The sequence below is a fragment of the Sphingomonas sp. NPDC079357 genome (genome assembly GCF_044901155.1).
Classification (GTDB): domain Bacteria; phylum Pseudomonadota; class Alphaproteobacteria; order Sphingomonadales; family Sphingomonadaceae; genus Sphingomonas.
Window position 1 is genome coordinate 1 of record NZ_JBJDOM010000012.1, and the last position, 46,554, is coordinate 46,554.

General features: G+C 62.7%; 51 protein-coding genes and 2 pseudogenes. 23 read left to right on the forward strand and 30 right to left on the reverse strand.

Annotated elements, in window-relative coordinates; genetic code table 11:
* The 5 genes and pseudogenes from ACI2JO_RS19190 to ACI2JO_RS19210 form a co-directional block, all read left to right on the forward strand.
* Nucleotides 1-369, forward strand: a pseudogene (locus ACI2JO_RS19190) (heavy metal translocating P-type ATPase); the annotation flags it as partial.
* The gene (locus ACI2JO_RS19195) at nucleotides 366-1,115 is read left to right on the forward strand and encodes an HAD-IIB family hydrolase (RefSeq protein WP_047867289.1); all 750 of its coding nucleotides are present in this window, start codon (nucleotides 366-368) and stop codon (nucleotides 1,113-1,115) included. The pseudogene ACI2JO_RS19190 and the gene ACI2JO_RS19195, both read left to right, overlap by 4 nt.
* 114 nt (nucleotides 1,116-1,229) lie before the next feature.
* A complete protein-coding gene (locus tag ACI2JO_RS19200; protein WP_041043235.1) occupies nucleotides 1,230-1,685 on the forward strand; it encodes an MgtC/SapB family protein in 456 nt (151 codons plus the stop codon).
* Nucleotides 1,686-1,783: 98 nt separating this feature from the next.
* Complete coding sequence (locus ACI2JO_RS19205) at nucleotides 1,784-2,161, forward strand: hypothetical protein (protein ID WP_047867288.1); 378 nt, start codon at nucleotides 1,784-1,786, stop codon at nucleotides 2,159-2,161.
* Nucleotides 2,162-2,173: 12 nt separating this feature from the next.
* A complete protein-coding gene (locus tag ACI2JO_RS19210) occupies nucleotides 2,174-2,782 on the forward strand; it encodes a DedA family protein (protein WP_047867287.1) in 609 nt (202 codons plus the stop codon).
* Nucleotides 2,783-3,041: 259 nt separating this feature from the next.
* Here the strand turns inward: ACI2JO_RS19210 and ACI2JO_RS19215 are convergent, their stop codons facing one another.
* From ACI2JO_RS19215 to ACI2JO_RS19235, 5 genes and pseudogenes are all read right to left on the reverse strand, one after another.
* Complete coding sequence (locus ACI2JO_RS19215; RefSeq protein ID WP_047867286.1) at nucleotides 3,042-3,518, reverse strand: hypothetical protein; 477 nt, start codon at nucleotides 3,516-3,518, stop codon at nucleotides 3,042-3,044.
* An 88-nt stretch (nucleotides 3,519-3,606) separates the two neighbouring features.
* The gene (locus ACI2JO_RS19220) at nucleotides 3,607-4,440 is read right to left on the reverse strand and encodes a DUF3800 domain-containing protein (protein WP_047867285.1); all 834 of its coding nucleotides are present in this window, start codon (nucleotides 4,438-4,440) and stop codon (nucleotides 3,607-3,609) included.
* 528 nt (nucleotides 4,441-4,968) lie between these two features.
* Nucleotides 4,969-5,283, reverse strand: a complete 315-nt coding sequence (locus ACI2JO_RS19225) for a zf-TFIIB domain-containing protein (protein ID WP_082132095.1) — start codon at nucleotides 5,281-5,283, stop codon at nucleotides 4,969-4,971.
* 114 nt (nucleotides 5,284-5,397) lie between these two features.
* Complete coding sequence (locus tag ACI2JO_RS19230) at nucleotides 5,398-5,721, reverse strand: hypothetical protein (protein ID WP_126053655.1); 324 nt, start codon at nucleotides 5,719-5,721, stop codon at nucleotides 5,398-5,400.
* 662 nt (nucleotides 5,722-6,383) lie between these two features.
* Nucleotides 6,384-6,626 (reverse strand): annotated as a pseudogene (locus ACI2JO_RS19235) (DUF411 domain-containing protein); the annotation flags it as partial.
* Nucleotides 6,627-6,983: 357 nt separating this feature from the next.
* Between ACI2JO_RS19235 and ACI2JO_RS19240 the strand changes: the two are divergent.
* Complete coding sequence (locus ACI2JO_RS19240; protein WP_021320008.1) at nucleotides 6,984-7,244, forward strand: hypothetical protein; 261 nt, start codon at nucleotides 6,984-6,986, stop codon at nucleotides 7,242-7,244.
* 349 nt (nucleotides 7,245-7,593) lie between these two features.
* Nucleotides 7,594-7,923, forward strand: a complete 330-nt coding sequence (locus tag ACI2JO_RS19245) for a hypothetical protein (protein ID WP_202594747.1) — start codon at nucleotides 7,594-7,596, stop codon at nucleotides 7,921-7,923.
* 79 nt (nucleotides 7,924-8,002) lie between these two features.
* Here the strand turns inward: ACI2JO_RS19245 and ACI2JO_RS19250 are convergent, their stop codons facing one another.
* From ACI2JO_RS19250 to ACI2JO_RS19265, 4 genes are all read right to left on the reverse strand, one after another.
* Nucleotides 8,003-8,938, reverse strand: a complete 936-nt coding sequence (locus ACI2JO_RS19250) for an NAD(P)/FAD-dependent oxidoreductase (protein ID WP_016510913.1) — start codon at nucleotides 8,936-8,938, stop codon at nucleotides 8,003-8,005.
* Between the two features lie 197 nt (nucleotides 8,939-9,135).
* Entirely contained in the window at nucleotides 9,136-9,357 is a 222-nt protein-coding gene (locus ACI2JO_RS19255) for a hypothetical protein (protein ID WP_010408734.1), read from the reverse strand.
* Between the two features lie 411 nt (nucleotides 9,358-9,768).
* The gene (locus ACI2JO_RS19260) at nucleotides 9,769-11,052 is read right to left on the reverse strand and encodes a glycoside hydrolase family 130 protein (RefSeq protein WP_010408731.1); all 1,284 of its coding nucleotides are present in this window, start codon (nucleotides 11,050-11,052) and stop codon (nucleotides 9,769-9,771) included.
* Between the two features lie 78 nt (nucleotides 11,053-11,130).
* Nucleotides 11,131-11,769 carry an acyltransferase family protein gene (locus tag ACI2JO_RS19265; protein ID WP_338112991.1) on the reverse strand — a complete coding sequence of 213 codons (639 nt, stop codon included), beginning with the start codon at nucleotides 11,767-11,769 and terminating at the stop codon, nucleotides 11,131-11,133.
* A gap of 32 nt (nucleotides 11,770-11,801) precedes the next feature.
* Here ACI2JO_RS19265 and ACI2JO_RS19270 point away from each other — a divergent pair, with 32 nt between their 5' ends.
* Complete coding sequence (locus ACI2JO_RS19270) at nucleotides 11,802-13,145, forward strand: IS1182 family transposase (RefSeq protein WP_047867256.1); 1,344 nt, start codon at nucleotides 11,802-11,804, stop codon at nucleotides 13,143-13,145.
* Here ACI2JO_RS19270 and ACI2JO_RS19275 read toward each other — a convergent pair.
* Nucleotides 13,112-13,744: an acyltransferase gene (locus tag ACI2JO_RS19275; RefSeq protein ID WP_267884838.1), complete on the reverse strand. Its 633-nt coding sequence runs from the start codon at nucleotides 13,742-13,744 to the stop codon at nucleotides 13,112-13,114. The genes ACI2JO_RS19270 and ACI2JO_RS19275 overlap by 34 nt on opposite strands.
* A gap of 285 nt (nucleotides 13,745-14,029) precedes the next feature.
* On the opposite strand from ACI2JO_RS19275, the gene ACI2JO_RS19280 reads away from it, so the two are divergent.
* Nucleotides 14,030-14,428, forward strand: a complete 399-nt coding sequence (locus ACI2JO_RS19280; RefSeq protein ID WP_047867255.1) for a flagellar hook-basal body complex protein FliE — start codon at nucleotides 14,030-14,032, stop codon at nucleotides 14,426-14,428.
* 33 nt (nucleotides 14,429-14,461) lie between these two features.
* Here the strand turns inward: ACI2JO_RS19280 and ACI2JO_RS19285 are convergent, their stop codons facing one another.
* Both ACI2JO_RS19285 and ACI2JO_RS19290 read right to left on the reverse strand, forming a co-directional pair.
* The gene (locus tag ACI2JO_RS19285) at nucleotides 14,462-15,106 is read right to left on the reverse strand and encodes a DsbA family protein (RefSeq protein ID WP_047867254.1); all 645 of its coding nucleotides are present in this window, start codon (nucleotides 15,104-15,106) and stop codon (nucleotides 14,462-14,464) included.
* A 1,740-nt stretch (nucleotides 15,107-16,846) separates the two neighbouring features.
* Nucleotides 16,847-18,202, reverse strand: coding sequence for a hypothetical protein (locus ACI2JO_RS19290; RefSeq protein ID WP_035386735.1), 1,356 nt, complete (start codon nucleotides 18,200-18,202; stop codon nucleotides 16,847-16,849).
* Between the two features lie 1,275 nt (nucleotides 18,203-19,477).
* Between ACI2JO_RS19290 and ACI2JO_RS19295 the strand changes: the two genes are divergently transcribed.
* From ACI2JO_RS19295 to ACI2JO_RS19305, 3 genes are all read left to right on the forward strand, one after another.
* The gene (locus tag ACI2JO_RS19295; RefSeq protein ID WP_126053690.1) at nucleotides 19,478-19,768 is read left to right on the forward strand and encodes a hypothetical protein; all 291 of its coding nucleotides are present in this window, start codon (nucleotides 19,478-19,480) and stop codon (nucleotides 19,766-19,768) included.
* Nucleotides 19,769-20,060: 292 nt separating this feature from the next.
* The gene (locus tag ACI2JO_RS19300; protein WP_081614894.1) at nucleotides 20,061-20,372 is read left to right on the forward strand and encodes a DUF6665 family protein; all 312 of its coding nucleotides are present in this window, start codon (nucleotides 20,061-20,063) and stop codon (nucleotides 20,370-20,372) included.
* Between the two features lie 169 nt (nucleotides 20,373-20,541).
* On the forward strand, nucleotides 20,542-21,123 hold the full coding sequence (locus ACI2JO_RS19305; protein ID WP_047867230.1) for a recombinase family protein: 582 nt from the start codon (nucleotides 20,542-20,544) through the stop codon (nucleotides 21,121-21,123).
* 23 nt (nucleotides 21,124-21,146) lie between these two features.
* Here the strand turns inward: ACI2JO_RS19305 and ACI2JO_RS19310 are convergent, their stop codons facing one another.
* Nucleotides 21,147-21,356 carry a hypothetical protein gene (locus ACI2JO_RS19310; protein WP_047867231.1) on the reverse strand — a complete coding sequence of 70 codons (210 nt, stop codon included), beginning with the start codon at nucleotides 21,354-21,356 and terminating at the stop codon, nucleotides 21,147-21,149.
* A 30-nt stretch (nucleotides 21,357-21,386) separates the two neighbouring features.
* Between ACI2JO_RS19310 and ACI2JO_RS19315 the strand changes: the two genes are divergently transcribed.
* The gene (locus tag ACI2JO_RS19315) at nucleotides 21,387-21,803 is read left to right on the forward strand and encodes a hypothetical protein (protein WP_053058616.1); all 417 of its coding nucleotides are present in this window, start codon (nucleotides 21,387-21,389) and stop codon (nucleotides 21,801-21,803) included.
* A gap of 65 nt (nucleotides 21,804-21,868) precedes the next feature.
* Nucleotides 21,869-24,007 carry a Z1 domain-containing protein gene (locus ACI2JO_RS19320; protein WP_047867232.1) on the forward strand — a complete coding sequence of 713 codons (2,139 nt, stop codon included), beginning with the start codon at nucleotides 21,869-21,871 and terminating at the stop codon, nucleotides 24,005-24,007.
* 44 nt (nucleotides 24,008-24,051) lie between these two features.
* On the opposite strand, the gene ACI2JO_RS19325 is transcribed toward ACI2JO_RS19320, so the two are convergent.
* Complete coding sequence (locus tag ACI2JO_RS19325; RefSeq protein ID WP_047867233.1) at nucleotides 24,052-24,804, reverse strand: GIY-YIG nuclease family protein; 753 nt, start codon at nucleotides 24,802-24,804, stop codon at nucleotides 24,052-24,054.
* A 127-nt stretch (nucleotides 24,805-24,931) separates the two neighbouring features.
* Between ACI2JO_RS19325 and ACI2JO_RS19330 the strand changes: the two genes are divergently transcribed.
* The 3 genes from ACI2JO_RS19330 to ACI2JO_RS19340 are packed head-to-tail and all read left to right on the forward strand — an operon-like array spanning nucleotide 24,932 to nucleotide 27,139.
* The gene (locus ACI2JO_RS19330; RefSeq protein WP_047867238.1) at nucleotides 24,932-25,147 is read left to right on the forward strand and encodes a hypothetical protein; all 216 of its coding nucleotides are present in this window, start codon (nucleotides 24,932-24,934) and stop codon (nucleotides 25,145-25,147) included.
* On the forward strand, nucleotides 25,140-26,285 hold the full coding sequence (locus ACI2JO_RS19335; RefSeq protein ID WP_047867234.1) for a DNA cytosine methyltransferase: 1,146 nt from the start codon (nucleotides 25,140-25,142) through the stop codon (nucleotides 26,283-26,285). The genes ACI2JO_RS19330 and ACI2JO_RS19335 overlap by 8 nt, the downstream gene beginning before the upstream one ends.
* Nucleotides 26,282-27,139, forward strand: coding sequence for a hypothetical protein (locus ACI2JO_RS19340; protein WP_047867235.1), 858 nt, complete (start codon nucleotides 26,282-26,284; stop codon nucleotides 27,137-27,139). The genes ACI2JO_RS19335 and ACI2JO_RS19340 overlap by 4 nt, the downstream gene beginning before the upstream one ends.
* Here the strand turns inward: ACI2JO_RS19340 and ACI2JO_RS19345 are convergent.
* A complete protein-coding gene (locus ACI2JO_RS19345; protein ID WP_076711808.1) occupies nucleotides 27,136-27,543 on the reverse strand; it encodes a very short patch repair endonuclease in 408 nt (135 codons plus the stop codon). The genes ACI2JO_RS19340 and ACI2JO_RS19345 overlap by 4 nt on opposite strands.
* Before the next feature lie 165 nt (nucleotides 27,544-27,708).
* Entirely contained in the window at nucleotides 27,709-28,269 is a 561-nt protein-coding gene (locus ACI2JO_RS19350) for a toll/interleukin-1 receptor domain-containing protein (RefSeq protein WP_076711807.1), read from the reverse strand.
* Between the two features lie 186 nt (nucleotides 28,270-28,455).
* Between ACI2JO_RS19350 and ACI2JO_RS19355 the strand changes: the two genes are divergently transcribed.
* Nucleotides 28,456-29,655, forward strand: coding sequence for an IS256 family transposase (locus tag ACI2JO_RS19355; RefSeq protein WP_093068508.1), 1,200 nt, complete (start codon nucleotides 28,456-28,458; stop codon nucleotides 29,653-29,655).
* Here ACI2JO_RS19355 and ACI2JO_RS19360 read toward each other — a convergent pair.
* Entirely contained in the window at nucleotides 29,652-30,074 is a 423-nt protein-coding gene (locus ACI2JO_RS19360) for a TIR domain-containing protein (protein ID WP_053058627.1), read from the reverse strand. The genes ACI2JO_RS19355 and ACI2JO_RS19360 overlap by 4 nt on opposite strands.
* A 35-nt stretch (nucleotides 30,075-30,109) precedes the next feature.
* Nucleotides 30,110-31,552 carry an SIR2 family protein gene (locus ACI2JO_RS19365; protein WP_047867307.1) on the reverse strand — a complete coding sequence of 481 codons (1,443 nt, stop codon included), beginning with the start codon at nucleotides 31,550-31,552 and terminating at the stop codon, nucleotides 30,110-30,112.
* Between the two features lie 250 nt (nucleotides 31,553-31,802).
* Here ACI2JO_RS19365 and ACI2JO_RS19370 point away from each other — a divergent pair, with 250 nt between their 5' ends.
* Entirely contained in the window at nucleotides 31,803-31,976 is a 174-nt protein-coding gene (locus ACI2JO_RS19370) for a hypothetical protein (RefSeq protein WP_157085196.1), read from the forward strand.
* 50 nt (nucleotides 31,977-32,026) lie between these two features.
* On the opposite strand, the gene mobF is transcribed toward ACI2JO_RS19370, so the two are convergent.
* Nucleotides 32,027-35,389 (reverse strand): MobF family relaxase, encoded by a 3,363-nt coding sequence (gene mobF / locus ACI2JO_RS19375; protein WP_404722174.1) that lies wholly within the window; start codon nucleotides 35,387-35,389, stop codon nucleotides 32,027-32,029.
* Nucleotides 35,386-36,225 carry a hypothetical protein gene (locus ACI2JO_RS19380; RefSeq protein ID WP_066709386.1) on the reverse strand — a complete coding sequence of 280 codons (840 nt, stop codon included), beginning with the start codon at nucleotides 36,223-36,225 and terminating at the stop codon, nucleotides 35,386-35,388. The genes mobF and ACI2JO_RS19380 overlap by 4 nt, the downstream gene beginning before the upstream one ends.
* Before the next feature lie 74 nt (nucleotides 36,226-36,299).
* On the opposite strand from ACI2JO_RS19380, the gene ACI2JO_RS19385 reads away from it, so the two are divergent.
* Nucleotides 36,300-36,725, forward strand: a complete 426-nt coding sequence (locus ACI2JO_RS19385; RefSeq protein ID WP_047867250.1) for a DNA-binding transcriptional regulator — start codon at nucleotides 36,300-36,302, stop codon at nucleotides 36,723-36,725.
* 2 nt (nucleotides 36,726-36,727) lie between these two features.
* Nucleotides 36,728-36,994 (forward strand): hypothetical protein, encoded by a 267-nt coding sequence (locus ACI2JO_RS19390; RefSeq protein ID WP_047867249.1) that lies wholly within the window; start codon nucleotides 36,728-36,730, stop codon nucleotides 36,992-36,994.
* 465 nt (nucleotides 36,995-37,459) lie between these two features.
* On the opposite strand, the gene ACI2JO_RS19395 is transcribed toward ACI2JO_RS19390, so the two are convergent.
* Together ACI2JO_RS19395 and ACI2JO_RS19400 are read right to left on the reverse strand one after the other, a co-directional pair.
* Entirely contained in the window at nucleotides 37,460-38,035 is a 576-nt protein-coding gene (locus ACI2JO_RS19395) for a hypothetical protein (protein ID WP_076711804.1), read from the reverse strand.
* 10 nt (nucleotides 38,036-38,045) lie between these two features.
* A complete protein-coding gene (locus tag ACI2JO_RS19400) occupies nucleotides 38,046-38,327 on the reverse strand; it encodes a hypothetical protein (protein ID WP_047867247.1) in 282 nt (93 codons plus the stop codon).
* Between the two features lie 75 nt (nucleotides 38,328-38,402).
* On the opposite strand from ACI2JO_RS19400, the gene ACI2JO_RS19405 reads away from it, so the two are divergent.
* Nucleotides 38,403-38,651: a helix-turn-helix domain-containing protein gene (locus tag ACI2JO_RS19405; protein WP_198930551.1), complete on the forward strand. Its 249-nt coding sequence runs from the start codon at nucleotides 38,403-38,405 to the stop codon at nucleotides 38,649-38,651.
* Nucleotides 38,652-39,301: 650 nt separating this feature from the next.
* Here ACI2JO_RS19405 and ACI2JO_RS19410 read toward each other — a convergent pair.
* From ACI2JO_RS19410 to ACI2JO_RS19420, 3 genes are read right to left on the reverse strand one after another with little or no spacing between them, the layout of a single operon-like run.
* Complete coding sequence (locus tag ACI2JO_RS19410) at nucleotides 39,302-40,255, reverse strand: replication initiator protein A (RefSeq protein WP_047867245.1); 954 nt, start codon at nucleotides 40,253-40,255, stop codon at nucleotides 39,302-39,304.
* Between the two features lie 46 nt (nucleotides 40,256-40,301).
* On the reverse strand, nucleotides 40,302-40,595 hold the full coding sequence (locus ACI2JO_RS19415) for a ribbon-helix-helix domain-containing protein (RefSeq protein ID WP_373853882.1): 294 nt from the start codon (nucleotides 40,593-40,595) through the stop codon (nucleotides 40,302-40,304).
* A 2-nt stretch (nucleotides 40,596-40,597) separates the two neighbouring features.
* Nucleotides 40,598-41,245, reverse strand: a complete 648-nt coding sequence (locus ACI2JO_RS19420) for a ParA family protein (protein ID WP_047867243.1) — start codon at nucleotides 41,243-41,245, stop codon at nucleotides 40,598-40,600.
* Between the two features lie 172 nt (nucleotides 41,246-41,417).
* Here ACI2JO_RS19420 and ACI2JO_RS19425 point away from each other — a divergent pair, with 172 nt between their 5' ends.
* Nucleotides 41,418-41,627, forward strand: coding sequence for a protealysin inhibitor emfourin (locus ACI2JO_RS19425; protein ID WP_047867242.1), 210 nt, complete (start codon nucleotides 41,418-41,420; stop codon nucleotides 41,625-41,627).
* A 153-nt stretch (nucleotides 41,628-41,780) separates the two neighbouring features.
* On the opposite strand, the gene ACI2JO_RS19430 is transcribed toward ACI2JO_RS19425, so the two are convergent.
* Genes ACI2JO_RS19430 through ACI2JO_RS19450 form a run of 5 tightly spaced genes read right to left on the reverse strand, consistent with a single transcriptional unit; the run spans nucleotide 41,781 to nucleotide 46,096 of the window.
* The gene (locus ACI2JO_RS19430) at nucleotides 41,781-42,398 is read right to left on the reverse strand and encodes a DNA-binding response regulator (RefSeq protein ID WP_047867241.1); all 618 of its coding nucleotides are present in this window, start codon (nucleotides 42,396-42,398) and stop codon (nucleotides 41,781-41,783) included.
* On the reverse strand, nucleotides 42,395-43,489 hold the full coding sequence (locus ACI2JO_RS19435) for a sensor histidine kinase (RefSeq protein ID WP_198010912.1): 1,095 nt from the start codon (nucleotides 43,487-43,489) through the stop codon (nucleotides 42,395-42,397). The genes ACI2JO_RS19430 and ACI2JO_RS19435 overlap by 4 nt, the downstream gene beginning before the upstream one ends.
* Complete coding sequence (locus tag ACI2JO_RS19440) at nucleotides 43,486-44,238, reverse strand: ABC transporter permease (protein WP_035386401.1); 753 nt, start codon at nucleotides 44,236-44,238, stop codon at nucleotides 43,486-43,488. The genes ACI2JO_RS19435 and ACI2JO_RS19440 overlap by 4 nt, the downstream gene beginning before the upstream one ends.
* Complete coding sequence (locus tag ACI2JO_RS19445) at nucleotides 44,235-45,095, reverse strand: ABC transporter ATP-binding protein (RefSeq protein ID WP_404722175.1); 861 nt, start codon at nucleotides 45,093-45,095, stop codon at nucleotides 44,235-44,237. The genes ACI2JO_RS19440 and ACI2JO_RS19445 overlap by 4 nt, the downstream gene beginning before the upstream one ends.
* 41 nt (nucleotides 45,096-45,136) lie before the next feature.
* On the reverse strand, nucleotides 45,137-46,096 hold the full coding sequence (locus ACI2JO_RS19450; RefSeq protein WP_082132090.1) for an acyl-CoA thioester hydrolase/BAAT C-terminal domain-containing protein: 960 nt from the start codon (nucleotides 46,094-46,096) through the stop codon (nucleotides 45,137-45,139).
* Nucleotides 46,097-46,554 lie beyond the last annotated feature (458 nt).

Consider the following 46,554-nt stretch of genomic DNA (forward strand, 5'->3'; position numbering starts at 1 on the left):
GCCGGTCAAGACAAGGTCGCGATGGTGGGCGACGGCGTGAACGATGCGCCGGCGATGGCAAGCGCCACGGTCGGCATCGCGATGGGCGCGGCGGGCTCGGATGTTGCGCTAGAAACGGCCGACGTGGCGCTAATGGCCGACGATCTGGCGCACTTACCGTTCGCGGTCGGCCTCAGTCGGCATACCCGTGGAATCATCCGGCAGAACGTCTTCGTCAGCCTGGGTGTCGTCGCCTTCCTCGTGCCTGCCACCATCCTCGGCCTCGGTATTGGGCCAGCGGTGGCGGTTCATGAGGGATCGACGCTGCTCGTCGTCATCAATGCGCTCAGGCTGCTCGCCTACCGCGATCCGGCGGGGAAGGCGGCATGAAGTGGCTGATCGCCTTCGACCTCGACGGCACGCTTGCCGAGAGCAAGCGGCCGTTATCGGAGGACATGGCGGCGACCCTCGCTCGATTGCTTGCCGTCACCGATGTGGCAGTGATCTCGGGCGGGGACTGGCCGCAGTTCGAAAAGCAGGTCGCTTCACGGCTTCCTGCGGCCGCGGCCCTCGACCGTCTCTGGTTGATGCCGACCACGGGCACAAAACTCTATCGGTTCATCAATGGCGCTTGGCGCGCGGTCTATGCCGAGCTGTTCGACGACGCGGAGAAGGCGAAGATCCGCACGGCCTTCGATCAGGCGCTAACCGATGCCGGTCTCGCCGACGAACGTATCTGGGGCGAACGGATCGAGGACCGGGGCAGCCAGATCACCTTTTCGGGGCTGGGGCAGGCAGCGCCGCTAAAGGAAAAGGAAGCGTGGGATCCCGACCGAAAGAAGAGGACCGCGTTGCAGGCCACGTTGCGCGCGACGCTGCCGGACCTCTCGATCAATCTAGGTGGCACGACATCGATCGACGTGACCAGGGCAGGGGTGGACAAGGGCTATGGCCTGAAGCGCCTGAGTGCTGAAAGCGGCGTCCCGCTCGACGGGATGCTGTTCATCGGCGATGCGATCTTCCCCGGTGGGAATGACTATCCCGCCGCTGAAATTGGCCTCGATACGGTGAGAGTGCGCGACGTTGCGGAAACCACCGCCGTCGTGACCGCCATCATCGCATGTCTGCACCGGTAGGGATCGCCGATGTTCGCGATCTCCGCCTTGGGCCTGAACGTCTGTGGGACTCTCGTCCCGACCTTACCCCTTTACCTCCGGTCTGGAGCAATCGCGTAGAACAGGCAGGCCGACATGTTTCAAAGCTCGTGGTGGGAGATAACCACCCATATCATCAGTCTCGCCGTCGCCTATGCGCTCGCCCTTCCTGTTGGCTGGGATCGCGAGAAGGACGCCCGCAGCGCAGGCATCCGCACATTCCCGTTGGTGGCCATCGCCAGTTGCGGCTTCGTGCTGGTGGGCATCGCGATCCTCGGCCGCACGTCTCCAGCGCAAGCCAGGTTGCTCGAAGGTCTGATTACGGGCGTCGGCTTCATCGGGGGCGGCGCGATTCTGAAGAAGGGCGACAAGGCGTCAGGTACGGCGACGGCGGCCAGTCTGTGGGCGACTGGGGCACTCGGCGCGGCCGTGGGCTACGGCCTATACGACATCGCCTTCATCCTGAGCGCCACCACCTTCCTCACCCTGCGCTGTTCTCGTCCGCTCAAGCGCGCCACCAATGGCGACGTCGGCACCTCGGCGAGCCCATGACGAGCCCTTGGGCGAGCCGATGGACGCGGCCTGTGCGATGCCTTACCCGGCGCTGGGCACCGGCGAGGACCATCGCGGCGCGGGACCGCCAACATCGCTTGCTGCGCTGGGCGACACTGCTGGAGCGCAATCCCCACCAGATCATCGGCCTGCTGTCCCCCTCGTGGGCGGGCGGTGACGCGCGCAGCACGATGGTCGATCGGCCGAGCGCGATCGATGTCGCATGGAGCGACGTGGTGCTGCGGGTGATGGGGTTGGCGGGACGATCGCGCGGTGAAGCAAAATCGTTCTTCGGGTTGTCGGATGCCGAACTGGATCGGATTGCCGCAGGTTCGTGGCGGTGTCCGGTTCGCCCCGCTTGGCAGGTCGCCGTGCGGATCAGGAACGTCGAGTGTCCGCGCCTGGAAAACCGGATCGTAGGGTCCGTTGTCGCCCTCCTGCTCGTGATTTTCGCCATCTCCTATTGGATCTTCTGACGAGGCCAGTTTGTGTTCGACATCATAACATCGATCCTCGCGTCACTCGGCGGCTTTGGCGTTTTCCTGTTGATGCTGGCCGAGAACGTCTTTCCGCCGATCCCGTCGGAAGTGATCCTGCCACTTGCAGGCTACACCGCTGCCCAAGGGCGCGGCTCGCTGTGGGTAGTGGCGATCGCTGGTACCCTCGGATCGGCTACAGGGGCAGTGCTGTGGTACTATGCCGGTCGCTGGATCGGCATCGATCGATTGAAGCGCTTTGCGTCCCGCCATGGCCGATGGCTGACGTTGACGCCCGATGAGGTCGATCATGTCGACCGCTGGTTCGACCGCTACGGTCGTTGGGCGGTTCTGTTCGGGCGCATGGTCCCGGGGGTCCGGACCCTGATTTCCGTACCCGCTGGGGTCAGCGGGATGCCCCTTGGCCCATTCTTGGTCTCGACGCTCGCAGGCTCGGCCATATGGACCGTTATCCTCGTGCTGGCGGGCTATGAGCTGGGCGAGCGCTATAGTCAGGTGGCGAACGTCATCGAACCGGTGAGCAACGCCGTGCTCGCGCTGGCCGTCATCTGGTATCTTTGGCGGGTCGTGATGTTCGGGCGATCAAGAGGTGGCCATTAATGGCTGGCCTGCTGCCCATATTCCCTGCCGGACTTTGGCTCATGGCAGCTTCGATGCTCATCCGCATCACACGTTTCGCACGCGCCTTTAGCTTGATCTCTCCGGCCAGCGCCCTCGTTCTCATCAGGTGGGTCGGTAGACTTTACCGCAGCGGGTTTCAGGCATGGCGTCGCAACGGGGGAAAGTGGCGTTGGGCTGGAATATGGAGAGGATCAACATAATGGGGAATAGTAAGCAGTGGGTGGCCATCGCCGCTGCCCTAACGATCATTCTGGCCGGTTGCGGGGTGATTAAGCCGCGAGATGCGGGTTATTTCCGCTTCCACGCGGACGAGGCGAGACTGGTCGTCACACGCTGCGAGCGGGGTCAGGAAACCGGCAGCGACTGCGAGGCGGCGGCGCAGGCCGTGGCCGATCTCGACGCGGCGGCGCGGCGACAGCCCCCTACCCAGTCCAGACGCTGATGCTCCCGATCGGCTTGCGGCGCGCGGCGAGAAGCCGCGCGCGTCCCGTATCGCGTCGATCGGCTCACCAGTCATAATGTCGATGGCGTGGCGCAGCGGGATCATGCGGGCCGCCATCGCGTCGCGGTAGCCCCAGGCATCGGCATAGACGGTCGGCTCGGCCGCCAGATAGGCCATGACGATCAGCATATCGTCGGAAATAACGGCATCGCAGTTGCAGAGGTGGAGGGCAGCGGCGTGAACGGGTTCACCCCGCGCGCTGGGCGCGTCCATAGGTGTGCCACGTGGCACACCCGTCTTCATCGTTGGAACGATGCATCCGACCCGGCTGAGCGATATGCCGGAGGAATGACCTGCCGGATCACGCTGTCGTGTCGTCGTTGTCCGAAACAGGCTGTGCGAGACCCGTATCGACGACGGCGGGCAGGGCTTCCACCGTTTCGACTTCGGCGGCAGCCGTTTGCAGGCGGATCGAGCTTCGCACCGATGCCGCGTCGAGCCGATCCTGAAAGTAGGTCTGCGACCATGCCATGTCAGCCCATTCGTCGGGACGTGCTTGATAGGCGCCGACGCGACCAACCAGACCGCACAGCCAGTCGGCGCACTGGCACGTCTGGTAGCGTTCGCTTTCGACTTGGAAGGGAGGCTCGATGATGCGGCGGCGGGGGGAGGGGCCGCCATACATGGCTTGGCTCGCGCGGGTCAGGATAGCCTCGCGATCCTGATGCTCGTCCATGACGATGACCATATCGGCGTTGTTCTGATCGGCATATTGGTTGAGGCGCTTCATCGCCTCGCCCAGAACCGTGAGGTAGAGCGCCTGCGCCTTGAACTCCGCGACGGGGCGGTTCTTCTCGAGTCCAACGTAGAAGACATGTCCGCCGCACGCGCGGATCTTGTTGAGGATGCGATTGGCCGCCGTGCGAACCTGTCGATATTTCTCGACGTTCATGGTGGTGAAGAGGGCCGAGCCCTTCTTCTCCCATGTCGCGGGATGCTGGCCGCTTTGCCCGATCTCCCAAGCCAGCATGTTGCATTTGAGCTGGTAGAACCAGGTCGAGAACTGGCGAACGGACGATGCGGGGAGTATCATGCCGCCGAGCCCGAAGACGGGACTGTCATTGTATGCGGGATCGTCGCGCGCGACATACGGACCGATGTGGCCGAACTCGTCAAGATAGGCGAAATACAACATACAGGTCCCCAGAAACGCGAAAGCCCACGCTAAGCGTGGGCCTCGGAATTGGGGCAGCCCGTGAGCCGCGTCCGCCGATGGATATGAGGGATAGGCCCGGTTTTGTCAAGCACGGTTGCTGAGTAGACCTGCCATTCTAACGCCGGCTGACTTTGCTCGCATGGTCAGGATCGCGGTAGTCACCGTGCCAGTCATGCTCCGCGGCGACGGGATCGACCGAAGTTGAGAGCTTCGGCACCCTGAAGGCGGGAGGCAAAGGTTTGTACACAGGATATGGGAAGGAGACGGCTGGGTAGCCGCCATAGTTTCCGCCCTCATAGGCGTGGCCCCGTCCCAGTTCACCCCACCATGGCTCCCGCTCCAGCTAACGCCGGCACCATGTGTGTTACGTTGCGCAAGCGCAGGCGAGGTCGCCAGACCTGCGATGATCAACGCACCTAACCCAAGGTAAATCTTCCTGATCACGGTGGACTCTCGCTCATTGCCCTATGCCCGGCATCGACCGAGCGAAGTTCTGTTCCGGTTCGCTCAATGCCGGAACAAGCCTCCAAGGAATCCACCACGGCGATAGCCGCCGTGGTGGCTCTCACGATGCCCGCCATGATGCTCATCGCCATACCCGCCGCCCCAAGGTCCCGGCTGGACATAGCCTGGGCTCGGCACGGGAGGGACCGAACTCGGCTGAGGCGGAACGACAGCCGCTTCGTAGGCGGCATTGCGCTCGATGATCTTGTCGAGCTCACCGCGATCGAGCCAGATGCCCCGGCACTGCGGGCAATAGTCGATCTCGATCCCCTGCCGGTCGGCTAGTACGAGGTCCACACGGCACACTGGGCAAAGCATGCCCTGCGTTCGCGAGGTGGTCGGGTTCGAGGCAGATGATAAATCGGCCATTACAAAACTCCTTATGCCAAAGTACCCCGCCTGCTAGCGGGATGCCCTTGCGCCCTAGCGAACTCAGTAGCCGTAGTAGCGATTCCCGCCACGATGTTCGCGGCGCTCGCGACGCTCATGCCGCTGTTTTTCCCGCCATTCGTGACGTGCGGCTCGAGCGTTGTAGGCACGATCGTCATAACGGTGGTCGTTGTAGCTACGGTCGTTGTAGCCATAGCCCGGCCCGCGATCGTGATATCCGCCGGATCGCTCATAGCCCGAGCCATCGTAACCTCGGGCATGCGCCTCGCCCCGATAGGTCTGCCCACCATATCCACCATAGGACTGAGCCATGGCCGGTGAGCCGAACGTGAGTGCAGCTACTGCGGCGATCAGGAAGCGTTTCATGATCATTTCCTCAAAGCGGAGTGGCCGGTCGCCACGCCTTAAGGGTGTCGTAGACCAAGCGGGATGAATGCGGTGGGAACCGAGCCGGCAGGCGTCATTCATCTGCTACGTAAGTGGTCAATGATGCCCCCCGCCATGGCCCCCACCGTGTCTCCCTCCATGATGCACTCCGCCGAAGTGGCCGCCGCCAAAGCCAAACCCTAGCCCGAACGATCCATAGCGCCGGCCGTAATAGCCTCCTGGATAATAAGCGCGACGGTAGTCGGCCGCCGACACCGCGACTACGCAGGTCGGCACTGCGCCTGTGAGATCAGAGAAAGGCGCGTTCGACGGAACAGGAAGCGGGCCGAGGGCGACCGGACCGGCTTCAAGGCCAATGGGCTGGGCAAGGACAGCGCCCGGTGTGGTGCAGGGCACCCGGTAATAAGCATAACGGGGTGCATATCGCCCGGTCGCACATCCTGCCAGCAACGTGGCTGAACCCACGGCGAGGCCGATCAGCCTCAATGTCGGAAACGACATCGCTCTCTCCTGCCGGTGAACGCCGCTACCGGCTTGTTTTCATGGCTTCTTATTAGGCCATGCAGCCCGCCGCGCCAAGCCGTCCGGATTATCCCGTCGGCCTTTGTCCTCCGTTATTCGTGCCAAGAGTCTTCATGTCTTCAGTGCCGGGCGAACAGCCTTTGCTCTGCCGGCCCAAACGCAACGACCGCATAGGGCTGGGCCGGTCTGCCCGGCATTTCCATCCCCGGCGAGCCTAGCGGCATTCCTGCAACGGCAAGACCTCGAACCCACTTGGGACGCTGCGTTAGAGCACGCTTCATATCCACGATCGGAACATGACCCTCGAAGGCCATCCCATCGACCAGCGCGGTATGGCAGGAACTCAAATCGGTCGACACGCCTACATGTAGGCGCTTGCAATCGTAGCGGCGTCTGCTCGCAAACGGAGCGATTTTCTGCTCACCCTTTCTGCCACTGGCGCATGGCCTCGTGCTCGAATTATCTGCCAGTGTGCTCGCCATCATCCGGCGCTGCTTGCAAACGGGGCGTCGTGCTCACACTCCCTGCCAGTGGGTTCTCCAAACCCGTCGCCGGCAGACGCTTTTGCGAAGCGGGTTTCCAGAACAGTTTTGACACGCGGCGGGCCGCAGAAATGCGTTGCGGTCATGGCCCGCCGGCAGGATCGTCAGAAAGGAAGGTTTTCGCGAACAGGGCCAGCGCATAATAGGCGATGACACCACGCAAGCGGAAAGGGTGCGATGACCAAAACCGAAATGCTGGAGACGATGAAACGCCTCGACGCCCATGCGAATGCCCTGCTGCTGATCGGTGCTTCCGATATCGATCTGCTCGGCGGCATGTTCGACGTGATGCCGGACTTCAAGGCGCTGCTCGATGCCGGATACGGCGAAGAGATCGAGAGAAACGCCGGTCGCTTCCCCGGCCTGCACCGCTACGCCGTCATGCTCTCAAATATCGCCGAAGGGATCGCGGACGGCTCCATCCGGGTGCCACGCTGACGCCACTCCCGCTGGCAGATAATGTGAGCAGGCGACCATGACTGCGAGCAGCGCCGGATGATGGCGAGCACATTGGCAATTAGCGTGAGCAGACTGCTCCGCCCATTGTCAGATAATCCGAGCAGAAAATCGCTCCGTTTGCGAGCAGACGCCGCTACGATTGCAAGCGCCTACAGCTAGGTGAGGGGTAGCGGCAGGCGTCACCTCTCACACGTGCCGCTCAGCAAAATATGGTGACAGGATCGTCACCGATGTCGGCGTGAACAGTTGCTGACAGATGCATTCAGAACTGCTTCAACCCGAACAACTTACCAAGGTCTCACGTGATTGAACGATGAGGAGAACAGAAATGTTCGGCAAAATGTTTGCGGCTGTCGCACTGGTCGCCTCTACAGCTGGTGCTCTTGCACCAAGCGCGGCGCTTGCCCGGGATCGCAACCATAGCGGTTGGCAGAATCGAGATGGTCATTCTCAGCGCGGGTATGGCAACCGTGGGTATAATCGTCGTGGTGGGCATGGTTATAACACTGTCAACAGGCAATATAACGGCAATCGCAACGGTTATTATAATAACAGTGGTTACTACCCTCGACAGCATGGCTACGAGCGGCAGCATGGGTATGATCGCAGCTATAATCAGCGCTACCAAGGCGGCCACGACAACTACCGCGGTCACTGATCTAGGTTCGCATCCCGAGACTTAACCGGATCGGGATGCGAGCACTTATGTTATATTTTCGGTCGATGCTCCAACCGGCTTACTTGTCCTCGCTGGCGCGGAGCGAGTTGTGAATCGCCGTCGCTGCCTGCGCGGCCTGACCCATTGCAACGCTGATCTGATCGAGACTTTCGACGACATCGCCAGCCGCGTACAAACCGCTAACCGAGGTCTGTTGATGGGCGTCGGTGACAACGCAGCCGCCTTCGCCAAGCTTCACGCCGATCCCGGCGACGAGTTGCGTATGCGGCGAGGAGCCAAGTGCCGGATACAGGGTATCAAACGAGAGGCGACGCCCATCTGCCAGTCGAACCGCGATCTGATCGCCTTCGATCGATATCTGGTTCACCGCTTCCTTGATGACGTCGACACCGAGCCTAATAAGCCGCGCCTCATCCGGCCAGGAGAGTTCGGGCGAGCGCTGCGCCAGCAGCGTCACCCGCGCGCCATAGGGGCGGAGGAACTCGGCCTCGGCAGCACCATGATCGTCACAGCCCAGCACAGCGATATTGGCGCCCTTCGCTTCGTAAGCGTCGCACACCGGGCAATAGCGGATCAGGCCGCGCGCCAATGCAGCATCGTGCGACGCCTGAGGCATTGAAGGCCGGTGATTTCGGACGCCGGTCGCCAAGATCACGGTACGGCCTTGCCAGCTTGTCGTTTCCGTCGCGACGGAGAACCCGTCCTCGACGATCGCCAGGCGAACCACCTTGCCCTGCTCGATCGTCGCGCCGTAAGCCTGTGCTTGCCGTTTCATCCGCGATAGCAGATCAGCACCACCAATCCCGTCTGGAAAGCCCGGCAAATTGTGTGACCGCGGAATCGAACTCGCACGCCCCGCTCCCGCGTCGATGACGACACAGTTGCGTAGAAAGCGCCCGAGATAGGTCGCGGCCGTCAGTCCGGCGGGGCCACCGCCGATGATGATGCAATCCACGTTTTCCTGCGACGTCGACGTGTCAGCTGCTGTACGCATAAAGCCATTCTCCCAAGCCGGCTCTAGCGCGCGCTCTATTCACATTTACGTGCGCACGGCGTTCGTCCCTCACACGCCGGGTGTCGCGTAGGATGATTCCTGTCCCGAATACGCCCGGCAGTCGTCATCCAAGCAAAGTCGGATGGTGTCGCTGCGGCTACGCTTCCCGTACGAACAAGCTCGAACAGATCGGCGCGTCAGTGGCCGCCATGACCGCCGCCCCCACCATGACCGAAGCCGCCGCGATGGCCAAAGCTGCCACCGTGTCCATAACCACCGCCGTGAAGTCCGAAGCCGATCCCAATCGAACCATAGAAGGGCGACCCATAGCCGGGATAGCCATAATAGGGATCGTAATAGCCCCCGCCCCCCCGATAGCGCGCATTATATGCCAAATTTTGGGCGGGCACCGCGATCATGCAAGCTTGCACATTTTGCGCGGCTGGGCCGCCGGGTCCCCCGGGACCGGGCGTGGCTGGAGGCGCGTCCGGCGCTGACAAGGGCTGCGCTACGAAAGCTCCCGGCGTATTACACGGCACTGCGAAATAGGCGATGTTACGGCTGGGCGGCCCATAGGTCGCGCACCCGCCGAGCGCCGCTGCGAGTCCGGAAAGTGCCGAAAGCTTCAGAATCTGCGGTGACATGCGAAAGCCTCCATCGCTTGGGCCTGGATCACGATAGTCGCCAAGGCTGCAAGGCGCATGCACCGCCTCAAACGCTGCTGCGGATCCAGGCGCTGGCCGGAACCACCGACTGACCAGGCGCACCAGAACCGCTCATATTATTAAATACGCAATCGGCGGTGAAATCCCTCAAGGCACGCCGCCCAATCACTCCATCACTGCGAGCAGATCGTCGACCGTCGTGGTCGCGAACGCGGTGAAGCTGTCCGCCACTGCGTAGGGGAGCAGTAGATCGCGGCCGACGACGAGCGCGCCGCAGCTGTAGACGACATTAGGAACATAGCCGTCGCGCTGTTTAGGGCTGGGAGCCAGAACCGGGCGAGGCGTCCGCGCCAAAAGCTTCGAGGGGTCGTTTTTGTCGAGCAGGCAGGCGCCGATGCAGTAGTTGCGCACCGTGCCAACCCCGTGCGTCAAGACGAGCCAGCCCTCGTCCACCTCGATCGGTGAGCCGCAATTGCCCATCTGGACAAACTCCCACGGATACCGCGGCTCGATCAGCTTGGCGCCACCGCCCCAGTGGAGGATGTCGTCCGATCTCAGTAGCCAGATGTTCTTGTTGTCCTGGCGACCGAGCATCGCGAACAGGCCATCGATCCGACGGGGAAAAAGCGCCATCCCCTTGCCCAATGAGGCATCGCCGGTAAGCGCGCGCATCTCGAACGTTCTGAAGTCGGTCGTGGTCAGCAGCTCCGATCGCGCCTCCGCGCCGCTGAACGCAGTGTATGTACCATGGTAGGCGAATGTGCCGTCGCCTTCGTCAAAGCGGACCAGCCTGAGATCCTCGATCCCCTGGCGTTGGCTAGGCAGCACGGGAAACAGCACAGTTTCCGACAAGGTCTCGCTGCCGTCATACCGAAGCCGGGCGAGGTCGTCTGTATCGGCACGCTCGATAATGGGCTGCATCGACACCGAGCTGGGATCGTCCACAACCAGCGTGCCGCCCGGCTTCCACCGCCCCGTACGGAAGGTAACTGAAGACAGATGGCCCTCGCCGATCCCGCGCAGCGAGAGGATAAACCGAACCTCGCCATCGCCAACGTCGCTTTGGTCGGGATGCAGCACGGCGCTGGGATTGAACAACGCCGCGCTCTCATAGGCGTATTCCTGACTGAAATAGGCTCCGATCAGTCGGCGTCGCGCATCGTCGCAGCGATCGGCGCCGTCGAAGTGATCGGCGACCTCGTCAAAACGCCGCCGCAGCATCGTGTCGACGTCGCGGTGGTTCTCATCCAGGGACGCGGTGACGCCCTCCAGCTGACGGGTCAGCTCCGCCTCGCCGAGCGACAGGATCAGATTGACCGTTTCCTGAGTGCGGGTCGTGCCAGCGTCGAAACCTCGCGGATAGCCGGGCTCAAACGGCCTGACCAGGGTACGCGACGGGTCGGGCCGTAGCGTCACATGAGGAAAACGGAGCTTAGCGCGCTGGATCATGTCTGGCTTTCTCGAATTGCGGTATGTGAATGGGCGGGCTTGGCCATCAAAGCGGATCCTCGTGGAATCATTAAGCCTCTACCCAGGTTGGAGATGCCGCAGTACCGCAGCGTTCAACCGGCGCCTCAGCGGGATATCGATGCGCGTGGCCATGAACCAGGACGCGGTGCAGAGTGCAGCCAGCAGGAGAATCCCGGACCAGGGAGCGGGTAATTGCGGCAGACCTGGTAGAAGTTTGGGCAGGCCCATTACCCCAATCGTGAAGACGGGGATTTGCAAGACATAGATGGGATAAGAAATTTCCCCGAGGAAAGCGCACATTCCTCGGCTTGGTACAGGGTTGCGTCCAATCGAAGCGGCTACAATCAGTGGAAAGACGAGCAGCACGCAGGCCGCATCGAATAACCCCCGCAAAACAGGTGATATGGGTGAACCAAGGGCACCGACCGTGATTGCGATGATGATGATTTGGGGTAATTTCACGGAAAATAGCGGTGCTAGTTTTCCTGTCTCCCGCGCGCGATGAATCAAAACTCCGACAAAGAATGAAAAGGTGACCCTGATTGCGGCAAGATGAGCATCAGGCCAATATGCTCCTCCATTGAGATTGCCGCGAACGAGCGCCAATGCCAAAAGCATCAAACCCGATATACCAACGATCACTCCCAGTCGAGACTGTTGAAAAACGCGTGCTTGCGACGGCGATGGAGGCGTGATTCACTCTTGGCAGACGGCAAGGGATCACGGACATGATGGGACGGCAGGTGGCACAGGGCGCGCTGTTCTACGGCTTCCGGCTTGATGAGCATGTGCCGGTTGACCACCTGCTCCGACGCATCGACGGCGTGTTGGACTTCGGCTTCGTGCGCGAGGCACTGGCGTCGAGCTACAGCGCGAGTGGGCGACCCTCGATCGACCCGGAGCTGATGCTCAGGATGCTGCTGGTTGGCTATCTGTTCGGCATCCGCTCGGAACGGCGTTTGTGCGAGGAGGTGCACCTCAACCTCGCCTATCGTTGGTTCTGCCGGCTTGATCTGGCCGACCGGGTGCCCGACCACTCCACCTTCTCCAAGAACCGGCACGGCCGCTTCCGCACCTGCGACCTGCATCGCCTGCTGTTCGAGCAGGTGGTCGCACGATGCGCCGTGGCCGGGCTAGTGGCGGGGCGCGACGTGGCGGTGGACGGCAGCACGATCATGGCCGACGCCAGCCGCGAGAAGAAGCTGAAGGGGGCCGACGCCGCAGACGAGCTTCGTGGCAGGGAAAGCATATCGCGACCCGTCGCCGAATACCTGGCGGCGCTCGATGCCGCGTTGCCGCCGGGCCCCGACGAACCGGCGCCCGTCGATCCGACCAGCATATCGCCGACCGACCCGCAGGCGGCGCTCACCTGCAAGCACGGACCGGCGCGATACGCATACGCCATCAACCCCCTGCTTGACCTCGACACCGACTGCATCCTCGACGTGGAGGCCACGCCCGCCCGCTTCGCAGCCGAGGTGGCGGCGACCCGGACGCTGGTGTCACGCGCCGGCACCAGGCTGGGCATCGAACCCGCCAGTCTCTCGGCCGACAAGGCGTACGGTAGCGGTCCGCTGCTCCGCTGGCTGATCGACCGGAACATCACGCCATACATCCCGGTCATCGACCGGACCCGCCAGCGGGACGCCTTCTTCACCCGGGATGCCTTCCGCTACGACCGGGAAGCGGATGCCTACCGCTGTCCGGCGGACAAGCTGCTCGGCTATTGCGGCACCAACCGGACCAAGCAGGTGCGCGTCTACCGAAGCCGGCCGGCCGATTGCGCCGCCTGCGAGCTGAAGCCGCAATGCACCATCGGTCCGAAGCGGGGTGTCACCCGGCTCGTCAGCGAGGAAGCCCGCGATACCGTGCGCGCCCTTGCCGGCACCGACGCCTATGTGCACGCACGGCGTCGAAGACAGCGGATCGAGCGCGTGTTCGGCCATCTGAAACGCAACCTGGGGCTACGAACGCTCAAGCTGCGGGGCCTGTCAGGAGCCGCCGAGGAGTTCACCATGGCTGCCGCGGCATACAACCTTCAGTTGCTCGCCCGGCAGGCCGCGGCGGCCTGATACGCGGCGTATCCCCGGTGGCCGGCGTCACCAGCCATCCGCCACGCCGATTTCGCGCAAGCCTTTTTCAACGGTCTCAGTCGTTTGTGAGTTAGAACCCCAAAACCAAAGCCGTAAGCAGCGTTCGCGAACAGCTCGAATGAAAGAGTCCAAGCTACGAAGTTGGCAGGAAACAGCGGTTGGTAGGGGATGCCCACAGGCGGCGATGGCAACATCACGAAGTTGAAGACGCTGGACAGTATTATCTCTGCTGCGAGATGATCGTTTCGATAATAGTATGCTAATTCAACGGTGCCCAGCGCCAGGGCCAGGATATAGAATGGGTAAAGGCGTATCAGCCGAGTGACGATGAACGCTCTGCCACCCATTCCGTCTTGAAGCCTTACATCGTAAGCGCGGGCGAGCACGAAGCCGCTCATGACAAAAAACAGGTCAACGGCAAGGTATGCTCCGCTCGCTACGAAAGGCGCAAAGGCTTGCGGATAATGCAAGGTGATGACGCTCATAGCGGCGAGACCGCGTAGAACGTTGAGGATATGAAAGGACCGTGATCGCTCTTCCGCCGTTCGTTCGGCGCGATGCGTTGCAACACAGGCCATCTCGTGATCCCCAACCGCGGGCCGACCCCAAGGTTGTCTGAACATGACAGGCCGCATCTTATTTTACGCGACGGCGAAGCTTACCCCTCAGGGTTCTTCGGCGGTGCACGTTCCAGAGGCGCACACGAGCAGACCGGCAAGCCTCTTCGCCCCGAGCAACGCGGCTGCGCCGGTCCCCTTAAAACATCGGCAATCTGTCCTAAGGTTTTTAACCATCTCGTAACGCTTCCCAGCTACCGTTTCGCTTGGGAGATTGTTGTGAGCAATATTTCGGTCAGTGATGTCATGGCCTTGCGAAGTGCGGTTCTCGACCGGAATTCCGCCCTCCGAAATGTCGTCAACAGCAGTGCGGCGTCGCCGGCAAGCGCTGGCGGGATTGCAAGGCCTACGTTTGATGCGGCCATGAGCCAAGCGCTGCAAAAAGTTGAAGGCCCTGGCTCAGTTGGCTCGGCTACTGGAGCGAATAGCAGCTTCGCATCGACAATTGTAGAACAGGTGCTAAAAGTAAACGAAACAGGTGCAAAGGCCGGGGCGTTGACGGTCGCCTATGAACGGGGCGAAACCACCGATATCGCAAAGGTTATGCTTGCCCGGCAAGCGGCTTCAATCGGGTTTGAGGCGACGCTGCAAGTGCGCAATAAGGTTCTCTCAGCGTACAAAGACATAATGAGCATGGCAATTTAACAAAAACCAGATCGGTAGGTGTGCAGTCCAATATCATTTCCTCGAACTGCGTGCGCGCGCGAACAGCCTAAGGAAATCAGCTTTGTCGATAGCGCCCACTACCAGCACCGATCCGGCAAGGTAGCCCGGTGTCCCCGCCAGCCCGAGGGTGAGAGCCTGCGCCCCATTGGCACGCAGCTGCGCCATGATCTGCTGGTCGTGTGATATTAGGTAAGCACTTATACGCTTCCAATTACCGCCTGCTTTTTCGACGATATCTTGCAAAACGCTGTCGCTGATGGTTCTGCTGTCGATCATGAGCTGCTTGTGAACCGCCGGGTAAATACCCTGCTCGGCACTTGCGAGCGCAACTTGCGCAGCGCGCTCCGAGGGCGGTCCGAAAATTGGCCAGTCCTTGTAGATGACGCGGACATCTCCGTCGCTCAGGATCGCTTCCTCCATGGCCGGGAATGCACGCCTGCACGCAGGGCATCGATAGTCGGTAAAGGCCGCCAAACGGAGCGACGCTGTAGGCGGGCCACTCGCAGGAGATCTTCGGTCGTCGAAGATAGCCGCCAGTGCCTCGGGATTAGCGACATCCCGGCCGATCGGTGCAGTTCGTTTCAGGACTGAGCTGACGGCCCATCCACCGGCAATCAGGGTCCCGAGTTGCAGCATCTGTCGTCGATCTAAGGCCATGGTCAATCTTTATGCCCTTCAACCTCAACCGCTAACGAATACGGGAACCTGGACCGACTGGAATGGTTAACGGCTTCTGAACGGATCGATAGATGTAGCGGCTCGCAATGATGATCGCCTGGAACTGCAATAAAGGGGTCGGTACATAGAACGGACCCAGATATACGCTCGGTTTTTGAGAGCATGCCTGGCTTGAGGCTTAGCTCTCGTTAGCGCTCGGATATGACATCGGTCATCGCGGCAACCAGTTCGCCCGTCGCTCCTCCAGCTTCCCACGCATAGACAGACAGTACTAGTGGTGCTTCTGCAGCGAAGATGGGGCTGGTGCGAACGGCATGTGCCCCCGTCGTGCTGATCGGCAGAACTGATACTCCTAACCCGGCCTCAATCGCTGACAAGGCTACATTTACGCCGCGATGGCATTTTCTGCTGCGGTCGAAGCGCTCAACATTGTTTCGAGGCGACGGGCAGAGAGAAGCGCGGCCTTAACGGACCGGAGCGTTTAGCGTTTCAAGGGTCAACGGCGCTGAAAACCTTGCTGACCCCCATCGCCGGCACCGTGTGTCGGCAGGCAGGGCGTATCGCGATGCTAGATGAATATGTAGGTCTGCTCAACGTAAGACAGCGCATCCCGAAAAAGCGGTCCGGCCCCTAATAACCTTAGACGGTATCCGGGTCCCCCCAAGCAGAGGAATTGCGTCATTTTCCGTCCGTTTCCCGGAATATGGTATGAAGCCACTTTAACAGGAGCGTCGCTGACAAGATGGCAATCCAAGGAACTAAAGGGTCCGTTTGTTCGGATGAGCCTACCTGAGCGAACCCAATTGCGACGATCAGTGTAGCCATCGTAACGGCTGTTAACAATATTTTGCCAGCTCTCGCTTCTGCTCGCCAGAGTAAATCTACAAGCAGAGCTATGGTTAGGGAAAGCAAAATACTAATAAAGCTAATAATCAGGAGCTCCAATTTTGCTTAGTAGAAAAAGCTGAATATATTTGTAATAATAAAAACTTACTGGGGTCGGTTCCGGCTGAGGGCGAAATGACACCCTAAGTGGACTGACTGGGTTGGGGGTAGGCGGCATTCGCGACGCCAGCGAAACTGGCTATGCAGCCCGGACAGGCCGTGTGATGTATGAGCATGATCCGATCTGCCTGCATCGCCGCTGCGCTCGTCCTCGGCCAAGCCGCGCCCTTGGCGGCACAGGACGCTCCGCGGGCATACGATTTCCAGGAACGGACTCGCGCACTTGCATTCGACCCGGTCCGCTTCTTTCCCGAACGGTCCGAACCGGCAATGGCGGTCCGCTACCTGGGAGACGATTACGGCTTTCCGGTTTACGCGATCGCAGTCCGTAGGGGCTGCACCGATGCCGACCTAGGCGAGGCACGCCGGACATGCGGAGATCGCCTGATAGCCCGGATGGTCCGTTCACCCTACGTAGGCAAACCGCCAAGGGCGCGAGTCCGCGGGCAGCGACTATTTGCCATGATCGCAAAGTCACCGCCGCAAAGCGATGATGCCCTGCTCCGTTTGCTCGATAAGGCGGGACTGGAGTGGCTAGAGGCCGACATTCGCAAATGTCCCACTGCAATGGCGCACCTCGCGACTGGACAAGACCTCAGGTTCTCGTCCGTGTTAAATCAGACCCGCCAGATGGCCCCTGTGCATTATTTGGACACAGACTCACGGTAGGCCGACACCGGCTGGTGCCTGCCAGTTTTTGCGGGGATCGAAGCGCTATTTGCGCAGCTTCTCGATACCGAGTTCTCGCCACATCCAGGTGAAATCGTAAGTGGCCATCGGATCATTCGGATCCGGCTGACTGCCGCTGCGGTTCTCCAGATGCTTCAGCCATGCCGAAAGACGTTGGCGGCCCGCTGCGGTCCGGGCTGCAGCGCGCGGCGTGATGTCGCCTAGCATGCCGACGGGCTCGTCCAGCGTAGCGCGATACTGACGATCGAGCATGGCATGGACGAGTGGGGTTGCCACCTCAGGCGCGATGGCTGGTGCCGGCTCAGGCCGGTTTTCACGATGTGCGGTCATGGCCTGTTCGACAGTCTCGATCGTGCTAAGCGGCGTGCCGACCAAGTCGCCCAATGTGTCTGCCAGGAGGGCCGTGCCGCGTGCCGCACGCTCGGCGGAGGTAACGGCCAGGATCAGCGCGCGCCCTTTCAGCTCGATATTGCCCAGCACCGGCGTGCCGTCCATCATCGTCACACCCCAGGCCATGTGGCCTGTGCCCTTCCGGGTCGATGTCGTTTTTTCGCCAAGCCAGTTCCAGACATGCGAAGTTTCGCGCTGCATGGCTGGCAAAAGATCGAGCTGGTCGCCGATCAGCGCATGGGTTGCGCCCCGCGCAAAGGGGAACCGGACGCGGTGGAACACCACTTCCTCACCATCGCCGTTGTGCAGCGTCGGTACGGTCATCGCACCCATTGCCCGGGGCACGACGTCGAACAGCCATGCCGTACTGAGGAGTGAAGGAAGCGCGCGCAGCTTGGCGTCGGTGAGCGCCAGCTGGCTGCACGGACTGCGCTTTCCCTCCACGCGCCGAAGATCGGCCATGAGAGCGTCGGTTGCCTCCATCGTGAACGATAGCACCCCACCCGATAGGAGATGCTTTCCGCCCACAATGACGACCCGCGTACCGATCCTGTCCCATTGTTTGAGCGTCTGCGAGGCGCTGCGTTCGGTGACGCGGACCGCGTCACCGCCCCGGATGAGATCACGAACAAGAAATCCGCTGCCAGCCTCGACGTCGCTGACCTCGTAGAGGCTCATGACCGAAGATTGCAGCGCACGCATATAGAGCTTGGCGGGGCCGGCCTCATTCCAGCCGCGACGTCGGATATAATCGTCGACGAGGTTCAGCGCGCCGGGTTCGACGGTCCGCGTCAGGAGATCTTCGAACGCGCATCCCCACAGTACGCCGGCCCAATGGTCGCTGACGATCTCGACAAGGTCTTCGAACTCGAACTCGAATTCCTCCATCGCCGGTCCAAGATGATCGTCCAGGGCATCGCGCAAATGGTCGGCCCAGGCGGGCGATGTGGCGAACTTCATGATGCCGGACAGGTCATGGCCGCGCTTCATACTCACTCTCCTTGCTGCTGGCGGTGCGCGGCCACGATGCGCGAAACGGTAGGGGCTGTTGAAAAATGCGCCGCTGGTGGCCGGGTCCGGTTGGGGGCGGAATGACACCCCAACGCATAGCGATCCCGTCTCGCATGGGATGGTGAAACGGGAATGAGCGCGCGTCAGCGTCAGCGACCAACCGACCACGCTTTAACCTCGTGAGAAGGGTCTCGCCGTTATCTGGCACAATGCGAGCCACCCTATTACTAGCACCATTGCTTGCCTTGTCTGCATGTGGGTCCAGTGGAAGTGCCACTTTCGACCAGATGACCGGGTCGAAGTGGGCAAATACGCTGGAGGGCTGCGCAAGTCAGTTCACGACGTTTGAAGACCGCACCATACGCATGCGGTATCCAGACGGGAGCTTGGACTTCGGTAAAATCGTCATAGTTGGTGATGCGCCACCGCGGGATACGATACTGACCGTTGAGCCGTCTGAAACAATAAAGAACGCCGCTGACAAAAGGTCTGCCAAGCGCCTACCCGACGCTGTGACCATGGGCTTTCAGCTAAACGGCGACCGTTTGCATCTTAGAGCCATGGTTGGTGGCGATCGCGGCGAGATCGGCGGAGAGGTCCTGCCGGAGAGCATCGAGGGACGACTGTTCAATCTGGTAAGGTGCCCTCGCTCATAGCTCCCTTCCCGAAAACGAACGGCTACCGAGACGACGACCACCGTCCCAATGGGATGGTCAAACGGGAATGTGCATCTGTGAAGTTAACGTTGCGGATGTCCGCGGCGCCACTATCGTGCTGGCCTGGCTTGCCTGATCGCTGAGCGTGGGTGATGACCGATCCGTTTGCATCCCGGATGGCAGACCTTGATGCGCTTGTGAGGAACTGCGTCAATGCGGGAGTGTTCGGATCGGGCATTGTCCGCGACACCTCCAACAGGACCGGGCGCGACTGGCCCTGGTGGAGCGTTCAGGTTGAACACACCAAGGTGGACGGGGCGGAGAGGCGTCGGAAAACGGCGGAGATCAGGCTCAATTCGCCAGCGCCCGGTGTTCCGTCCGCATTCAAGGGCAATTGGATTGCCCGCATCTGGTGCGGAGAAAACAGCGATCGCTTCACTGCCCGTGGCGATCGGTGCATACCCTGGACGATGCCTTCGGCGGAGAATTCGAGCGGGTTGTCGCGGAACTGCTGCGCGAGGCAGACGATGCACTTGCCAAGGCCGATTGCCGGGATCGTGGATGACCTGGCAGAGTGCCGCAGAAGGGATGTATTTCGATGAAAGCAGGGATGTGCGGTATCGCCGCGGCAACAGCGTTGTTTCTGGCGCTGCCCGCGGCCGCGCAAGTGCAATATGATACCACGCAGCTCGATCAGCGAGCTGACGTCGAACGCAACCGCATCCTTTTGAACTCGACAGTGGGAAAGAAGCAGCGCGCTGCCGCCAGTCGCGATAGCGTTGCTCAAAAGCAGGCCTGTGCCAGTCGCACGCGTTTTCGCCGCGAATATGGACCCGACAATCCCAAGCTGAAGCGTCTAGAGACGCTCTGCAAACAGGCAGGCTATTGATGCCAGGCAAAGCGGATCAACACATACGTCAGAAAATCGTCGTCATGATGCGGCCGCGATCGATTACCGTAAGGGATGCGATCCGCGCCGGCTCCTAAATCGGACAAGGATTTGCTGGAAAGCCCTACTTTCCCGATTAGAAACGGCGGGCGAGACGGCCGGAGCCGTCTCGCTGGGGATCGGAAAATGGGAATATCGCTCGATCGATCAATGTCGATGCGATCGGATTGTCCGGAAGCCTTGCAACCCGTAGGGTCACCGCCCGACTGACTCGATTGGAGAACACAGGGCTATGTCGTTTAGGCTCCCACAGAACCTTGACACTGCATTCCCGTCCGATCGAGCGCTTGATGCCTTTCATAGCGAGGTTCTGGCCGAGAAGGCGGCATCTCTTGGGCGAGCGGGTAAGTTACTTGCGACAAGGCTGACCCTTCTTGCTGAGCCAGTCTCTGGCGAGGATCGAGATTCATTGCTACAGTCCGCCGCTGATGCCGCTCATGCTTACTTTATCCAACGCGAACTGTGCGGCCTATATAACAATCAAGCAATTATCGAGGACTATGAAATACCCAAAGAGGTGCTTGCTCGAATGGGAGTGAGATAAACTCGGCAGCCGCCGCTTTGATGATTGATGTCTTTCCCGATTGGGAACCAGTGACGGGAATGCCGAGCCGCCGATCGCGCTGACGGACGCCTGCGGGTTCCGCTTTCCCAAAACCTGTTCCCGATTTACAATTCCCGAAACTGCCGATTTTGACGGGGAAACGGGAAAGATGCTGATCGGCTATGCGCGTGTCTCGACGGCCGATCAGGATTTGACGTTGCAACTCGATGCACTGGCAAAGGCCGGGTGCGAGAAGGTGTTCACCGACAAGGCGAGCGGTGCGAAGATCAACCGGCCGGGGCTGGTCGAGGCGCTGGGCTTCGCACGCGCCGGCGACACGCTGGTAATCTGGAAACTCGATCGGCTCGGCCGCTCGATCCAGGGTCTGATCGCGCTGGCTGCGGACCTGTCTGAGCGGGGGATCGACTTTCGATCGCTGACGGATGGGTTCGACACGTCGACGGCATCGGGCCGGCTCCTGTTCCACATCCTCGCATCGGTCGCGGAGATGGAACGCGAGCTGGTAAAGGAGCGGACGATCGCCGGGCTGGCGGCGGCGCGCGAGAAGGGCAGCACGGGGGGAGGGCGCAAGCTGGTGATGACACCCGACAGGATCGACACGGCCCGCAAACTGCTCGCCGTGGGCGAGAAACCGGCGCGGGTCGCGAAGCTGCTGGGCGTCGGCCTCTCTACCTTCTACCGGCAATTCCCGGCGAGCGAACGGGAGGCCGCGTCCAGCACCGAAGGGTGATGCCTAGCCACCCGCGCGTCCGATTATGCCGGCGATTGTGAGGCCACCTTCACGGTGCGAGGCCATTGGAACACCAGCGTGTCGCTCTCGTCACGAACCTCGACGCGCTCCGCCAAACCCATGTCAATGATCTCGCGGGCGTGATCCTGGACGGCGGTCAGGGGATGACCTTTCCAAGTCTCACTACCATCCCGGCGGTGTCCGTTGTTGAAGCGGATGATCTGGTAATCCATCGATCGGTCCTTTGGATGCGAGGGGTGAAGATGAACAAGCTGACCAGCGACGCCATCGAGGTCGTCAACCGTAACGCACTCGTCACGGTCGCCCTGAACCAAGGTTATAACGCCTATCTGCCTGTCTATGACAACGGCATCGACCTGATCCTGCACAACGAGGCCACGGGCGACACGCGGCTTGTTCAGCTCAAGGGTCGCTGGACGATCAATCAGAAATACCTTCGCCGCAATATCTGGATCGCCTTTCCTGATCGCGGCAATTGGTATGTCGCTCCCCACGATGAAATGGTCCGGCTCGGCGAGCGCCACACTAGGACCGCGAGTTGGGCAAAAGGCGAATATAGTAAGATGCCGCTCAGCGAGACCGACTGCGAAGACCTAGCAGAATACCGCTTCGGCGACCCAGAACCTGTGATTGCGGAGGCGGAGAAGCTGATGCTGTAAGGTACGTTGCGGGGCGCCTATATTACGAGCCAGCGCAACTCATGAACAGCGAAGGGGGAGGAACAATGACGGGGTTCTATGCTCGGTTGAGGCAGACCCGCGGCGATAGCGACGAGCTGGCCGCGTGCATCGAGCGCGTCGTCAACCAGCTCGAGGATGTCGATACGACCGGTGATCGGCCGGGGATGCTCCTGGGCAAAATCCAGTCGGGCAAAACGCGCGGGTTCGTGGGGGCGATTGCGCGTGCGTTCGATCGGGATTTCGATATCGCGTTGGTGCTGACCAAGGGCACCAAGACCTTGTCAGCGCAGACCGTTGCCCGCCTTAGCGCCGATTTTGCCGAGTTCATAGACGAGGACGAGATGATCGTTCTCGATATCATGAAGTTGCCTGGTAAGCTGACGCGCAGCGAGCTGAAGCGCAAAATCGTCATTGTGGCGAAGAAGCAGGCGCAGAATCTTGACCGCCTAATCGAATTTATGGAGGCCCATGCCGATCTGCAAAAGCGCAAGGTGCTGCTGATCGATGATGAAGCGGACCTCGCCAGCGTCCGGTTCGTGCGCAAGCGCGGGCAGCAAGCTATCGAGCAGGGCGCCATCGCTGAGAAAATGGACGATCTGCGCCGCATGGTTGAGGGCATTGCCTTCCTCCAGGTGACCGCGACGCCTTACTCGCTCTACCTCCAGCCGGAGGGCTATGAGGCAGCCAACGCCGGCGGCAACTTCGTGTTCAAACCCAAAAAGCCGGCGTTTACCGAACTGCTGCCGATCCACGGCGGTTACGTCGGAGGCGACGATTATTTTGGTGGCCACGATACCGACGATCCGCGTCACCACCTCATCGTAACGGTCAGCGACTTGGAGCAGGATGCGCTTCGCCGCCCCGACAAGCGACGCATTCATCCGAACTCGGTGTTGGACAGTCCCAACACCGTCGGTCTTCGGCGCGCCATCATCACTTTCGTCCTGGCCGCGTGCGTGCGGCGCTGGCAGCAGCACGAGGCCGGCGAGCGCAAGCGCAAGTACGCGATGATAATCCACAACGATACGCAGAAGGCGGCGCACGCTTGGCAGGATCAGGTGATCGAATGGATTAGCGAAGCGATCTTGGATCACGCGGAAAACGATCCGGAGACGCTGCGGCCACTGTTCGATGCGGCTTATGATGACCTCGATACGTCGGTCAGCGCCGACAAGGGTCGTATGCCCTCGCGCCAAGAGGCGTTCGAACTTTTTATTGATGCGCTGCAAAGCGATGACGTGGTGCGGGAGACGGTGAACTCCGACAAGGATGTGATGGCGCTGCTTGACACGCAAGCCGAGCTGAAGCTGCGCACGCCGTTTAATATCTATGTCGGCGGCAATATCCTCGACCGAGGCATCACCATCCCGAACCTGATCGCCTTCTACTACGGCCGAAACCCCCGAACGATGCAGGCTGATACCGTGCTTCAGCACTCACGCATGTATGGCAACCGGTCACGGCCCGATCTGGCGGTGACGAGGTTCTACACGTCGCAAGGGGTGTATGATCGGCTGTTCACGATCAACGGCTTTGAGAACGCGCTACGGGAAGCTTTCGAGACGGGCGCCCACGACCGCGGCGTCGTGTTCATTCAGACCGACCCCTTGCAGCGGGTGCGCCCGTGCGCGCCCAATAAGGTGATGCTCAGCTCGGTGGTGCCGGTCCGACCGAACGGCATGGTTTTGCCCACTGGGTTCCAGACGATCCGCGGTCGGGCAATGGCCGCGGCCCAGGCCAAGATCGATGCGCTAATTGATCCTCGATGGATCAACGCCGCCGGTTTCGCCGAGCTGGACCGCGCCCGCGCGATCGAGATTATCGACGCCATCGAGGAGACGATGGAGTTTGACGACACGGAGTTCGAGTGGGACGCCATGCGCGGCCTGATCGACTATTATTCCGACGTTCGCGACGGCGGCGACGGCAACCTGGTCGTGCTAGCAGAAACAGGGCGTCGGCTGACCAAAGGGGGTTCCGGTGACAAGTCCGGCCGCTCGATCTTGGGCACCGCGCTTCGATCAACCGTGATGGACCCTGGACGCTCGAAACCGGCGCTGGTGCTGCTACAACAGGAAGGCACTAAGGAGCAGGGCTGGAGCGGCCATAAGTTCTGGTGGCCTATCCTGGCAGCCCCTGCCGATGTGGAGCCCTGCATCTTCGCAACAAAGGTTGCGGCTTAGAAGCAGGCGAGGGGGAGCGCCGACACGCAGGCACCCGCGATGAGCTACTCGTCGGTGTCGGCGCCATCTTCCCGCTCCACGGATTCTGCGCCCCCCAGGGCCTGATATCGTCGATCGGCAAGCCATTGCAGGCGCTTTGCCTGGATCAGCATGACCCGCCGCAATCCACCTTGAACCTTTCGCTCGGCGATGACCTGGGCAAGTCTGGCGATGATGAGCGCACGTCGGGCAATCCTAAAATCAGGGTGCGAGCGGATCGCGAACACCTCATCAGAAACGATGCGTCCCCTGAACGATGGCGGTGCCTCGATCTCGACCTTCGCCAGCGGTGGGTCTTTCTCGTTCAGGATAGCTTTGAATCGGCTCTTTTCGATCGCCTGATCGTAAACCTTACGCTCCAGTGCATTGAGTTGATCGACGGCCGACTCCCATGCCGCCCAACGCGCGTCCGTCTTGCTTCTCGGCTTCGACACCTCTTGTAGGGCCGGAAGCGGCCAAACCTCGATCTCGTACACCTCGAAAGGGTCAAGCACAGACATAGCAACGGCATCGGTGCGTTGATTGGTCAGATGGCGCCGGATGCGAGTGCGAAGCTGCTCGTTAGTTTGCCCGACGTAGATCGGTTCCCCGTCATAATCGAAGAAGGCGTATACGCCCCACTTGAAGTTGCCGACTTTCGACGCAGCGGCAGCTCCTTCGGCGGTGAAGGCACTATCAAGATAACGTGCGAGATTCTTACGCAAATCCTCCGTTTCAAACGGAGGGAAGTTGATCTCGTCTGGATTCCGACCGTCCATGCACGCTCCACGTTTCAGTGACATATAGCTCGGCAGGGGAATAGGCGCGAGCCCGATCGGCCTTGCAAATTAGGAACACATGTAGAACATACTGGACAAGGTCAAAATGTGGCGCCACAATGGCGCCATGACTACGTCTTCCAAGCCCGCCACTGTGCGCGATCTCGATCGCATCAACCTCCGCCTATCGGCCGAGACGTTCGCTCTGATCGACGCGGCGCGCGCCGATCGCCTCGGCAACGTCTCGCGCAACACCTGGATCACCGAAGCCGTCGCGGAGAAGCTGGCGCGCGAGACGAGCGCCAACGATCGCCACGGGGAAGGGCGGGTCGCTAATGGCTAAGTTCTACGAGTTCTTCGCTGGCGGAGGCATGGCGCGCGCTGGCCTGGGGGCGGGTTGGACCTGCCTGTTCGCCAACGACTTCGACCATAAGAAGGGGCTCACCTACCAAGCAAATTGGGGCATGGGCGGCGAGCTGACGGTCGGTGACGTGAAGCAAATCACCGCCGCCAAGCTGCCCGGCGTGGCCGATCTCGTATGGGGTTCATTCCCCTGCCAAGACCTGTCACTGGCGGGGGGCGGGGCGGGGCTGCGCGGAGAGCGCTCGGGCACCTTCTACCCGTTCTGGGACGTGATCCGTGGCCTCATCGCGGACGGAAGGGCACCCAAGCTGATTGCGCTCGAGAACGTCTGCGGCACACTGACCTCGCATGAGGGCAAGGATTTCGAGGCGATCTGCCAGACCTTCGCGGACGCGGGCTACCGCTGCGGCGCCTTGGTCATCAACGCGGATCTCTTCCTTCCGCACTCCCGTCCTCGTCTATTCGTGATCGGTGTCCATGCCGACGTGACAGTCGACTCGACGCTACTCGCGCCTGGGCCGATTGAGCCGTTCCATACGCGGGGCCTGCAAAGCGCAGTCGAGCGGCTGCCGGCCGAGCTGCGACAGGGCATGTTGTGGTGGAACATGCCGACGCCCAACCGACGCAACACGACGTTCGCCAGCATGATCGAGGAGAACCCGTCGAGCGTGTCTTGGCACACGTCTGCGGAAACGCAGCAGCTCCTCGGCATGATGTCGCCCATCAACCTCGCCAAGGTGAACGCCGCCAAGCGGGCAGGGCGCCGCATGGTCGGAGGCGTCTACAAGCGCACGCGAGTTGAGGGAGGCAAAAAGGTGCAACGCGCCGAAGTTCGTTTCGACGACGTATCTGGCTGCCTACGCACGCCCGCCGGCGGCTCCAGCCGCCAAGTGATCGTCGTCATTGATGGCGCGAAAGTGCGGTCGCGACTGATCTCCGCGCGCGAGACAGCGCGTCTCATGGGTCTAGACGATGACTACAAGCTGCCGCGCAACTACAATGAAGCATACCACCTGACCGGCGACGGGGTGGCGGTGCCGGTTGTTCGGCACCTCGCCCACCATATCCTAGAGCCCCTGTTGGGCATGGCGGAGGCTGCCGAACGGGCTGCTGCATGAGCGTCATACCGTGCGAGCAGAACAGCGATCTGCGCGCGCAAATCGAGCGGTTCGCCGAGGTTCTGAAAACCGAGGCGCACCGGCTCGGTGATCATGGCCTGGACGAACGTGACTTCTACAATTCGGGCCTGTTCCGTGGTGCCGTCGAGCGGGTGAGAGGGCAATTCTCCGCGACGATGCGCACCAAGCGCGAGTTCGTCCAGCACGTCCTCAACCACATGGAGGACGAAGGCTTTATCGCCGGGTGGGATCTCACCGACGATTCCAGCCGCAACGACTATCGGGTCCGGCTTCCATCAGGTCGCACTGCCGTCATCGACCTCAAGGGTTGCTTAGACGGCAACAACACCAACATATTCGAGCGGCCGGCCGATGCCGACGAGTTTGTGATTTGGAGCATCTGCACCAACCTCGGCGCCGATCCACGTCGCAATGCTTGGTCGGGGATCCACACGCGCTTGAGCGTTGAGATGATCTCCCGCAACCAGCGTGTTGATGGCCTGATCGTCTGGGACATGGTGTGCGGCACGATCGGCCGCCCATGTCCCAAGGTCGCCGGTGACGATGGAGCACGGCTCACCGACATTGGCCCATTTCGCGTTCCGCCGGCCTGCACCTACCTGTTTCCAAGCATCGTGCCGTCCAGCGCCGCCCCCGCTGCTTCAGCTCAGCCGATCGAAGCGGTGGAGCTGCTGTTGGCGTTCCACCGCTGCTTCAAAGGCAACGATGCTGAATTGAACCATGTGGATTTCGAGCTGCTGCAAAGCGGCTCCGACCTCATGCGGCGCACCACGATCCGGCGTGCTGGCGTGGTCCAGAAGGTGTCGGACATGGCGCCGATCCGGCGTGCTTAACCGTCGAGGAAGCTGACCAGACGGCGTGATAGCTGGTCGGCATCCCGCATCTCGCATTCCCACAGCACCAGGACGCGCCAGCCTTCGTTTTCGAGCTGCTGCCGCGCCATTCCATCCCGCTCGACGTTCCGGGCGAGCTTGGGGTGCCAGTATGCCGCGTTGCTTGAAGGGCGGCGTGATCCGCGCGGACAGTCGTGCTGATGCCAAAAGCATCCATGCACGAATATCACCGCTCGGCGCGCGGGGAACACCAGGTCGGGGCTACCGGGTAGATCGCGGCGATGAAGACGGAAGCGGTAGCCGAGCCGATGGGCTAACCGCCGCACCACTATTTCCGGCCGAGTGTCCTTGCCGCGGACTCGGCGCATACGTTCTGATCGAGCGGCGGGTTCAAGCGTGTCCATCGCCCATTACCTACCATGCCGCATTGGCATTCGATCGCGCGGAAGAAAGGTAGACCTTTCTACCTCCGATAATGGCGACCCGTGTGCGCCATGGCAAAAATAGCTGACTCTACCCGCCTCCTGATGCCGCGTTCGCGGTCGCCGAAAAGCTCAAGGAATGATCGATCAGGCGGCAACGCTCCACGCTCTGAAGCTACTATCTGCGCCCTTGACCCTGATATCATCGCGCCTGCGTGTAGCCACGCCGATCGAAGCCATGTCGACCGTATCATAGAGATTGAGATATTCCTGGCTCGTATAGGATCGATCCGCAGCGGTGACGGGGAAAATGAAAACGCGCCGGGACGGATGGGTGAAGGCATCGAAATAGCCCAATTCCCACGGACACCACTTAGACTTGGTGGCATTCGCCGAATGCAGATAGAGCAGCGTCCGGCACTGCCGCATCCGCCCTCTGATCTTCTCGGCGGTCGCCCGCGTTACGGCGGTACGATCTAGCAGCGGATCGTCGATCCAGTCGACATAGACGGACAACCCTTTTTCCTCGAGCAGTTGCTTCGCTCCTAGGACAAGTTCCTGATCCATGAAAGAATGCGACAGGAATACATCGAATGAAGATTGGTATGTGTCACGCGATTCGCGCAACAAAATGCCCGCGGACTTGAACGTAGCTGCTTTCGCACGAGCAGCGGCAGCCCGGACCTCAGATTCGGTAACGTAGGACATGATCGATCTCGCCTTTAACGACCGGCGCGCTGGGCAGCGGCTTCAACCCACGACGAAAAGTTCTTTCTGCCGTCACCCTGCAACCAGGAATAAGTAGGGTAAGTTACTCTGGTCCCGAACCGATCGGTGGGACTGTCAGGAATTTTGTGCGGGAGGCCATAGGATGGAATGGAAGGGACCATCGATATGGCAATCGACAAGGACGTTTTGGACCAGCTTCTGGCTGGTCGTGACCCGCAGGAGCTGTTTGCAAAGGACGGTCTGCTCGACGAGCTGAAGAAGGCGTTGTCGGAGCGGATGCTGTCGGCTGAGCTCGACGATCATCTGGAAAGCGAAGGCGCCGCAGGCACCATCAACCGGCGCAACGGGTCATCGAGGAAGACGATGCTGACGGGCACGTCGAAGGTGACGCTGGACGTGCCACGCGACCGGGCGGGGACGTTCGACCCGAAGCTCATCGCCAAATACCAGCGCCGTTTCCCCGACTTCGACGACAAGATCGTCTCGATGTACGCGCGCGGGATGACGGTGCGCGAAATCCGCGGGCACCTCGAGGAGCTGTACGGGATCGGCGTCTCGCCGGACCTGATCTCGACCGTCACCGATGCGGTGCTGGAGGCGGTTGCCGAATGGCAGGGTCGGCCGCTCGACGCCTGCTATCCGCTGGTGTTTTTCGACGCGATCCGGGTGAAGATCCGCGACGAAGGGTTCGTCCGCAACAAGGCGGTCTACATCGCGCTGGGCATTCAGCCGGACGGGACCAAGGAGGTGCTCGGCATCTGGATCGAGCAGACCGAGGGGGCCAAATTCTGGCTGCGCGTTATGAACGAGCTCAGGAACCGCGGCGTCGCCGACATCCTGATCGCCGTCGTCGACGGCCTGAAGGGGTTCCCGGAGGCGATCAACGCTGTCTTCCCCGAGGCCATCGTCCAGACCTGCATCGTCCATCTGATCCGCAACAGCATGAGCTTTGCGTCCTGGAAGGAGCGCAAGTTCATCGCCCAGGCGTTGCGCGGCGTCTACCGTGCCGAGACGCCCGAGGCCGGCATGGCTGCGCTGGAGGCGTTCGAGGCAGGCCCCTGGGGCCAGAAACACCCGGCCATCGCCATAAGCTGGCGGCGACACTGGGACCAGGTGATCCCGTTCTTCGCCTTTCCCGAGGGCGTCCGCCGGATCATCTACACTACGAACGCCATCGAGGCCCTGAATTCGAAGGTTCGCCGTGCCGTCCGTACCCGCGGCCATTTCCCCGGTGACGATGCCGCGATGAAGCTGTTATATCTCGTGCTCAATCACGCGGCGGACGAATGGAAGCGCCCACCGCGCGAATGGGGTGAGGCCAAAAGTCAGTTCGCCGTAATCTTCGGTGAGCGCTTCGTCATCTAATGACGGTAACCGGCCTCTCGCACAAAATTCCTGACAGTCCCGCGATCGGTAAGCGCAAGCTTTGCGATCGGATCGGCCCCGGCCGGATCAACGGTGCCGTTACTATCCTTCATGCCAGCTAAGTGCACACCAAGGATGCCGCGTCCCTCGCGGTGGGCCTTGCGGATCTCATACTCCACCCACGGCCTCATATGCGTATCGCGACCGATCAGTACCGCTACCACGCTACTGCCGTTCATCTGCGTATCGATCCAGTTCTGGATCGCCTGCGGGCCATTGCGCATGATTTCTTCCCACGACGCATGATCGACAATGGTGTTGGAATCACGGTTTCCCGGCAACATCCAGGCATTGCGGACCTGCGACACGCGCCATGCATCTCGCGTGAAGTGAAAGCTGAAGAATACCCGCCTCGCCAATGCCGTTCTCCCAGATGTTCATCACAAACGATTTTTCAGCGTGCGATCCGCTTAATGATTTTCAAAACCGCATCAGCGAGTTGATCTGGCGTTGCCGAGGCGTCTGACAATATGCGCAACTCATCGTCCGTGGGGCGCCGGGCATTACTGCCAGTCGACGGAAGGGCTGATGTCAGCAACCCATTGGCGATAACCGAGGCAGCGCCTCCGGTGGCTCCGACAGGCAATAGAAATGCACCTCTACCATCGGCGAGGGCGCGCTCTTCGAACACACCGGTGGCAGACACCAGTTCGCCGGACTCGATCTTCGCACCGCCAACGAAAACCACGATACCCGCCAAGCGCGCCAACTCACCACGCAGCTCTGCCCAATGCTGACGATCCGGCTCAGCGTCACCGACCGGTTGCGGAAAGGGACGAACAACCAACCGCCGATCAAAGTCCCACTCACCGCGCCCCTGCATGGTTTCGAGGAACCCTGACAGCGAAGCTGATCCGACCAACAGCCCGGCCCCGGATAGCATGAAAAGATCTGTCGATCCGATCCTACGCCCGATCGCGCGCGCTACATCGTGAACGAACCCCGCGCTAGAATCACCGGCATTGAGCGGCCAGCTACCCGACACCCATATCCGACGACGTGCCACACGCCGTTCGAGTTCATCCATCAATTCATCAATTTCAGCGAACGCATTGATCTCGACGACGACAAGACCATAGCGTCGTAAGTCGCGCACCCAATAGTCATGCCGCTTCAACCGGGCGGCGTGGGCATCATCAGACCCAAAATCCGCCCGCTGTGGCCGCCGTGCGATCATGAAGTGTCGGGGCGGGGTCGTTGGAAAATGCTCACGCAGCAAGGCAAGCACGTGGCGGACGTTCGGGTCCGTCAGGCTCATACCCACGAACAGGAAGGTCATTCCTGTCAGATGAGCGTGCAGCAGACCCAAAAATGCACCGCGCCGCTGCCGGTACAGTTCGTAATCCTCGGTGGAAATTACCAGATCATCAACTGCATCGATGGTCCCGTGCATCTTGTAAATGCGGACCGCTCCCGCGCGGCGCTTGCGCAGTGCCAACTGCTCCTGGTTGGCCCGAACATCAACCGGGCGCCCAAGCTCGCCGAACGCACGCTCGATCAGCCGGTCGTAATTCGTCGTCCACACCTCGCGGATCGGCAGCCTTGCCAGCGACAGCAACGCCGAGGGGATGGCATGATCCGGCTCGATCTGCTCCCGTATGGCATTTAGTACGGTCGTGCGGTTCGAATGATCCGCACCAATCGCCCATTGAGCAACTGCCGTAAGATCGTCGACGTCCTCAATTTCGAGGCCGAGATCACCCGCAATTTCCTGCAGCAAGCCCTTCCACGAGGGATACCCCGCGGCCATGGAAGTGCCGGCACCGACAAGAACCGAAGCACCATCCTCAGCAAGTGCTGAGGTGTACTCTCTCAAAAATACATCGCGATCGCTCAAAGGGTACCGGCGAAGATTATCAGTATCATTCGTTCACATTACGTTCTTCCGAGGAGCGTTTCAAGCCGTGCGGTCTGCCATCGGCCATGACCAGCCGCGGCGCGCAATGCGTATCGATCCAATCGGTGATCTCGCCAGCCTCACCGCTGCTATATCATTCGAGATAGCTGCCTTCATCAGCACCGCCTGATTGGGTGTTTGACGTAGCGCAGCCCTAGTTACGATTCTCGCGGAGTGATATGATACGGCCATGCGCACGGTCCCCTTTCCCCGCACACCCGCCCAGGTCCGTGAATGCCTTGCGCTGGCAGCCGAAGGTGCGATCGCAGTCGAACGCGACGGATCGCCGATGATCGCCATCGTGCCGGTCGAAGAGTATGAGCGCCTTGTCGCACTCGACAGGACGGAAGCTGCGGAAGACTGAGTGAAGCCCGGCAAACGGGACACACGCGAAACACAACTTTCTACCTCGGCTTACATCTCCATACCGTAGTCCCGTTCGCGGCCACCTCCGCCCATGCCGGGGCCGTCGAGGCGTAGCTGGCGCTCGGGGATGCGGGCGTCGAGCGCCTTCTCCAGCGCCGGCTGCCGCGTCATGCGGTTCTCGAGACGCTCGAGGCGGCGCTCGGCCCGGTCTTCGATCCGCGGCGTTTTGCCCGCACCCCGGTCGCCCGACGCCGACCGCCAGTCGGCAACGAACCGGTCGGCATAGGCGCGAGGATCGGCACGCGCCTGCCCCTCCTCCGCCCAGACCTGCCGCAACTCTCCCGGAGCGATCTGCTCCAGACCCCGTACCGGGTCGGCGCTGCGGTCCAGCACGATCCGCAGATCCTCGGCCGCATAGGGCCGGACCCGGTCGAGCGCGGCCGAGGCCGCGTCCAGCTCGCGCACCTTGGACGGCGACAGCTCCCGCCCGTCCTCGCGCATTCGCTCAGCCGCCAGGAACAACTGGGCGTAACGCTCCAGCGCCCGGTCGAGCGGGGAGCCCGCATCCGGCAGGCGGATGGCGTCGGTCGCCTGGCCACGCTCGACCACATCAAGCGCCGAGGTCTTGTCGCCGGTGTTGCGGGTGACGTGCCGTTCGACCTTCCGCCCGTCGTCGAGCACCAGTCCCACCTTGTCCGCCACGCGGGTGAGCGCGACCAGGAACGACCGTTCGGTCAGCAGCTTGCGTTCCGACGAGCGCATCGCCACGATGCCGTGCTCGGTGGTGACCCCCTGTGCGACATGGACGTTGATCGCATAGGCAAGGTCCAGTCGCTCGGCCATATGATCGCCGGACGCGATCTCGTGCACTGTGCCGTCGACGAGGGAGGACACGACCAACCTGCCCCGCCCTACTTCCTCGACCCGCGCCATCGCACCGTTGTCGAGTCCGCGGGTCCGGTCGTTGTCGCTCCAGCGGATGCGATCACCGACGTGCAGCTCGACCTCCTTCACTGCGAAGATCGACACGGCATCGCGGTCGAGGTTCCTGGCTAACCGGCCGGGCCGGAACAGCTTCTCGCTACCGTCCGCCATGCCGAGCCGCACCCGGTCGCCCTCGACGCCGGTCACGACACCACGGTCGCCCCGAACCAGGCCCTGGCTGGGCAGGTTCGTGCGGACCTCGACCACATGGCCGGGCCGATAGGCGCGCATCAGTCGCGCGCCCTCCCTGGTGGCGTTGACACGGTCGAGCACGGTGAACGACTTGCCCGTGGCGGCGATCTCGCCGCTCGCCTTCAGCTCGGCCTGTACCGCCTGGTTGGCCTCGCTGCGCATGGCGCGACCGGCGGTCAGCAGGAGGGTGGCGTCGCGTTCGCCTAGCGGCAGCGCTGCCCAACGCGCCGCGGCCGTCGTCGCCACCGCGTTCCCCGGCACCTCGGTCGTCGCGGGCCTGAGGATCACGAACGTACCCGACACATCGCCGCGGTCGAGCGCGGCGGTGACCGCCTTCATCTGATCGGACCGAGAACGCAGATTCTCGGTGATATGGGCCGTGGCGACGCCGGCCTTCTGGCTCGCCTCGAACGGCTTGCCGGGCGCGATCGCGGTCAGCTGGCGGGTGTCGCCGGTTTGCACGACGCGCGCGACGCCGGTGATGTTGGCAAGCCGCACGATCCGCTCCATGTCGCGCGTACCGAGCTGTCCGGCCTCCTCGACCATGACGATCGCACCCGACAGCTCCGCCTTCACGCGCGCGACCTGTTCCGGTCGGGCGGTGCCGTCGATCACGCGGGCATGGCGCGCCAGGAAGCGGGCGACCGTGCTCACGTCCGCGCCGGTGTCGCGCCCGAAGTCGCTCGCCTTCACGCTGGCGATGGCGAGCCCGATCACCGCCCGTCCTTCTGCCCTCGCTACTGCCGTCACCGGCGCCATCGCGGTCGACTTGCCGCGTCCCGACCCGCCCTGCACGTTCACCACCCGGTCGGACGAGGACAGCATCAGCACGGCCGCAGCTTCCTGACCCGGGTTGAGGCGATGAAGCCCCAACTCGCGCGCCGCCTCCTGCACCCGGATTGCGGCATCGACCGGCGGAACGATCGGGGCAGACTGCCCCTTCCCCGCATCGACAGTGGCAAGGTACGCCTGCTCCAGCCGTACCGCACCTTGCGTCGTCACCATGCGATCGCTGTCGCCGAGCAACAGGCCTTTCGCCTGCAGCAGCGCCAGCCGGGCCTCGATATCGGCAACCGTCACCGGTCCGCCGCGCGACAGGCCTTCGCGGATGAGCTCGAGCCGGTCGAACGCCGCCTCCCGCTCGCCCAGGTCGCGCACCGCCGATGCGACCGCCTGCGCCGCGGCATAGGCGCGCGGCTCCAGTCGTCCCAGTCGCTCAGGGACCAGCGGATCGCCGTCGCGCGGGGTCAGCCCCATGCGGCCGGCGATAGCAAGACCGCGCTCGCCTATCCCGCGCACACCCCGCACCGTGCGCGTCCACACATCATGCCCCCGCCCCGCCTCCGCCAGCGCACCTTTCACCAACGCTGCCGGATCCAGCCCCTTCTCCGCGGCCAGCCGCCGCCACCCTTCCGCGCGCTGCTCCGGCACGAGATCGGTTGATTTGGGGTCGCGGGTCGCCAGCGCCGCATATTCGCGCGTCTGCGGAGTGTTCTCCAATCCGCGCGCCTTGATGTACGCATCGATCTCGGCCGAGCGGCCGGAGAATGCTTCCACCACCGCACGCGACACGCCGGCGATCTCGAAAGCGCCGTTGCGGCCGTCGTGCCGGGGGATGGTGGCGAAGCCGAGCGTCTCGACCCGGCTGCGCAACGCGGACAGGAACACCGCATCCATGACGTGCTGGCGCTCGTACAGCTGGTCCGCGTGCAGCGCCCGCCACTTGCCGTCGGCGGTGCGGGTCGCATTGGCGATGACGTTGTGAACGTGGAGCTGCGGCTCGCCGCTGCGGTTCACGTCGTGGAGGAAGGTCGCGGCCACGAAGCGGCCGGTCGTCTCGGGCGCCTGTCCCCTGCCGTTCCAGACCCGCCCTTCCGCGATGTTGCGCTCCGTCCAGGCAAGGGTGGAGGCGGCCGATTCCCGTACCGCGACCACCAATCGCGCATCACCGCCCACCAGCGCCAGGATCGACACCGACTTGGGCACGGACATGGTGAGGTCCCAGCCCGCCCGGTGCCCACCCCGTTTGGCGTCCAGCACGACACCGTTGGGGAGTTCACCGGTGAGCACCTGTTCGAACCGCTCGGCGTCGACCGGCCCGGACAGACCCAGTTCTGCCGCCCCCTCGCCTGCCCAGGCGCTGGTCCCTTCTGCCTGATCGGCGGTGTAATAATTGTCTTGGGCGTAATAGGCGGCTGCGTCGGAGGCCGAACCGACCGCAGCGACCGAGATCATTGTCGGCCCTGCGACGTGCCGGGCCTCGCCCGCACCACAATCTTGCCTGCCTTGCCCTCGAACTGCGTCCGGCAGCTGTCGGTCGCGAGCCGGTAATTCACGAGCGCGCAGACCGCCTGATCCCCGCCGCCCAGCAGGAAATTAGCCGAGCGGACCGCGAACCACGACGGCGGCAGCGCCATCGCCGCAAGGAAGTAGCTGCCGACGCAGAGCAACCATACGATCGACAGCGCCGCACCGACCTTGCGACCCGACCAGTCCCTGTCCCAGACGGTGTAGCTGACCTTCGTCCGGGGCTGCTGCTCGAGGCTCCTGATGGCGGCGGTGTTCTCCCGCAACGCCTCGGTGTGGTCGCGCTGCCGTTCGTCGATGGCATCCAGACGCGGCTGCTTGTCGATCCGCTCGGCAAGCAGCCGCATCTCCGCCCTGATCGGATTGAAGCTGGCGGTAATGCGCTCCGGCATGCCCTTGATGAACTCGGTCCGGGCTCGCGTCAGCGCCAGCTGATCCTCGCGCTCCAGCCTGTGCATGTCGCTCTCATGCGCTGCCCAGGCTTGGGCGATGCGGTCGATCTCCATGACCGCCTTGTCCAGCCTAGCGCCGAAGGCGACGACGTCACCGGGGCCTAGTTGCTCAGGCCGGTCGAATACGGCCCGCCCCTCCCGCCACGCATCGAGACATTCCCGAACGAACGATTTGGCCAAGGTGGCGCGCTCGACGCCGCGCTCGGCCGCGCAACGGGTGAGGTCCGCATCGTCGTCGTCGCCGAGGCGCACATTGACCTGACCGCCCATAAAATTCCTGCCCCTGTCCGGCGTAATGCTGGTCGCCGGCACCGCTCCCGTGCCATGATAGCATAGTGGCACTATTGCGCCATAGTGAGCAGGATAATACAACAGGCCATGGCGACGTGAGCGGCGCATCTACCATCGGCGAACGGATCAAGGCGGTACGGCTCAGGACCGGGTTGGGTCAGGACGCGTTTGCAAAGGCGCTGGGCTATTCGAAGCGCGCACTGGTCAGCTGGGAACTGGGCGGGGCTGAGCCGCCGGTCGCCCTAATGGCGAAGCTCCGGCGCGACTACGACGTCGATCCCGAATGGGTGATCTTGGGCGAGGACACCGTGCCCCGGAGCTACTACGGGCCGGTCGACTGGGACCGGCTCGACCGCCTGCGAGCCGACGTGGACGCCGTCTGCAGGGACGTCGGGCTGAAGCTGCCTGACGAACGCAGCCAGGCGCTCGCGCGCGTGCTATACGACGGAGGCGCGGAGGCGGGAGCCGCTACCCGCAAGCAGCTGCGCGGCACGCTACTCGCCTTGTCGCTGGGGGACTGAAGATGGGCGGACCCTCGAAGGAACAGCTGGCGGCCTGGACGGCCGAGACGCGGCGGGTCGGGTTCAAGCGACGCAACTGGCCGGTCGTGCGCCGATTAGCGGCGCTGTGCACAGGACTGCTGCTGGCAGGTCTGGCGGCCCGTCTGCTGGGCTATGCCCCTGCCCTCGCGGCTGCCTGCTGGATCGCCGCAGCTGTCACCGGCGCGGTCATGCTGATCTGGTTCTTCGACCCGCGCCGCTTCCGCGCACGGCCACCCGGTACGTCCTGACCGCGCGGTAGCAAGCACGCGCCGCTGAACCCGACATCCGCCGCTGCTGACGCACCGGTCTTGTCCATGACGCCCGACGAGAGATGAACCCGTGCTTCCAAGGGGAGCAGTGCACGGGTCGCTTGCTTGCGATCCTCATGTCGCTGCGCAGCCCGGCAAATCACGGCTTCCGTAGCGCTGTAGCGCCCTTGTAGCACGTCACGGGGCAGCTTTCGCGGAACCCGCAGCACAGCCAATATCCTGCTACAGCTCTGAGAACACGAGATTTTATGGTGTGGACACGGTCGCTATCCATAGCGTGGTGTGTGCTCCTTCCCTGCATGGTCCAGACGCTGCGGTGCTGATGCCGTGCTGCTCCGGCATTCATTCCGGCTTTCGGCGGGGCACCCGGGCCGGCGTGTCAGCCGGCCAGCAAGCGAACTGTCATTTTACCCGGACCGCCTTCTGGGCGGTGCGGCAGCGGGTTCAGCGGGAGATCCGGGACATATCGCCTGTCACCGGCGCTGCCGCTGCCAGGATCTTCTCAGCGGCACGACGCTCGCGGACCTGGGCGCGTTGCTCTTCGGCGATCCGGGGATCACTGCCTTCCGCCTCCAAACCGGAAGCAGGATCCGGTTCCTCCATCATCCGGATTCCCTTGGAACGTCGGACCGCGTCCTTGCGCTTGGCGCGCTCCTGCTGGACCGCGCTGGTCATGTCGGATCTCAGAAGGACGTAATCGGGTTCGTACCGATGCTGGCGCATCAACTCGGCGAGCGCGTGAATAGCCAGGTCGTCACCGACCGCGGCATGAACTGCCCGCAGCCAGCGCGGTGAGGCGTAACGATGCCGCAACGTCCAGATCCCCCGCGCCATCTCGGTCACGAACAGAGCCACCCAGAGGACGAGCATGCTTCGTCCGACGACGGCCGGTCTGGCGCCGATCGCCTTGGCGATACCGATCGTCATGATCAGCATCGGCAAGAAGGCCATGACGCTGATCGCGTAGGGCACGACGTTCAGCTGGCTCACCTCCCATCGTGCAATCAGCCGGTCGGCCACCGGGACGCGCTCAGTCACGCCAGGGATCATGGCTGCTCGCCGACCAGCTGTCGTGATGCTGGAAATGGTCATGAGCGCCGCTGTCCCAACGATCGTGGCGCTGCCAGTCGGATTCGTAATCGTGCGAACGGGTAGAACCGTAGGGATTGCCTGCGACGTCGGGGGTCCCCGCTCCCGCGATTGTAGGTAATCCGGTCGCCGGATTGATGTCCGTGCCGTCGCTGCCGATCCCCGGGCGGGCCAGGAGCGTCCAGCCTTCGAACCAGGTGGCGATGCGCTCGAACAGTCTCATGTCAGCACTCCCGATCGGAAACCTAGAAGATATACGCTTTCCGTATATCTCTCAAGCCGGTCTAGATGCTTCGGGGTGCCCGCCTCCCCTGCCCCATCCGATCTGCACGCCCGCATCGTCGCTGCGCTGACCCTGGCACGGCGGGACGCCAGGCTTCGTCAGGTCGACCTCGCGAAGCGGCTCGGATGGCAGCAGGCCTATGTATCGCGCTACGAAACCGGTGAGCGGCAGTTGAGCGTGGATGAATATGTCGCGGTCGCCTTGGCGATCGGCGTCGATCCGGTGGCCTTGCTCGGCGAGCTTCTCTCTCAAGACTGCTCGTAATCACAGCTCAGGACCGCCCATCCAAGCGATGCCCAGGCGCATCTGCAGACGATAACGCCCACGCGGTTAACGTCGCGAACATCTGCTACGATACCGAACGCGCGTTCGATGGCCTCTACGGTCCGGCATGATCGCACACACCGGCGAACCCGACGATCGGTTCGGGGTATCTCCCCACCCTGCCCTTTCAACGGGCGTCACGCTGACAGGTACACACCGCCGGATCGGCTTGGCTTTTCCCGGAAGCCTGCGGCCGTCAGGCCGCTCCTGTAACGGCGGTAGCCGGCACGTAACGAAGGGCCATTGCCGAAGGGGCAATTCCGCATTCCCTTTCCTTCCTTTTGAGCCGGGTCTTGGGGTTAAGTGATTCTGTTAAATAGGAATCGTTAAGAAGGTTAAGTGTCGAAAAGCGGCCAAAAAACCGCGTCTTCGTAATACCTTGAGAATCTGCCCGGTGTGTGATCCCACGTGATTCGGTGTGTGATCCCACGATAGTGCGGTGTGTGATCCCACGACGCCCGGGTGTGTGATCCCACGATGATCGCTTGCCTGTTTGCGGGTCGATTATTGCTCGATCCACACTCTCAACGCCTGCTGCCCGCCTCCGCCTCTGATACGGATGGGCCTTGCGGTGTGTGATACCACGATAGTCAGCGTTCTCCGGCGAGCTTGTCCATCAGGTCGTCCACCTCGGCGGCGCGGCGGCGATCGGCATCGAATCGGTTCCGCCGCTCTTGCTCGGCTTCCAACTTGGCAGTCAGTGCCAGCGCCTCCGCTTCACCCCGAAGTCGAAACAGCACGGCAGGACTGCCATCGGCTGTTGCGGCCATGTGCATCGCATAATCGGGGAGCTGGTCGGCTTCCACCACTTTGCGCAGCATCCGGTTGAACTCTTTTGGTTTGCTGTCGCTGCCTGTCTTGTCGCGCAGCACCTCGACGCGACACGTCCACCCGCCCTTCTGATTGCCGGCGTGCTTGCGCGCGATACGATACAGGGCGCGTTCCAGCCCCCCGGTCAGCAGGAAATAATCTTGGTGCATGGTGAGCAGTGACCGCTCCCCCATAATACCCTCATACACCCAGTCCGACAGCGTAATGGTCATCCCGCGCGGTTGGTCAGTGTCCGGGTCCACCTCCAGCGTCCATTTGTCGAGCCAGTTGAAACCGGCCTTAGTCCGCCGCTTGGGCGCGCGGATCGAGGTCGATATGGAAGTCGTTTGAAGCCGCTGGAGTGCAGCCTGCAACTCCTGATAAGCCCGGCCGCTGGTGTCGCGCTTGATCGCCCGCAACAGGTCATAGGACGTAGTTCTAAGTGTCCGGGGAAGGTCGTTGACCCCCTGCTCCCGCATCCGATTGAGCGTGGACGCCGCCCATATCAAGATATCGGCGTCCCAGATCGTGGCCATGCCGTAGGCGGGGATCGCCTCAATCTTGACCCACGTCTCGCCGTCCGGGCTGCTATATTCGATCGGCTTCACCCGCTTGCGCTTCTGGAGCGAGAAGAACGGCCGCTCCATCGTCTCCCGCTGATCTTTCAGCGGGAGGTCGCCCATCAACGGGATGAACAGATCAAATTCGGGGTTGGGATTTTGGCGCTTGGTCATGAAGGATCAATCCTGCCATCCTGCATTGTTGCAGGTGTGCACATCGTCACACACGGCCGAATTGCTTGTCGGCTTCATACTTGGCGACCAGTTCGCTGATCGCTTCAGCAAGGAGATCTTGGTGACTCCGCCGGGTCCGCGCTGCCAAAACGCGAAATGCCTCCGCCGTGGGATCTGCAGGATCAAAATATGCCCCGAGGTGATACTTACCCGGTCGCTTGCCACCTGATCGTGCGGCACTCGGCGGCAAGGTCGCCGGAGCCGACTGGCGTTCCAGCTCGGGTTCGCGAGGGGAGGGTGCCGCTACTGCCGGCCCCAACAGGGAAGTCCGTTTCGCCATAATCAAGCTTTCACATTTGCAGGTGTGCAATTGATCACATCATCAAATATGTGCTTCTGCAAGGCTGCAATTTCCAAGGCAGCTTTACCTTTCGGCTCATGCTCAATGACGCCCAAGCCGTAAGGCCATGCCGCTCGGTAGACGCTGCGCTCCCGCAATACGGCACGCGCCACCCGTAAGCCGGTTGCCTCGGCAAGCGTTTTGGCATCGTCCAGCAATGTGGTTGCGGTAGGGGGGGCGGCATTCAGCACGACCACGCCCGTTCGCCCCGTGCTGGTGATAAGCTGTGCCGTGCGCTTGATCGCATCAAGATCGATCAATGACGGACGGCAGGGGATAACGACCAGATCGGCACGCTGCGCCGCTGCGGCGGCTTCCGCGCCCGCCGCTGGCGGTGTGTCGATGATAGTAAGTGCAAAGCCGTTGGCCTCAGCTGCATCAATCGCTTGGTCGAGGCGTCTCGCACTGATTGGCTCGACGTGCGGCAGCTCGGCCGTTCGTCGCTCGCTCCAAGCGGTCGCGCTCTCCTGCGGGTCGAGATCAAAGAGAGCCGTCTTGATCCCGACCGCTTCAGCAGCGACCGCCAAATTCACCGCGAGCGTCGTTTTGCCAACGCCACCCTTCTGAGCTGCAAGAGTGATAATATGCACGTGTGCACACCTTCAATAATTCAGATATGATATTATGCAGAACGGCAAGGTCGCACAAGTGCTATGGTGAGGCGCTCTGCTCCTAAAGCATGGCAACGCATGGGCATGCGCTGGATAAATCTGTACGATGCGCCGCTGCCACCGAGGCCCGGAGCATAGTTGGAGTGATCTGATGCAGAAGGGCAAGGCCTTGGACGAGACGATAAAAGGTGAGGTCCGCTTGTGCATCGAGGGCGGTCTTGCCCATTTCCCCGGACTGGCGGAGGAGCAGACGGTCTCGTTTGACGATCTCGCCACCTTGGAGTGCCAGGAGATCGCCAGTCTCGCCGATCAGGCGGACTTCTTCAGCTGCACGCCTGCTAACTGTAGCGGCCTGCAATGATGCCCGGCTGAACGCGCAATAAAGAGCGGTTTCCGGGGCACATTGTTTGAGACGGATAGGATCGCCCGACGCGCATTCCGTGAGACGCAGCGCACGATCGGTGAGACGGACGCACATTGTTAATCCGCCGACGCATTGAGCCTGAGCGGGCGATCACAGCCAGCCATTGTTCCGAGCGACCCGGCCTGCTTCGATACGATTGGCCGCACCGAGTTTTGCCGCAGCATCGGATAGATAATTGCGAACCGTCCCGGGTGATAGAACGAGGCGGCGGGCAATTTCCTTGTTGGACAGCCCCTGCTCGGCAAGGCGCAGCGCGTCGCGCTCCCGGTCGGTCAGGGGATCGTCGCCCGCCTCCCATGTTGCTGCGGCGAGATCGGCGCGAATGACCTGTCCGCCGGTGGCCACGGTGCGTATCGCTGCGGCAAGTTGATCGGCGGGCGTGTCCTTGAGCAGGTAGCCACGCACCCCGACCGCCCTCGCACGGGTGAGATATCCTGGCCGGGCAAAGGTGGTGACCACGATCGTGCGCGTCGGCAACCGCTCGCCCCGAACAGCGCGAGCGAGATCCAGACCCGACAGCCCCGGCATTTCGATGTCGGTCAGCAGGATGTCGGGTCGGAGCACACGGACATGATCGAGCGCGGCATCGCCGTTCGTCGCACACGCCACCACGGCCAGATCGGGTTCGAGCTCGAGAAGGGCGGCGATTGCGCCGAGCACCATCGCCTGATCCTCCGCCACCACGATGCGGATCGACGGCAGGGTCATGCCGGCACCGTCGCACGGAGTTGTGTGCCCGCGCTATCGGTGACGATCGAAAGGTCGCCTCCTGCTGCGGCGAGCCGCTGGCGCATGCCGGTCAGCCCGTTGCCTTCCCTGAACGATCCGCCGCGGCCGTTGTCGGCCACGGTCAGCGTTGCGCCGTTCGCGCCGCAAGCAATATCGAGGCGGCACTGCGATGCACCCGCATGGCGGATGACGTTGGTCACCGCTTCGCGCAGCGTCATGGCGAGGATCGCTCCGGCACCATCGGCAACCTGGTCGGGATCGCCCACACGCTCGATGGCGACGCCGGCGGTGGCGAGTGCGGCTTGCGATGCCGCCAGTTCGTGCGACAGGCTGCCGCCTGACTGGCCCGCGAGCGCCGCGCGCACCTCCGCCAGCCCGCCGCGCGCCGCGCCGGCGATGGCGGCCAGTTCATCCTTGGCGCGGTCGGGATCGCGGTCGACCAGCCTGCCGGCAAGATCGGCCTTGAGCGCGACCAGCGTCAGTGTGCGGCCGATCACGTCGTGCAGGTCGCGTGCGATCCGCTCGCGTTCGGCGGTGCCGGCGAGGCGGCGCACCTCCTCCTGGGTGCGCAGCAAAGCCTGCGCCCGCTCATAGAAGGCCTCGCGCGACACTGTGGCACTCCCGGTCATGACCACCAGCAAGACGCCGGGCAGCCACCAGAGCGTCGGCTGTGACAGACCGAAGCCGGCTGCTGCTGTGACAACGGCGATCGCGGCGATGGCAACAAACGCGGTTTGCCGCGGACGCGCACGGCCGATCGCCGCAGCGGCGTAGATGGGAAACACGGTCCAGCCCACCGGCAGCGGTGCCAGGGCTATGCCGATGGCGGTGATGGCTGCGGTGGCCCCGATGAGCCGAACTCCCCGGACCCGATGCGCGGCGAAGTACAGCGGCAGGAACAGCGTGAGGCCTATCCCCGTCAGGGAAAGCGTCGCAAGATCGGGCGCTCGCCACAGCCACGGCAGGGGCAGGAAGACGAGATAGACCAGCCAGGGCCAGGGGCCGTCCCACCAACGCTCGCTCGCCGTCCGCATCCCGCCACCTTCCATCGCGACGATGGAACGGGTCAAGCCGGACTCCGCCGCCAGCCTGTCCACGCCCAGAGGGCTGCCACGCCGGTCATTGCCACCGTCATCACGCCATGCACCTCCAGCGATCCGATCGTGTCGGCCCCAACGATGGACCGGGCGATCTGGCCGAGGTGATAGGCCGGTGTCGCTTCACCGATCCCGCGCATCCACGCTGGCAGCATCGCGGAGGGTATCCACAGGCCGCCCAACACGGCCGATCCTAGGAACAGGGCGTTGGCGACCGCCACCGCGCCCTTTCCGCTCATCCGCATACCGATCCCGAAGCCGATCAGCGCGAAGGGAACGGCGGAGGCGAGATGGAGTGCGGTCAGTGCCACCCAGTTGGCGGGAGAAAGCCGGACACCGGCGACGATCGCGAGCAGGTCGATCGCGATGACCGCCATCGCCGTGGCCAGCACCGCGGCTGCGAGCTTCGCGATGACGTAGGCGCTGGCGGGCATCGGCGAGACACGCTTCAGTTCGATGAGACCCTGTTCACGCTCCATCGCCACGCCCGCGCCGAAGCCGAACAGCGCCGGGCCGATGGCCGCGAACACGCCATAGCCGGCTAGGCTCGCCGCAGCTGCGACCGGACTCGGTGCCTTGGCGATTGCCAGCGTGAACAGGCCGTAGAACGCTGCAGGAGTCAGCACCGTGGGCAGCAGGAACTGGGGTAGGCGCAGGCTGCGCTTTACCTCGACCAAGGCCTCGCGGCGCCAGACGCCGGGGGGAAGAGTGTAGGCGGTCATGCGGCGATCCTTCGGTCGGGTGCGAGCAGGGCGGCAATGGCGTCTTCCAACGTGGCGTCGGCGACGCGCAGCGCGGAAAGGGTCGGATCGTCATCGAGCAGCGCGCGTACCGTGGCGGCCGCATCGCTGCTGACGATGCGTAGTTCCGCCCCCTCCGTTGCCGCTTCGCGCGCACCGGGCAGTGCGGACGCGACCGCCGGCGTCATTCTGCCGCGGCAGCGGATCACTGACCCTCCCGCCCGCGCACGAATGGCGGCGGGCGTATCGTCGGCGACGATCCGGCCCCCGGCCATCACCACCACCCGGTCGGCGAGCGCGTCCGCTTCGGCCAGGTCGTGGCTGGTCAGCAACACCGCGCCGCCGCGGTCGGCGACTCCACGGACGGTACGCCACAAGCCACGCGCAGCCTCGCGGTCCATCGCGGCGGTCGGCTCGTCCAGCACAAACAGGTCGGGGCGGCCGCAAATGGCGAGCGCGTACTGCACGCGCCGGACCTGCCCGCCCGACAGCGCACCGCAGCGGCAATCGGCCAGTTCGGCCAGACCCGCCAGCGAAAGCGTTTCGCTCAGGCTGAGCGGATGATGATAATAGCCGGTGTGCAGCATGACCAGTTCGCGGACCGTCAGCACGTCCGGCAAGCCGGCCGCCTGGAGCATGACCCCCATCCGGCCGCGGGCCTCGGCCCGGCGCGGATCGAGATTGAACAGCCGGACCGTTCCCGCGTCGGGCGACAGCCGACCAGTGAGAAGAGAGACGGTAGTCGTCTTGCCGGCCCCGTTGGGGCCGATCAGCGCCGTGACCACGCCGGTGTCGAGCGTCAGGTCGAGGGCCTCGAGAACGGGCCGGCGTCCCAGCATCTTGCGCACCCCGGTCAGCCGTGCTGCGGGGGTACGAGCGGTCATCGTGCGGTGCTCCGCTTCAGGGCCGCGTCGATCGCTGCCAGCACTTTGGGCCAGCTATCGGTACGTGCCGCGGTCGTGCCGGCACTCGTGCCCCCGAAGAAGCTCAGCATGGCGGCGTTCTGCGCACTGGCCTCCACGGGCGGTCCGAACGCGGCGTGGCCTGCTTCGGGATACGAAAGCAACGTGACCGGATGCGTGAAACTGCGGGTCCGCAGGCGTTCCTGGATCGCCTGCGACATCGGGCAGGAGGGCCAAAGGGAATCGCGCTCGCCGCAGACCATCACGATCGGTCCGTTGACCCGCTCGGCAGGGATGCTTGCACGTTCGACCGCCGCGGCGTCGTTCAGTCCATCGGCGTATAGCGCGTGAATGCCCTTCCATTCGCCGGTCCATCCGTACGGCACGAAGGGCACCGGCTTGCCGTTCTCGCTCCACGACGCTTCGGTCACCAGGTTGGCATTGTCGATCCCCGGCCAGGTGACGCTGGACGGCACACCCAGCACGGTAATCCTGATATCGGAGCGGCGCGATGCGACCAGCAGCGCGGCTTCCGCACCTTTGGAGGTGCCGATCACGCCGATCCGATCTCCGGCGACCTCGGCCTGTGCCTTCAGCCAGTCGAGCGCGCGGTCGAACGTCTCCACGGGGATCATCTTGAGCGTGGCAGGCTGCCCGGGACTGCCGAAATAGGAAAGGTGCAGAACCGCATAGCCTCGTTCGGCAAGCAGCCGCGCCTCGCGTGCGCCGCCTTTGGACAGCCCACCCTCGGAACCGCCCAGCAGGAGTATGGCCGGCACAGGGCGGGACGCGGCAGGAAGATAGAAGTCCGCGACCATCTCGGGCGTTCGAATCCGCCGTGGCTCGCTCTCTGACGGCATGGCCACGACCCCGGATGGTGTCGAATCCGGCATCGCCACTTGCGCTGCGGCAACGGCGAAAAGAGTGGCGAGAAGCATGACACGGCCCTTTGCAGATGAGCCGTCATTGTGATCGGCAAAGCGGCTGCCGCGTAGTGACGTTTGTCATCTCGACGTGATGACAAAAGGCACGTCTGCTCGACATCACCGCAAGGAAAACGGAGATTTGCCTGCCCATCGCCATGCGAGTCCGCTCGCGTTGCCAAACCGGCCTGTTCGACGTAAATCTACCCGGTAAAGAAAACTAGGGCAACATAGACCTGCCGATGACGACTTTCTTCCCAAACCGCGCCCGATCGGGGCGCAACGCGCAAGACGAGTGCAAAGGGGATAGGCCCGCTTAGGGACGCCGTGTCGAAAGCGGGGGGGCCCGCGTGATTCGCTGAGGGGTGGGGGGTGGGGGGGGGTGGGGGGGTGGGGGGGGCGGGGTGGTGGTGGGGGGTGGGGGCTGTGGCCTGGGCGGGGGTGGGGGTCGGGGGGGTGGGGGTGTGCGTGTT

Excerpts from the sequence above, each read along its gene's own strand:
- ACI2JO_RS19195 (WP_047867289.1), top strand. The coding sequence starts at position 366 with ATGAAGTGGCTGATCGCCTTCGACCTCGACGGCACGCTTGCCGAGAGC.
- ACI2JO_RS19200 (WP_041043235.1), top strand. The coding sequence starts at position 1,230 with ATGTTTCAAAGCTCGTGGTGGGAGATAACCACCCATATCATCAGTCTC.
- ACI2JO_RS19215 (WP_047867286.1), bottom strand. The coding sequence starts at position 3,518 with ATGGACGCGCCCAGCGCGCGGGGTGAACCCGTTCACGCCGCTGCCCTC.
- ACI2JO_RS19220 (WP_047867285.1), bottom strand. The coding sequence starts at position 4,440 with ATGTTGTATTTCGCCTATCTTGACGAGTTCGGCCACATCGGTCCGTAT.
- ACI2JO_RS19225 (WP_082132095.1), bottom strand. The coding sequence starts at position 5,283 with ATGCTTTGCCCAGTGTGCCGTGTGGACCTCGTACTAGCCGACCGGCAG.
- ACI2JO_RS19230 (WP_126053655.1), bottom strand. The coding sequence starts at position 5,721 with ATGAAACGCTTCCTGATCGCCGCAGTAGCTGCACTCACGTTCGGCTCA.
- ACI2JO_RS19240 (WP_021320008.1), top strand. The coding sequence starts at position 6,984 with ATGACCAAAACCGAAATGCTGGAGACGATGAAACGCCTCGACGCCCAT.
- ACI2JO_RS19245 (WP_202594747.1), top strand. The coding sequence starts at position 7,594 with ATGTTCGGCAAAATGTTTGCGGCTGTCGCACTGGTCGCCTCTACAGCT.
- ACI2JO_RS19250 (WP_016510913.1), bottom strand. The coding sequence starts at position 8,938 with ATGCGTACAGCAGCTGACACGTCGACGTCGCAGGAAAACGTGGATTGC.
- ACI2JO_RS19255 (WP_010408734.1), bottom strand. The coding sequence starts at position 9,357 with ATGATCGCGGTGCCCGCCCAAAATTTGGCATATAATGCGCGCTATCGG.
- ACI2JO_RS19260 (WP_010408731.1), bottom strand. The coding sequence starts at position 11,052 with ATGATCCAGCGCGCTAAGCTCCGTTTTCCTCATGTGACGCTACGGCCC.
- ACI2JO_RS19270 (WP_047867256.1), top strand. The coding sequence starts at position 11,802 with ATGATGGGACGGCAGGTGGCACAGGGCGCGCTGTTCTACGGCTTCCGG.
- ACI2JO_RS19275 (WP_267884838.1), bottom strand. The coding sequence starts at position 13,744 with ATGGCCTGTGTTGCAACGCATCGCGCCGAACGAACGGCGGAAGAGCGA.
- ACI2JO_RS19280 (WP_047867255.1), top strand. The coding sequence starts at position 14,030 with ATGGCCTTGCGAAGTGCGGTTCTCGACCGGAATTCCGCCCTCCGAAAT.
- ACI2JO_RS19285 (WP_047867254.1), bottom strand. The coding sequence starts at position 15,106 with ATGGCCTTAGATCGACGACAGATGCTGCAACTCGGGACCCTGATTGCC.
- ACI2JO_RS19290 (WP_035386735.1), bottom strand. The coding sequence starts at position 18,202 with ATGAAGCGCGGCCATGACCTGTCCGGCATCATGAAGTTCGCCACATCG.
- ACI2JO_RS19295 (WP_126053690.1), top strand. The coding sequence starts at position 19,478 with ATGAAAGCAGGGATGTGCGGTATCGCCGCGGCAACAGCGTTGTTTCTG.
- ACI2JO_RS19300 (WP_081614894.1), top strand. The coding sequence starts at position 20,061 with ATGTCGTTTAGGCTCCCACAGAACCTTGACACTGCATTCCCGTCCGAT.
- ACI2JO_RS19305 (WP_047867230.1), top strand. The coding sequence starts at position 20,542 with ATGCTGATCGGCTATGCGCGTGTCTCGACGGCCGATCAGGATTTGACG.
- ACI2JO_RS19310 (WP_047867231.1), bottom strand. The coding sequence starts at position 21,356 with ATGGATTACCAGATCATCCGCTTCAACAACGGACACCGCCGGGATGGT.
- ACI2JO_RS19315 (WP_053058616.1), top strand. The coding sequence starts at position 21,387 with ATGAACAAGCTGACCAGCGACGCCATCGAGGTCGTCAACCGTAACGCA.
- ACI2JO_RS19320 (WP_047867232.1), top strand. The coding sequence starts at position 21,869 with ATGACGGGGTTCTATGCTCGGTTGAGGCAGACCCGCGGCGATAGCGAC.
- ACI2JO_RS19325 (WP_047867233.1), bottom strand. The coding sequence starts at position 24,804 with ATGGACGGTCGGAATCCAGACGAGATCAACTTCCCTCCGTTTGAAACG.
- ACI2JO_RS19330 (WP_047867238.1), top strand. The coding sequence starts at position 24,932 with ATGACTACGTCTTCCAAGCCCGCCACTGTGCGCGATCTCGATCGCATC.
- ACI2JO_RS19335 (WP_047867234.1), top strand. The coding sequence starts at position 25,140 with ATGGCTAAGTTCTACGAGTTCTTCGCTGGCGGAGGCATGGCGCGCGCT.
- ACI2JO_RS19340 (WP_047867235.1), top strand. The coding sequence starts at position 26,282 with ATGAGCGTCATACCGTGCGAGCAGAACAGCGATCTGCGCGCGCAAATC.
- ACI2JO_RS19345 (WP_076711808.1), bottom strand. The coding sequence starts at position 27,543 with ATGGACACGCTTGAACCCGCCGCTCGATCAGAACGTATGCGCCGAGTC.
- ACI2JO_RS19350 (WP_076711807.1), bottom strand. The coding sequence starts at position 28,269 with ATGTCCTACGTTACCGAATCTGAGGTCCGGGCTGCCGCTGCTCGTGCG.
- ACI2JO_RS19355 (WP_093068508.1), top strand. The coding sequence starts at position 28,456 with ATGGCAATCGACAAGGACGTTTTGGACCAGCTTCTGGCTGGTCGTGAC.
- ACI2JO_RS19370 (WP_157085196.1), top strand. The coding sequence starts at position 31,803 with ATGCGCACGGTCCCCTTTCCCCGCACACCCGCCCAGGTCCGTGAATGC.
- mobF (WP_404722174.1), bottom strand. The coding sequence starts at position 35,389 with ATGATCTCGGTCGCTGCGGTCGGTTCGGCCTCCGACGCAGCCGCCTAT.
- ACI2JO_RS19390 (WP_047867249.1), top strand. The coding sequence starts at position 36,728 with ATGGGCGGACCCTCGAAGGAACAGCTGGCGGCCTGGACGGCCGAGACG.
- ACI2JO_RS19400 (WP_047867247.1), bottom strand. The coding sequence starts at position 38,327 with ATGAGACTGTTCGAGCGCATCGCCACCTGGTTCGAAGGCTGGACGCTC.
- ACI2JO_RS19410 (WP_047867245.1), bottom strand. The coding sequence starts at position 40,255 with ATGACCAAGCGCCAAAATCCCAACCCCGAATTTGATCTGTTCATCCCG.
- ACI2JO_RS19415 (WP_373853882.1), bottom strand. The coding sequence starts at position 40,595 with ATGGCGAAACGGACTTCCCTGTTGGGGCCGGCAGTAGCGGCACCCTCC.
- ACI2JO_RS19425 (WP_047867242.1), top strand. The coding sequence starts at position 41,418 with ATGCAGAAGGGCAAGGCCTTGGACGAGACGATAAAAGGTGAGGTCCGC.
- ACI2JO_RS19430 (WP_047867241.1), bottom strand. The coding sequence starts at position 42,398 with ATGACCCTGCCGTCGATCCGCATCGTGGTGGCGGAGGATCAGGCGATG.
- ACI2JO_RS19440 (WP_035386401.1), bottom strand. The coding sequence starts at position 44,238 with ATGACCGCCTACACTCTTCCCCCCGGCGTCTGGCGCCGCGAGGCCTTG.
- ACI2JO_RS19445 (WP_404722175.1), bottom strand. The coding sequence starts at position 45,095 with ATGCTGGGACGCCGGCCCGTTCTCGAGGCCCTCGACCTGACGCTCGAC.
- ACI2JO_RS19450 (WP_082132090.1), bottom strand. The coding sequence starts at position 46,096 with ATGCTTCTCGCCACTCTTTTCGCCGTTGCCGCAGCGCAAGTGGCGATG.